Source organism: Alkalinema sp. FACHB-956 (genome assembly GCF_014697025.1).
GTDB lineage: Bacteria > Cyanobacteriota > Cyanobacteriia > Leptolyngbyales > Leptolyngbyaceae > Alkalinema.
In genome coordinates this window covers 57,672-102,936 of the sequence record NZ_JACJRC010000020.1, presented here as the reverse complement: position 1 = coordinate 102,936, position 45,265 = coordinate 57,672, and the positions used below count along the sequence as shown (strand labels likewise).

Annotated in this window: 43 protein-coding genes; 17 read left to right on the top strand and 26 right to left on the bottom strand. The window is 49.5% G+C overall.

What is annotated here, in order from left to right:
• The first annotated feature begins 335 nt into the window (after positions 1 to 335).
• Positions 336 to 1,508 (top strand): hypothetical protein, encoded by a 1,173-nt coding sequence (locus tag H6G21_RS18855; RefSeq protein WP_190574954.1) that lies wholly within the window; start codon positions 336 to 338, stop codon positions 1,506 to 1,508.
• Positions 1,509 to 1,632: 124 nt separating this feature from the next.
• On the opposite strand, the gene H6G21_RS18850 is transcribed toward H6G21_RS18855, so the two are convergent.
• Complete coding sequence (locus tag H6G21_RS18850; protein ID WP_190574953.1) at positions 1,633 to 2,616, bottom strand: sugar ABC transporter permease; 984 nt, start codon at positions 2,614 to 2,616, stop codon at positions 1,633 to 1,635.
• A gap of 69 nt (positions 2,617 to 2,685) precedes the next feature.
• Here H6G21_RS18850 and H6G21_RS18845 point away from each other — a divergent pair, with 69 nt between their 5' ends.
• The 4 genes from H6G21_RS18845 (at position 2,686) to H6G21_RS18830 (ending at position 10,790) form a co-directional block, all read left to right on the top strand.
• Entirely contained in the window at positions 2,686 to 3,633 is a 948-nt protein-coding gene (locus H6G21_RS18845) for a type IV pilin-like G/H family protein (protein WP_190574952.1), read from the top strand.
• Positions 3,634 to 3,952: 319 nt separating this feature from the next.
• Positions 3,953 to 6,988 (top strand): chemotaxis protein CheB, encoded by a 3,036-nt coding sequence (locus H6G21_RS18840; RefSeq protein ID WP_190574951.1) that lies wholly within the window; start codon positions 3,953 to 3,955, stop codon positions 6,986 to 6,988.
• 416 nt (positions 6,989 to 7,404) lie between these two features.
• Positions 7,405 to 9,585, top strand: a complete 2,181-nt coding sequence (locus H6G21_RS18835) for a PAS domain S-box protein (RefSeq protein ID WP_190574950.1) — start codon at positions 7,405 to 7,407, stop codon at positions 9,583 to 9,585.
• Between the two features lie 251 nt (positions 9,586 to 9,836).
• Entirely contained in the window at positions 9,837 to 10,790 is a 954-nt protein-coding gene (locus tag H6G21_RS18830; protein WP_190574949.1) for a type IV pilin-like G/H family protein, read from the top strand.
• A gap of 95 nt (positions 10,791 to 10,885) precedes the next feature.
• Here the strand turns inward: H6G21_RS18830 and H6G21_RS18825 are convergent, their stop codons facing one another.
• From H6G21_RS18825 to H6G21_RS18800, 6 genes are all read right to left on the bottom strand, one after another.
• On the bottom strand, positions 10,886 to 11,278 hold the full coding sequence (locus tag H6G21_RS18825) for a hypothetical protein (protein WP_190574948.1): 393 nt from the start codon (positions 11,276 to 11,278) through the stop codon (positions 10,886 to 10,888).
• Positions 11,279 to 11,607: 329 nt separating this feature from the next.
• The gene (locus H6G21_RS18820; protein WP_190574947.1) at positions 11,608 to 12,183 is read right to left on the bottom strand and encodes a DUF2808 domain-containing protein; all 576 of its coding nucleotides are present in this window, start codon (positions 12,181 to 12,183) and stop codon (positions 11,608 to 11,610) included.
• 464 nt (positions 12,184 to 12,647) lie between these two features.
• A complete protein-coding gene (locus H6G21_RS18815) occupies positions 12,648 to 13,517 on the bottom strand; it encodes a phycobilisome rod-core linker polypeptide (RefSeq protein WP_190574946.1) in 870 nt (289 codons plus the stop codon).
• 105 nt (positions 13,518 to 13,622) lie between these two features.
• Positions 13,623 to 14,438 carry a phycobilisome linker polypeptide gene (locus H6G21_RS18810; protein WP_190574945.1) on the bottom strand — a complete coding sequence of 272 codons (816 nt, stop codon included), beginning with the start codon at positions 14,436 to 14,438 and terminating at the stop codon, positions 13,623 to 13,625.
• Positions 14,439 to 14,595: 157 nt separating this feature from the next.
• Complete coding sequence (locus tag H6G21_RS18805; RefSeq protein WP_190574944.1) at positions 14,596 to 15,084, bottom strand: phycocyanin subunit alpha; 489 nt, start codon at positions 15,082 to 15,084, stop codon at positions 14,596 to 14,598.
• 175 nt (positions 15,085 to 15,259) lie between these two features.
• A complete protein-coding gene (locus H6G21_RS18800; RefSeq protein ID WP_190574943.1) occupies positions 15,260 to 15,778 on the bottom strand; it encodes a phycocyanin subunit beta in 519 nt (172 codons plus the stop codon).
• Between the two features lie 474 nt (positions 15,779 to 16,252).
• Between H6G21_RS18800 and H6G21_RS18795 the strand changes: the two genes are divergently transcribed.
• Entirely contained in the window at positions 16,253 to 17,005 is a 753-nt protein-coding gene (locus H6G21_RS18795) for a phycobilisome rod-core linker polypeptide (RefSeq protein ID WP_190574942.1), read from the top strand.
• Positions 17,006 to 17,260: 255 nt separating this feature from the next.
• Entirely contained in the window at positions 17,261 to 18,115 is an 855-nt protein-coding gene (locus H6G21_RS18790) for a dienelactone hydrolase family protein (protein ID WP_190574941.1), read from the top strand.
• A gap of 143 nt (positions 18,116 to 18,258) precedes the next feature.
• Here H6G21_RS18790 and H6G21_RS18785 read toward each other — a convergent pair whose 3' ends face one another.
• The 3 genes from H6G21_RS18785 to H6G21_RS18775 form a co-directional block, all read right to left on the bottom strand.
• A complete protein-coding gene (locus H6G21_RS18785; RefSeq protein WP_190574940.1) occupies positions 18,259 to 18,471 on the bottom strand; it encodes a hypothetical protein in 213 nt (70 codons plus the stop codon).
• Positions 18,472 to 19,082: 611 nt separating this feature from the next.
• Positions 19,083 to 20,255 (bottom strand): glycosyltransferase, encoded by a 1,173-nt coding sequence (locus H6G21_RS18780; RefSeq protein WP_190574939.1) that lies wholly within the window; start codon positions 20,253 to 20,255, stop codon positions 19,083 to 19,085.
• A 25-nt stretch (positions 20,256 to 20,280) separates the two neighbouring features.
• Positions 20,281 to 20,484, bottom strand: coding sequence for a hypothetical protein (locus tag H6G21_RS18775; RefSeq protein ID WP_190574938.1), 204 nt, complete (start codon positions 20,482 to 20,484; stop codon positions 20,281 to 20,283).
• A 413-nt stretch (positions 20,485 to 20,897) separates the two neighbouring features.
• On the opposite strand from H6G21_RS18775, the gene H6G21_RS18770 reads away from it, so the two are divergent.
• A complete protein-coding gene (locus H6G21_RS18770) occupies positions 20,898 to 21,758 on the top strand; it encodes a hydroxyacylglutathione hydrolase (RefSeq protein WP_190574937.1) in 861 nt (286 codons plus the stop codon).
• A 97-nt stretch (positions 21,759 to 21,855) separates the two neighbouring features.
• Here the strand turns inward: H6G21_RS18770 and H6G21_RS18765 are convergent, their stop codons facing one another.
• The 4 genes from H6G21_RS18765 to H6G21_RS18750 form a co-directional block, all read right to left on the bottom strand.
• On the bottom strand, positions 21,856 to 22,683 hold the full coding sequence (locus H6G21_RS18765; protein ID WP_190574936.1) for a hypothetical protein: 828 nt from the start codon (positions 22,681 to 22,683) through the stop codon (positions 21,856 to 21,858).
• Between the two features lie 175 nt (positions 22,684 to 22,858).
• A complete protein-coding gene (gene trmD / locus H6G21_RS18760) occupies positions 22,859 to 23,554 on the bottom strand; it encodes a tRNA (guanosine(37)-N1)-methyltransferase TrmD (RefSeq protein WP_190574935.1) in 696 nt (231 codons plus the stop codon).
• Between the two features lie 91 nt (positions 23,555 to 23,645).
• Positions 23,646 to 23,822 carry a twin-arginine translocase TatA/TatE family subunit gene (locus H6G21_RS18755; RefSeq protein WP_190574964.1) on the bottom strand — a complete coding sequence of 59 codons (177 nt, stop codon included), beginning with the start codon at positions 23,820 to 23,822 and terminating at the stop codon, positions 23,646 to 23,648.
• 181 nt (positions 23,823 to 24,003) lie between these two features.
• Positions 24,004 to 24,810 (bottom strand): serine/threonine-protein kinase, encoded by an 807-nt coding sequence (locus H6G21_RS18750; protein ID WP_190574934.1) that lies wholly within the window; start codon positions 24,808 to 24,810, stop codon positions 24,004 to 24,006.
• Between the two features lie 207 nt (positions 24,811 to 25,017).
• On the opposite strand from H6G21_RS18750, the gene H6G21_RS18745 reads away from it, so the two are divergent.
• A complete protein-coding gene (locus H6G21_RS18745) occupies positions 25,018 to 25,752 on the top strand; it encodes a phycocyanobilin:ferredoxin oxidoreductase (RefSeq protein ID WP_190574963.1) in 735 nt (244 codons plus the stop codon).
• A 589-nt stretch (positions 25,753 to 26,341) separates the two neighbouring features.
• The gene (locus tag H6G21_RS18740; RefSeq protein ID WP_190574933.1) at positions 26,342 to 27,757 is read left to right on the top strand and encodes an ammonium transporter; all 1,416 of its coding nucleotides are present in this window, start codon (positions 26,342 to 26,344) and stop codon (positions 27,755 to 27,757) included.
• 150 nt (positions 27,758 to 27,907) lie between these two features.
• Here the strand turns inward: H6G21_RS18740 and H6G21_RS26070 are convergent, their stop codons facing one another.
• Positions 27,908 to 28,042: a hypothetical protein gene (locus tag H6G21_RS26070; RefSeq protein ID WP_277875310.1), complete on the bottom strand. Its 135-nt coding sequence runs from the start codon at positions 28,040 to 28,042 to the stop codon at positions 27,908 to 27,910.
• A 145-nt stretch (positions 28,043 to 28,187) separates the two neighbouring features.
• A complete protein-coding gene (petN, locus tag H6G21_RS18735) occupies positions 28,188 to 28,277 on the bottom strand; it encodes a cytochrome b6-f complex subunit PetN (RefSeq protein ID WP_190574962.1) in 90 nt (29 codons plus the stop codon).
• Between the two features lie 74 nt (positions 28,278 to 28,351).
• On the opposite strand from petN, the gene H6G21_RS18730 reads away from it, so the two are divergent.
• Positions 28,352 to 28,978: a hypothetical protein gene (locus H6G21_RS18730; RefSeq protein WP_199307306.1), complete on the top strand. Its 627-nt coding sequence runs from the start codon at positions 28,352 to 28,354 to the stop codon at positions 28,976 to 28,978.
• Positions 28,979 to 29,049: 71 nt separating this feature from the next.
• On the opposite strand, the gene H6G21_RS18725 is transcribed toward H6G21_RS18730, so the two are convergent.
• Complete coding sequence (locus H6G21_RS18725) at positions 29,050 to 29,679, bottom strand: class I SAM-dependent methyltransferase (protein WP_190574932.1); 630 nt, start codon at positions 29,677 to 29,679, stop codon at positions 29,050 to 29,052.
• A gap of 308 nt (positions 29,680 to 29,987) precedes the next feature.
• Between H6G21_RS18725 and H6G21_RS18720 the strand changes: the two genes are divergently transcribed.
• Positions 29,988 to 30,368: a zinc finger domain-containing protein gene (locus tag H6G21_RS18720; protein ID WP_190574960.1), complete on the top strand. Its 381-nt coding sequence runs from the start codon at positions 29,988 to 29,990 to the stop codon at positions 30,366 to 30,368.
• 55 nt (positions 30,369 to 30,423) lie between these two features.
• Here the strand turns inward: H6G21_RS18720 and H6G21_RS18715 are convergent, their stop codons facing one another.
• The 6 genes from H6G21_RS18715 to H6G21_RS18690 form a co-directional block, all read right to left on the bottom strand.
• A complete protein-coding gene (locus H6G21_RS18715) occupies positions 30,424 to 31,287 on the bottom strand; it encodes an Rpn family recombination-promoting nuclease/putative transposase (RefSeq protein WP_190574931.1) in 864 nt (287 codons plus the stop codon).
• Between the two features lie 559 nt (positions 31,288 to 31,846).
• Positions 31,847 to 32,098 carry a hypothetical protein gene (locus H6G21_RS18710; protein WP_190574930.1) on the bottom strand — a complete coding sequence of 84 codons (252 nt, stop codon included), beginning with the start codon at positions 32,096 to 32,098 and terminating at the stop codon, positions 31,847 to 31,849.
• 654 nt (positions 32,099 to 32,752) lie between these two features.
• Positions 32,753 to 32,971 carry a hypothetical protein gene (locus H6G21_RS18705; RefSeq protein WP_190574929.1) on the bottom strand — a complete coding sequence of 73 codons (219 nt, stop codon included), beginning with the start codon at positions 32,969 to 32,971 and terminating at the stop codon, positions 32,753 to 32,755.
• Between the two features lie 595 nt (positions 32,972 to 33,566).
• Positions 33,567 to 34,175: a hypothetical protein gene (locus tag H6G21_RS18700; protein ID WP_190574928.1), complete on the bottom strand. Its 609-nt coding sequence runs from the start codon at positions 34,173 to 34,175 to the stop codon at positions 33,567 to 33,569.
• 74 nt (positions 34,176 to 34,249) lie between these two features.
• Positions 34,250 to 34,852 carry a VWA domain-containing protein gene (locus H6G21_RS18695; protein ID WP_190574927.1) on the bottom strand — a complete coding sequence of 201 codons (603 nt, stop codon included), beginning with the start codon at positions 34,850 to 34,852 and terminating at the stop codon, positions 34,250 to 34,252.
• Between the two features lie 291 nt (positions 34,853 to 35,143).
• On the bottom strand, positions 35,144 to 36,997 hold the full coding sequence (locus H6G21_RS18690; protein ID WP_190574926.1) for a CARDB domain-containing protein: 1,854 nt from the start codon (positions 36,995 to 36,997) through the stop codon (positions 35,144 to 35,146).
• A 729-nt stretch (positions 36,998 to 37,726) separates the two neighbouring features.
• Here H6G21_RS18690 and H6G21_RS18685 point away from each other — a divergent pair.
• Positions 37,727 to 38,626, top strand: a complete 900-nt coding sequence (locus H6G21_RS18685) for a transposase family protein (protein ID WP_190574925.1) — start codon at positions 37,727 to 37,729, stop codon at positions 38,624 to 38,626.
• A 58-nt stretch (positions 38,627 to 38,684) separates the two neighbouring features.
• Here the strand turns inward: H6G21_RS18685 and H6G21_RS18680 are convergent, their stop codons facing one another.
• On the bottom strand, positions 38,685 to 40,382 hold the full coding sequence (locus H6G21_RS18680; RefSeq protein WP_190574924.1) for a glycosyltransferase family 39 protein: 1,698 nt from the start codon (positions 40,380 to 40,382) through the stop codon (positions 38,685 to 38,687).
• A gap of 760 nt (positions 40,383 to 41,142) precedes the next feature.
• Here H6G21_RS18680 and H6G21_RS18675 point away from each other — a divergent pair.
• The gene (locus H6G21_RS18675; RefSeq protein WP_190574923.1) at positions 41,143 to 41,328 is read left to right on the top strand and encodes a hypothetical protein; all 186 of its coding nucleotides are present in this window, start codon (positions 41,143 to 41,145) and stop codon (positions 41,326 to 41,328) included.
• A gap of 45 nt (positions 41,329 to 41,373) precedes the next feature.
• Here the strand turns inward: H6G21_RS18675 and H6G21_RS18670 are convergent, their stop codons facing one another.
• Positions 41,374 to 42,024 carry a COP23 domain-containing protein gene (locus H6G21_RS18670; RefSeq protein ID WP_190574922.1) on the bottom strand — a complete coding sequence of 217 codons (651 nt, stop codon included), beginning with the start codon at positions 42,022 to 42,024 and terminating at the stop codon, positions 41,374 to 41,376.
• 127 nt (positions 42,025 to 42,151) lie between these two features.
• Here H6G21_RS18670 and H6G21_RS18665 point away from each other — a divergent pair, with 127 nt between their 5' ends.
• From H6G21_RS18665 to H6G21_RS18655, 3 genes are all read left to right on the top strand, one after another.
• Complete coding sequence (locus H6G21_RS18665; RefSeq protein WP_190574921.1) at positions 42,152 to 43,210, top strand: glycerate kinase; 1,059 nt, start codon at positions 42,152 to 42,154, stop codon at positions 43,208 to 43,210.
• Between the two features lie 609 nt (positions 43,211 to 43,819).
• On the top strand, positions 43,820 to 44,473 hold the full coding sequence (locus tag H6G21_RS18660) for a DUF3386 domain-containing protein (RefSeq protein ID WP_190574920.1): 654 nt from the start codon (positions 43,820 to 43,822) through the stop codon (positions 44,471 to 44,473).
• Positions 44,474 to 44,651: 178 nt separating this feature from the next.
• On the top strand, positions 44,652 to 44,888 hold the full coding sequence (locus H6G21_RS18655) for a NifU family protein (protein WP_190574919.1): 237 nt from the start codon (positions 44,652 to 44,654) through the stop codon (positions 44,886 to 44,888).
• A 126-nt stretch (positions 44,889 to 45,014) separates the two neighbouring features.
• Here the strand turns inward: H6G21_RS18655 and H6G21_RS18650 are convergent, their stop codons facing one another.
• Positions 45,015 to 45,239, bottom strand: coding sequence for a Uma2 family endonuclease (locus H6G21_RS18650; RefSeq protein ID WP_199307305.1), 225 nt, complete (start codon positions 45,237 to 45,239; stop codon positions 45,015 to 45,017).
• Positions 45,240 to 45,265: the final 26 nt, after the last annotated feature.

The following is a 45,265-nucleotide window of genomic DNA, read 5'->3' as shown; positions in this document are numbered from 1 at the left end:
GCCGCTAAGGCTACTTTGGCTTTGAAGTCGGCGCTGTATTGTTTGCGTTTATTGCCCATGAAATACTCCTATCACAGTTTGAGTTTTCAGAGCTTAACTACCTGTCCAGTTTTTGGGGTCCACCGTATGGAATGGCTCTACTTGAGGGCTATGAGTTGAACATTCAAGGAACTCCAGGTGGCGTAGTGACAATCAAGGAGCTATCTTAGTCGCGCTGGTCTAACAATCCTGTCGCATCGGACGATTTACGAATCTTAGTATAATATAAAAGTTGTTTGCTGCCGCTGAACAGGGCCGTTAGGTAGATTAAATACCCATTAGCAGAATAAGTATTTGTGTCTTCTAAACTCACCAATGACGAAATTAATCTCCTCAGATGGGCTTTTGCTAAGAACCGAAATTTTCGAGACTGGTTTGCAGACAACTTTAAAGTCCACATTTACACCTGGATTAACTATTATGATGCACTTATTGATGTAAATGAGCTTCCTATTCACGGTATTCAGGAAAAACTTGCTGAAATAGGCTCAACAAGCAAATTACTTCCAACACTTTCCGAACTTAGAGTAGCTAAAGAATTAGCGAAAAGGAATTTTGAAGTAGAACTATTACTGGATAAAGATAGGAGGTTCAAATCTGGAAAACCACCAGACCTATCTATAAGTCGTGGAGATTTAAAGATATGGGTCGAAGTTATGAGAAAATTCGGGGATGATATTAACTTCTTACTTTACCAAAAACTAACTCCCTTACTTAAAGAACGAGATTTTGCTTTATCTATTGTCTATTCTGAAGGTCTTTCTAAACTAGCTGTGGATTTCTCTGAGCGATCAGAGAAAGAGAACATGTTCGAAGATTTTGTAAAGGAATTGGAACAGCATCTAAAATCTCTTGCTCGAAATGAACTACCTTATACGTTTTATCTAAAGGATGAAAAAATTTCTGTAGAATCAACAGAACCAGGATGGGGGAGAATTTCCTCCTATGCTACATCTCCAACGTTGGTTCCCAGTGAAAAATATGTCCAGCAGATTGAAGAGGCAGTTCGGAAGAAATCTTCTAAACGCGAATCTTGGCAGAAAGATTATTTAGCACAACCCTTCCTAGTCTTTCTTGACTTGGGTTCTATTGAGCTTCATGATGCGGTATATCAAGCTTTATACGGTTCTACAATGTTTATAGATTGGCTCAAACCCGACGAATTTGGTCCGCAGCGAGTAATTTACCCTAAAGTTGTCACGGATAGATTGCAAGGAGATCAACAGAAGTTACTCTTTCAACTTGGATTTGACTCTCGACGGCATTTATATATTGACAAACCTGGAATTTTTGTAACGGAAGAAAGCGCAAGAAGAAACATCACTGGAGTTGCAACAATGTTCAATGGCAAGATAGAGTGTTTTCCCAATCCATTTTGTGACGAGGTAGTTGGTTCTTCTAACCTTCCTGAACTTCTCGATGTACCGCTCACACCTTTTGCTATTGGTGGGTCAGGGCAATCTAGCTAACATATGTGCTTGTATGTTGAAGGAGTCAGGATCTGAAGCGGACTGAACTCTGATTAGGATAGCTGAGTCCTGGGAGTGTTCTTAGAATCAAGCATCCTGAAAAAGCCAGTTGCAAAGTTCTGAGTTAATCACCATTTTGGTTGAAGCGTAACTGGAGATAGACCAAGACAAGCGCGATCGCTAACAGAAAGGTCGCAGCCGCAGCCGCAAAGCCAAAATCAAATTGCGCAAACGCTTGTTCATAGATGTAATACACCAGTAAATTGGTCGAATTCACTGGCCCACCGCCCGTCATCACATAAACCTGTTCAAAACTGCGCAGGGTAAAAATCGCCGTTGTAATCGTTGTGAACACGAGCGTCGGTTGTAACCCCGGTAACGTAATATGCCAAAACTGTTGCCAGTCATTGGCCCCATCCAGTTCCGCCGCCTCGTAGCGACTGACGGGAATCGTTTGCAACCCCGCCAGAAAAACCACCATATTGAACCCCAACTGCTTCCAAAGACTTACCAAAATCAGCACCGGCATTGCCCAAGTCGGACTCGCCAGCCAACTAATCGGGGCAATCCCCAGGAAACCCAGCAGCCCATTGATCGGGCCATCCGTCTGAAACAGCCAGCGAAACCCTAACCCCGCCGCCACGATCGACGTAATCGACGGAATAAAGTAGGCCGTGCGCAGCAATCCTTGCAAGGGCGATCGATCGAGCCAAACTGCCAAACCCAAGGGCAACGCAATACTCGGCACCACCGTCGCCCCAGTAAAGTACAGCGTATTGCCCAACACCTGCCAAAAGTCCGGACTCGCGAAAAGCCGCAGGTAGTTACGCAGCCCCACCCAATGCACCCCCACCCGCGTAAAACTGCCTTGGGTAAAACTGAGATAGACCAAATAGCCGATCGGATACAACACAAACAGTCCCAACAGCAGCAGCGCCGGAGCCAAAAATAAAACCGCCGCGATCGACTGATTATCCAGAATTGCGGCTAGATGCTGGGAAAAAGCATGAGGGGGCGACGGATGACCCGCCGATGGGAAATCGGAGCTTGGGCGATCGGAGCTTGAGCGATCGGGCGTCAGCCTGGGGAATCCGCGTCTATTGGACATCGATAACGCAACCTTGCAACTGCCGTGTATTCTATAAAGAAATTTGTTGGATGTGGGAAAAGGGATGTGATGAGCTTTAACGATTGGAACATTGCCCGGAGGTTAGGGAGATCGCTAGCCCTTGGGCTGCTCCTGGGCTCGGGCATCAGCCTCCCCACCGTGCAACCCGTCCAGGCAATCAACCCCATCCTCAAGCCAACCACCCTACCCACCCACCCTGCAACCCACCCACCCCTTACTCCCGCTCCCAGCGCCACTACCAGCCCCTCCCCACCCGCCCCCAGCGCTTCCTTTACCCAACAACTCCTGGGTCGTTGGCAAGGTCGGCCCCAGGGAACCGTCGCAGACATCCTGGTGAGTTTTCAGCCAGCGGGCCGCTTAGCCATGGTCAGTGTGGTCAAGGGCCAATTTACGGGGACGTTGCTCCATTACGAAGTCAATGACAGCCCAACCCCCGTTCACCTCGATATTTCCAAGCCCAACACCCCCAACGCTGGGCTGCTTGGGATTGCAGAATTCCAACCGGCCCCTTCCGCATCCAGTCCCCCAACGCTGCGTTGGCAGTTAGCCCCCACCCGCCCCCGCCAGTTCAGTCCCCAGGCCCATTGGTTAACCCAAGTGCCCCCAGAATCGGCCCCGATCGCCCCGATCGCCGCAGACTTGGAAGGCGTGGCCCATCTGCGGAAACTGACGATCGAGCAACTGTTCTACATCTTGCAGCAGGAGACCTTTGCCCTGGAGGTGCAGACGTTACACCTGCCCGCCGAAACTCCCAATTATCGCTATCAAATTCAACCTTCCCCCTACGATCGTCAGCAATTGCGCATGACGGCTACCGCTAAACGATCGGGCCTCAAGAGTTTCACCACGGGTATTTTTGCAATTCAGGTGAATCAAGAACAGCGCTGGCTAGCAGGCATTTGTCAAAGCTATCGCGCTTCCCAGATAGCCCCAGCCATGCCCACCATTACAAAGAAGGAGGAATTCCAATGTCCCCCGGGTGCCGTCAAAATTTAATGACCCACGCACCTTCTATCCTCACCACCCAGGCTATCTCACCGCCAAGGCCATTAGGTCACTCATAAAAATTTTCGCAAAACTGAGTCGCCGATAGTTGCTTGGAAGAGGCCGTTTGCTCGATCCTTAAGGTAGGCTAAAGAAGTAGGCGATTCTAGGGTGTTGGACGATCGATTAGTCTGTGCAATCGGTTAAAGTTTGGCGGATCTGCTGATCGAGAGCAGCCCCATTCTCAACAACGCCCGCCGCTGATCGATCAGCCATCGCCAGTCCACAAACCGACCCCATTACGTCCACACTTTCCCTGTCTACCAACCGAGTGAATCCAAAGCGGTCTCCCAAGGCTAAGCCAGCCAGCTCCAAATCTTCGACACCCGTTCAGTGTTCGACGAGTCAACCCCCCAATCCTCCGAGCGAACTCTTTCCGATCGTCGGTATTGGGGCATCGGCAGGTGGATTAGAAGCATTTACTCAGCTACTCAGTCACTTACCGATCGACACGGGCATGGCCTTTGTCCTTGTCCAGCACTTAGATCCCAACCAGAAAAGTCTTTTAACTGAAATTCTGTCTAGAACAACCCAGATGCCCGTCTGCGAAGTTCAAGAAGGCATGACCGTAGCCCCTAACCATGTCTACGTGATCCCGCCCAATACCACAATGACGATCGACCAAGGAGTTCTCCACCTGAGGCCCCGCGAGAAAACTCGCAAAGTCAGTATGAGTATTGATACTTTTTTCTGTTCTTTAGCAAACGATCGGGGTGCAAAAGCCATTGGCGTCATTTTGTCGGGGGGAGATGCCGATGGATCACGGGGACTCGAAGCCATTAAGGCAGCAGGAGGGATTACCTTTGCCCAATCGGAAGACTCAGCCCAAGTCAGCAGTATGCCGAATACAGCGATCGCAACAGGACATGTAGACTTTATTCTACCTCCCATAGAAATCGCCCAAAAGTTGGCTCATATTAGCCGTCATCCTTACGTAACCAGTCCAATCCCCACAGGCCCAACTGCCGAGTTGGATGGCAAGGATGCTCTTTCCGCCATTTTCAGCCTACTGCGAGCAGCGACACGGGTGGATTTTACCCACTACAAACACACCACCATTAAACGGCGGATTTTCCGGCGCATGGCGCTGTATCGGTTAGAACAGTTCAACGACTACGTGTGCTATCTCCAGGAAAACCCGGCGGAGGTACAAGCGTTATATCAGGAAATTTTAATTAATGTCACCAGCTTTTTTCGGGATGCCGAAGCCTTTGCAGCCCTCACTGAAAAAGTTTTTCCGGCCCTCCTGCACGATCGCTCACCGGATTTACCCATTCGCGTTTGGGTCGCGGGTTGCTCAACGGGCGAAGAAGCCTACTCAATCGCCATCTGTCTACTGGAGTTTTTAGCCAATCAGCCACGCAAACCCCCCATTCAGATTTTTGCCACCGATGTGAGCGAATTGGCGATCGATAAAGCTCGCCTCGGCTTTTATCAACACAATCAGGTCACGGACATCTCGCCCGATCGCCTCCAGCGCTTTTTTACGCGCAGTGAGGAGGGGTATCAAATCAATAAATCCGTGCGAGAGCTATGTATCTTTGCTCGCCAAAACCTGATTAGTGATCCACCGTTTTCCCGACTGGACTTGATTAGTTGTCGGAATGTCTTCATTTATTTTGGGACTTCCTTACAAAAGAAAGTTTTGTCCATGTTTCATTACGGTTTGATGCCAACAGGCTTTTTGTTCTTGGGCACCTCCGAAACCATTGGCGAATCACCTGATTTATTCACCTTGATCGATCGAAAATACAAGATCTACGCAAAACGGCCTGCCCCACTACGATTAAATCTAGACCTCATCGCGAGTGGATATCCAGTAGAAATGAACCTGCCTTCCCCGATCGTCGCTGAAGCAAGTCGGAATGAGTTAGAACTGTCCCAAGCAGCAGATCAGATTGTTTTGCAGCAATATGCTCCAGTGGGGGTAGTCATTAATGCTCAATTAGAGATTTTGCAATTCCGGGGACAAACAGGAGCCTATCTAGAACCCTCCCCAGGCCGTGCCAGCCTCAACCTACTTACCATGGTCAAAGAGGGATTGCGCCTGGAACTGCGAACCGCAATCCACCAGGCAAAACAGGACAGACACACCGTAAGGAAAGAAGGCATTACCCTCCGAGAAACGGTTCATACCCAAACGGACTGGTCCGTTAGGACTCGCCAGATTCGGATTGATGTCATTCCCTTCCAGCCTAACCCTGCTAGCGAAGATTGCTTTCTCATATTATTTGAGGACTTGCCCGCGTTGCCAGCGTCGGAGATCACCTTGCCCATGACTCAGCGGTCGCAGTCCAAGGGGCAACAACCCAGCAGTGAACAACAGGAAATTCAAAGGCTTCAGCAGGAACTCAGTACGACTAAAGCCTATCTCCAATCGATTATTGAGGAACAGCAATCCACCAATCAAGATCTCAGAGCCGCCAATGAAGAGATTTTGTCGAGCAATGAAGAATTGCAAAGCACAAACGAAGAACTACAAACGGCTAAAGAGGAGATTCAAGCAACCAATGAAGAATTAAGTACGATTAACGACGAGCTATACCGCCGCAATGCTGAAACGACCCAAGTGAGTAACGATTTACAAAATTTGCTAGGTAGTATTAATATTCCACTCTTGATGCTGGAAAGCGATCTGCGAATTCGTCGCTTTACAGCCACAGCTGCATCCCTTTTCAATCTCATCCCAACAGATATTGGGCGGCCTCTGAGTGATATTAAACACAACCTAAGTATTGTCAATTTAGAGCAGCAGATCCTGGATGTGATTAACACCCTGAATCTACATAGCCAAGAAGTCCAAGATCTCACAGGACATTGGTATGATCTGCGCATTCGTCCCTACCGAACCCTCGACAATCGGATTGATGGTGCAGTAGTCGTGCTAGTCGATATTGATACCCTTAAGCAGAGTACAGAGCAGTTGCGGGAAGCCCGCGATTATGCAGAAGCGATCGTTCAGACGGTACGGGAAGCCCTTTTGGTGCTGAATACTGATTTACAGGTAATCACAGCGAATCAAACGTTTTATGAAACCTTCGAGGTAACTCCCAGCGAAACTGAGCAATGCTTCATCTTTGATCTGGGTAATGGTCAATGGAATATTCCGCAGCTACGATCGCTACTTGGGGATGTATTACACCAGAACAGTCAGATCCAAAATTTTGCCGTTGAACATTATTTTGAACACATTGGGCACAAAATAATGCTGCTCAATGCCCGCAAAATGCCGCAATTAGCAGGCAGTCAGTTAATTCTATTAGCAATTGAGGATATCAGCGATCGTCCGAGCCTAAAGCCCAACTGACCTGAGGGGATAATATCCTGAGGAATAGTCACATCTCCACTGGTCTAGAAAAAGGGCGATCGCCATCTCACCGGCTATCATCTTCATGAACTAGCAGCCCCTGATTCAAGTCTCATACCAAATCAACCTGTGATTGCAACCCATGACGATCCCCCTAAATCCCCCTTAAAAAGGGGGACTTTGAAAGAATTTGACTAAATTCCCCCCTTTTTAAGGGGGGCTAGGGGGGATCGGATCTGTAGCATTGATAAATCAATTTGGTATCAGGACAATAATTGACCATCCACTGCTAGCAATTATACGAATCTTCTAAATTGTAATGATTAATTCCTATTTTTTTAAGTTTTTCCATTGTTTTTAAGTCACAATTAAAGATATCAGGCCCATTCATTCTCGGGACTGAGGATGGCAGCACTATGGATCTCTCATTACAGATAGAGGCGGTGTATCAACGAGCGTTGCAGTTGCGAGATTGTGCAACGGAATTGCCAGTGCAACCAGACCTGATGGCAGCAACTTTGAAAGAACTGTATTTCGTTTTAGAAGAATTGCAAGCCTCCCAAGAAGAATTATGTCATCAAAATCAGGAACTCTTAGCCACTCGGCAGACTGTCGAGGTAGAGCGTCAACGATACCAAACGTTATTTGAACTGGCTCCAGATGGCTATCTGGTAACCGATCGACAAGGTAAGATTCATCAAGCTAATCGGGCTGCTGCCAGCTTATTCTCAGTTCCTCAGGAATATTTAATTAGCAAACCTTTGAGGGTCTTGATCCACGAATCCGATCGCGATCGCTTCCAGACCCAACTTGCTAATCTCGAGCACTGGGAAAACTGGGAATTATTACTCAATATACGTAAGGGTAAAACGAAATCGGTGGCAGTTTCAGTTACCCATCTTAAGGGGCAATCTGGACATCAGGATGCACTGCTGTGGTCGTTCCACGATATCACCTTTCGCAAACAGATGGAACGACAGTTAAAACTCGCTCATGATGAGTTAGAAGAACGAGTTAAAGAGCGGACTTGTGAGCTATCTCAAGCGAATGTAAGATTGCAACAAGAAATTAATCAACGAAAGCAGGCAGAACAAAAGATTCGAGAACAAGCTACACTCATTGATATCTCGACTGATGCAATTTTTTTACAAGATTTAAATCAAAAAATTCTTTTTTGGAACAAAGGGGCAGAGCGCTTATATGGCTGGCGGGCTGCCGATGTGATGAAGAAGCAAGCTGATGAGCTATTTTCCAAAGAGTCCTCTGCTCAATTGGCAGCAGGTTACCAAGAAACCTTAGAACGAGGAGCGTGGCAAGCCGAATTGTCCCAAGTGACCCGAACCGGCAAATCCATCATGGTTGCTAGCCGTTGGACGCTAGTGACCGATGACTCTGGAGCCCCGAAGTCTATTTTGGTGGTCAATACTGATATTACCGAGAAAAAACAATTAGAGTCCCAATTCTACCGTATTCAACGGATGGAAAGTTTAGGTACGCTCGCAAGCGGTATGGCCCATGATCTGAATAATATTTTTTCGCCCATTTTAGCGATCGCTCAACTATTGATCCAGAAGCCTGATGCTGTTCAGGAACGCTCTCAGGAACTGTTGCAGGTGATTGTGGATAGCGCTAAGCGCGGAGCAGATTTTGTCAAGCAGATTTTGACTTTTGCCAAGGGTTCTCCTGGACAGTGCTTGTCTATAGACATTTCACCGACCTTAGCAGAAATCATTAAAATTATCCAACAAACATTCCCAAAATCGATTGAGATTCACTATCATCAGCCGAGTACAGCCCTACCCTTAATTTCTGGAGATCCCTCCCAGATTCATCAAGTTCTAATGAATCTTTGCATCAATGCCCGAGATGCAATGCCAAATGGAGGGATACTCACCCTGACATCTGAACATTGTACCCTTTCCAAAAACAACATCCCAATACATCCCAATGCCCACCAAGGCGACTATGTTGCCATTACCATTACCGATACGGGAAATGGAATTTCGCCTGACTTGATGGAGCACATTTTTGAGCCGTTTTTTACTACAAAACAACTGAGTCAGGGCACTGGACTGGGGCTTTCCATCGTAGCGAGTCTCGTGCAAAGACATGGAGGCTTTGTTGAAGTATCCAGTGAACTGAACCACGGATCACAGTTTAAAGTATATTTTCCAGCTACGGCAGAGATCCTCCATCAAACGACTGATTCAGAAACTCTGCCCCTTGGGAAAGGTGAGTTAGTACTCATTATCGATGATGAAGCTGCCGTTCAATACGCCACAAAGATCATACTAGAATCTCACAATTACAGAACATTAACTGCAACAGATAGTGTTGCCGCGATCGACCTTTATCAGCAACGTCAAAAGGAGATTACAGCTACCATCATCGATATGATGATGCCAAAGATAGATGGTTTTCAAACTTTGCAGAATCTCAGAAAAATCAATCCAAATGCCATTTTAATTGCAGTGAGTGGATTAACAACTAACGAACAGAAAGCGATCTCATGTGGAGCTTCTGTATTTTTAGCTAAACCCTACACGGTAGAACATCTTCTAGTCACTTTACGTGATCTCATCCTAGGGGCTAATTGATGGTTAAGCGCCTCTCTAAGGCTGAATCTGAATGTAGGAATTAAATCATCTCTCAAAGACTGGCATCCAGGAATAGGGCCGACCTGTTGATGAGCTATATTGAGCTGCCTTGAGCTATATTGAGCTGCCTTGAGCTATATTGAGATGCACTGAGCTGCATTGAGCTATATTGTGTTGATACGATCGCTTTTGGGCACACTTAGATTACAACCGTATCAGAATCCCTACTTCAGGACTACCTGAGCAGTCCAATGAATCAACGTCCTAATCCGCGATCGAGTCCACAGAAAAGCTTTCAGGAATATGTAACTCAAGCCGGGTTAGCTATTTTGGCTAGCATTCCCCTGCTGCTACGTAATCCGAAGGTACTATCCAAGATTCTTAGTTTGTTTGGCGTTGCAGGATTGGCCATGAAAGGCTGCCAAATGTTGATGCAGGTGGATAAAAAGCTGATCGGCCTCTGGCGCGTAGAATCGTCGATCGCACGGGAAACGGGAGAAGTCTTTTTCCAGCCGGATCAGAAAGCCATTTGGATTCGATCGCAGCCAGGAAGTATAGGGCGTCCCCTGGGGTATGTCGTGCCCTACACGCTCGACACCTCCAAAATTCCCATGGAACTGAAGATGCAGTTTACCAGTTCTGTTACCGCCAGCCGCAACCTCAATATTCTATTTACCCTCACGCCAGACGGGCAGCAATTGATTGGCACCCTAGGCACACCTGAACAGAATTCTGGGCAGATGGATGCACTAGTTTTACAAAAAGTTCCCAATGTGAAAACCTTACCGACGAATATAAGAATTGTGTTACCAGGAGTCGATTCGCAATCGCAACGAGATTACACAGGACGAGATTTAATGATTCAGATTGGGAACTTAGTAGAATCAGAAATTTCAACTTCTGGACGATATCTTGAAAATCCTAAAGCTCAAAGATATGGAATTCGATCGCGATTTCGATCGAATAGTTATAACGTCGGTGTCGCGTCGATTTCCGTGGAGGGGCGTAAGGTGACCTTTGTGGCGCAAGGCAACGCCCCAGGCTTGAAAAGTTACGCCGGAACGACCTTTGTCAATGCCCAGGGACAGACCGATACGGTATTTTGTGAAACGACCCAGCCTAGTAACCAACCACCCTACATTGCAGGATTTCCCATCTCCTCAGTGGAGACATTTAACTGTCCAGCAGGCAGCGTTAAGTTTTAGGCTGAGTCCCTTGAGTCCCTCAGGCGATCGCGGCGGTAGCAGGTACAATCGCTATCACCGCGCCATTTCTACAACACCCGCTTAATCCGGCAAACTTAATCCGGCAAAAGGGTTCTCAACTGAGAGTCCACCGCATTCACAAACGCTGAATCCTCCAGGGCAGCACTCGAAATCCGTTGCGCAGCGATCGCAGCATTGATCACATCCTTTGCCGTTAACGACCCTCCTGCGTAGGCATTAGACAGTGCTGCATAGCTAGGAATCCCTTGATCCTTCAGTAAGCCTTGATAGGCCAAAGAAGCAATATCCGCAGGATTAAGCTGACTATTTCCCATGGAATAACTCGGCACATTGAGCATACTAAGCTGGTAATCAATGCGCGTTTGGGCTTGAGCCGGTGCGATCGCAAAAGCAGATAATGTAACTACCATTAGACCAGAAGTCAGAATGCCAGAAGTCAAAACACCAGAACTTAAAATACGAAGCATAATGCTAATCTCCTAGAGATAAAATCACTAACGGAAAGACCGAATGATGAGAAATGAAGTGAACGGCACAAATTTGATAATAGACAGCTAGGGAAACTTAGATTGCATCCACGGGGCTAGAGCAATGAATGTCATTGACCCATCTTTTAGTATTCAGGGCGGAACTCTCAAAAAAATGCAGCGCAGTGAGTGTTGACCTGGTAGACCACTCTCCGACCAGCATTGGAATAGCCGCTGGCACCAATTAGCCGTTATCAATTAGCGTTGAATGATGGACAATGACTCAATTCACGGTGATCAGCAAACTGGGAAACCCTTGGAATTCCCCATTAGCTATTCCCGTAGAAATGTAAACGGCCATAGCCAAGGAACTGCCCCAGGCTCGGTTGACCATCGGGGTAAGCCGTCACACCAAACAAGTAAATACCGCTCCAACTGGGATTGGATTTTGCTTCTAACGCGATCGTCACCGTTTGACCGGGTTGCACCGGCTGATCAAAGACGATCGTCACACCATCGGCAGAATTTTCCATTCCCCCAATGCTCGCGAGGGCAATTTGGGGGCCAGCAGCGTAGCGGTTGCCAGCAAAGGCTTGACTCCGGTTGGTGGCAAATTTGATGATTTCGAAGTTAGGCTCTTGGGTGATTTTCACCGCTTTGAGCGGTTGTCCAGCATTTTCGGGCAGCGCGATCGTAAACTCGTAGGTAGAGGGTGTGTAAGTGGAGATTTGTGAAGCCGCAGTCCGAATCAGTTGCGGTGGGTGGTGAAAAAATGACTGTTTGGCGTTCATCTCCATGGACTGTCCTGCCATCCCTTGGGCTGGAGATGCCAGGGTTGGAGCGGGGGTCGCCCAATAAGTGGATGAACCTAAGGCCAGCGTGATCAGCAGTGAACACCATTTCATAACGTCTCTCCTGAGTCGGTTTTGAGGGGATGCTCACTATCATGGGGCGTTACGCTGAAGACTCGATTGAACCGTGGTGAGTTTTGCCTAAGTGTACACTGAGTCTTTGATGAGAAAAGATTCCTTGAAGATTAACCACCAGCGCTAATCACTGGTACTAATCACTGGCGCTAATCACTGGCGCTAACACTGCTGATCGCTTGTTGATCGCTTGTTGATCGCCACTCCCTACTCCCGGAACTCGTCAATAGACCGATCTCAGGGAATCGCAAGGGAAATCGCAGGGAAATCGCAGAGGAAATCGCAAGGGAAATCACGGGGCAGTGTATCCATAAGAAAACACTAGCGTAAATCTACAGGTTTAAAACTCCATAGGCTTACCCTAGTGTATTGGCCTTCCATTCCCACGCGGATTGGCTTTCTTGACGAATCAAGTAACGAATCCAGTTAGATCCTAATGGCGACTATAGCGGCGTAATGCTAGCAATCTTTCCACCTTGCCGCTGCACGCGCTGCATGTGGGGCGTCAGCTCCTCATAAGGAATGATGACAGCTTTGTTGACTCGACGAACCTTGGGATAGCCAGGGCCACTGATGGCGGCAACTTCCACCCGGAACAGCCGTCCGGAACCAAATGCCTTGGAACCGCCAAAGGCACTGAAGGAAGCATCGCCCTTAGCTGCTGGTAAGTAGGCAAATCCACCAGCCCCACCGGACGGAGCCACCACGGTAGATGCCGTATTCCGAGCCAGTTCCTTCACCAAGCGGGGTGCGCCACCGGTCAATTGTGCCCGATCGCTGCTGGCATAGCCCCGGTACAGTTGCAACAGGCGGGGTAAACCCACAGCCCGCTGGCCAACGCCCGTCGTTACCAGATCCCGATAGTAGGGCACAATGTTTTCCCCAAAGTTTGCTTGGTACTCTGGAGAGTCAATGTAGGAGTCAATATCCGCATCAAATCCTTTAGATTGGTAGCAATCCAAGTGCTCCGTGATTTCCGATTGATCGTAGGGAGCCCGCCCCAACAGGTGTTTGAAGTTCAGCTCGATCGTCCGGCTTTGGAAATTATTGTGGAAAAACTTTTCCTTATACAAACCCGACTTGGCAACTTGGCGAACAAACTCCTGCACCGTAATTTTGCCATCCCGCAACAGTGATTCGGGCAGAACCAACCGTTCTGAGGTCAGGAGGTGAGGATTCCCCAACACCTGTTGATACACGGCAAGAATAACAGCTTCAATATTAGCCTGAGTTGCATTGGGGCGCAGTTCCACCGGAGCGGCATTACTAAACGCCGACGTTCCTAGGCGACCTGCTGCGGTTGTAATAGCCACCTCAAATCCTCCTTCAATAACTGGTTATGAATCGACAATCCCCATAGCGAATCGCCAGGGGATTTATTGCTGACGGATTAAACCGCAGTTCTCTCAACTACAGTTCTAAACCGCAGTGACGCTAACGACCTTATTGCCCGTGCGATTCAACTGCTGCAATTTCGGGGTCAGTTGGTCATAGGACACCAGAAACTCTGTGGTGCAGCGCCGAACCACCGGAGCATTGGCCGAAGCCCCACGCACCACGCGCACCCGATAGACATCGCCCCGACGTCCACCCACGGGCCCAGATAGGGCAGCGGTGGCGGGAGCGGTGACGGGGGTTGCTAGGTTGCGGGCAACTTCCCAGGTTAAGCGGGGTTGGGTTTGGCCTTGTGCCCGATCGCTGTTGGCATAACCGCGATAGAGCTGCAACAAACGACCAAAACCAACCGCCCGTTGTCCCGGATGATCGACTTGGAAATCGCGGTGGTAAGGAACGATGTTATCGCCAAAGCTGGCTTGATATTCTTCAGAATCTAAGTAAGAGTTAATCTCCGCTTCGTATCCTTCGGAAATGAATAGATCCAAGTGGTAGGAAATTTCCGATTGATCGTAGGGAGCCCGCCCCAGGAAATGTTTGAAGTTCAGTTCAATGAAGCGGACATGGAAATTGGGATATAAAAACTTTTTCCGATAAAGTTCTGACTGCGCGATCGCCCGCACAAAATCCCGCACATTAATCACGCCACGGGTGAACAGAGATTCTGGCCCTGTCAACCGCTCGCTCTTCATCAAATACTCATTGCCCAACACCTGCCGATAGGCCGCAGCAATCACGCCTTGAATCTGATCGGGCGTGGAATTTGCACGCAATTCAGTGGGTGCCGCTTCTTCAAAGGGCTTGATCCCCAACCGACTCGCCTCTTGTAAGCCAGCCATAGTTACTTCTCCCAATCAACTAAATAATCAGCAAACCAAATCAGTGAACGATGTTTTACAGATTTTTAACTTGATGGCTAAAAAAGCTGCCCGGAACGATCCACAAATCTATCTACTTGCAAGAAGATCTGCTTACCTTTCCGGGCAAGGTGCACAATTAGCTCAGTGCGTTGATGATGTAGTCGATGTAGGAGTTCGCTTCCAGAGCAGGATCACCGCTCAAACCATGGTTAGCTTTGATGTACTTGAGGGCTTCGACGTACCAGCTGGGCACCAATTCAAAGCGGCTGTGCATTTCAGCAATCCCGGCCAACAGGAAGTCATCAGCGGGGCCAGTGCCACCGGCGATCAAGCAGTATTGGATGATCCGCACATAGTAGCCGATGTCGCGCAGGCACTTAGCCTTACCCCGTGCATCGGAGGCGTAGTTGCTCCCTGCCATGGTGGTGGTGTAGGGGAATTTTTGGTAAACGGCATTGGCTGCGCCTTCTGCCAATTGACCAGCCTTGGAGCCGATCGCCTTTGCAGCTTCTAGGTCAGCCGTGGCCAAGCGCAGACGACCGAAGGCAACCTGTAGTTCTGTGTTGCCGAGGAAACGACCTTGGGAATCAGCAGCAGCAACCGCTTCAGTTAATTGCGTTTTCATTGGAATGATATCTCCCTACGTGATCTTAGAAAAATGTCTAACGGAACCAAGCTTTACCTAGCAATATTGCTTTAGATAGCAATATGAGAAAAATCAGCTAGAAAAGCCAAATTCGGAACGAATTAAAACTCAGACGTTCTGGGCTAAAAACGAGGTGCAAATACCCCGCTCCCAACTAGCTAACCGCTGCGGCTGCCCGATCGAAGTAACCTGACAATTCAGCGATCAAAGAGCTGCAATCACCAGGCTGGATGTTGTTACGATCGTTCGCAATGGCAATAGCAGCATCCTTCATCTTGAGAATGCTATTTGCCATGGAGTTGCTAGGTACGCCCAAAGCCACGTAGGTTTCCCGAAGACCATTCAAGCAGCGATCGTCCAGAACGCTGGCATCTCCTAAGTAAACAGCGTAGGTCACATAGCGCAGGATGATTTCCATATCGCGCAGACAAGCAGACACCCGACGGTTGGTGTAAGCATTTCCGCCAGGAGCAATTAGTTGGGGCTGTTCTTCAAACAGTGCGCGAGCCGCATTGGTCACGATCGTAGAAGAGTTGCCGGTAATCCGGTTTACAACGTCAGTCCGCTTCGCACCATCTTTCACCACTGCCAGCAAAGCATCAATCTGAGCATTGCTAACCAACTGCCCTTGAGCATCAGCTTGGGTCACAACCTTAGTAAAGGCGTCTAACATTTGAATCAGTCTCCTACAGAAAATGTTGAGTTTTAAGTAAAGCTTTGTTGCGAAACTGAGAGACTCAGTCCATATGAATTTGTTTATACAATGCAGCGAGAGGCATTTTTGTTACAAATTATTGAGTGGTCGGATATGTAACGCTTTATTAAAAAACTCTAAGAAGATTGGTGATTTCTTGAATTATTGTTAATTTTCTTAATCTTGCTCAATCTGTTTTCAGCGAAAGGCGATCGGCTGACCGTTGCTCGCTCTTCATCGGCTACTTGGGTATTGAGGCTACTCGGGTATTGAACTAGGGATTGCTAGGGATTGCTAGGGATTGCTAGGGATTGCTGGATGTTGCTGGGAAACGTGCTACAAGGGGGGATGCAATCTGTAACGTTTTATTCAATCCCTGAAGATTCGGATTCCCTCTCACTTATATAATCGGGACAACTTGAAAGTTGTGTAAGACTGGGAGATTTTGTAAACGTGGCTATTCCTCTGTTAGCTTATTCTCCTTCCTGTCCAAACCAGCGTGTCGATGCGCTGGGCGCTCGGGATGATGAAGCTATCATTTATTCAACCGATGATCAGTTTTCTCATACGGATATGGGGGATCTGATTAATGCAGCTTACCGGCAGATTTTTTTCCATGCCTTCCGGTGGGATCGGGAAATTGTCCTAGAATCCCAACTGCGGAATCGGCAGATTACCGTGCGCGACTTCATCCGAGGCTTGCTCCTATCAAACACCTTCATTGATAGTTTCTATAACAAGAACAGCAACTATCGTTTTGTTGAGCACTGCATTCAAAAAGTGTTGGGTCGTCGGCCCTACAGCGAAGCTGAGAAAATCGCTTGGTCTGCGATCGTGATGACCAAAGGCGTGAAGGGTTTTGTGGATGAACTCCTCAATAGTGATGAGTACATCGAAAGCTTTGGGGAAAATACCGTTCCCTACCATCGCCGTCGGACTCTGCCCAGCCGTGCTGTGGGTGAAATCCCCTTCAACATCACCTCGCCCCGTTACGATGCCTACTACCGAGACAAGCTGGGCTTCCCCCAAGGCATTTGGCAAGAATCGGTTCGTACTTTCCGTTCCTACCAAGACCAACCCAAGACGGGCGACCCCAGCCTGTTCCTCAGAATGGCCAGAAGCCTCAACGCCACAGCAGGCCGCCCCAGCACAACTTCGGTTCAAAACATCGATATCGAAAAAACGGTTCCCTATCGCAATCGTTAAGCAATCTATTTTTAGGGAATTCAAGCAATTTCTCTGAAAAGGCTGTTTGCAAAAATCAAGGCTGTTGGCAGAAATCTTGGTATTAGAAATTTGGGTAAGCGTTCAGGTCAGTCTGAGCGCTTATTTTTTGTGCTTTGCGCTGGATTAATGCGCGGAATTAATGCGCTGGGTTAAACAGTGCCAATCCCAACCGTGGGGGAGATTGCCTATAGTAGGAAGGGAAGCGAGATTTGGATTTTGGGAGATTTGGGTTTAATGAAGCGTCGGAATCTTTTATTGGGAACTTCTGCGATCGCGGCGACGGTAGCCACTTCAGCGGCGACCTCTGGGCAGAACGTCCAAGCCAAAATGCAGACCCATCAGCATTCAGGGATGGCGGGTTCTCCCCAGGGCAAAATGGTGCCGATCGCGGGTAAGCTCCAGGGTTATTACGTCACCCCTACGGATCCAAAAGCGAAGAAACCCTTTCCTGCCGTGATTGTGATCATGGAAGCCTTTGGATTGAATAGCCAAATCAAGGGGATTTGCGATATGTGTGCCAAGTATGGCTATGCGGCCCTGGCACCGGATATTTATTACGGGGATGTGTTTGACTATAAGGATTTACCGGGGGCGATCGGTAAGCTCAAAACGATGAAGGATGAGCAGTTTACCAAGGAACTGGGGCAGTCGTTAGATTTTCTGGGGAAACGGCCTGAGGTGAAGGCAACGGCGATCGGAACGGTGGGCTTTTGCATGGGGGGACGGTTTGCGTTTCTTGCCAATGCGGCCTACCCCGATCGCATCAAGGCTTCGGTGGCTTTTTACGGCGGTGGTATTGCCTCGAATCCTGACCCATTGGGACGGGCGTCGTTGCTCGATCGCATTCCAGACATGAAGTCTCCGTTATTGCTGATTTATAGCGCGGAGGATCAGTACATTAATGCGGAGGAACATGCCCGCATTACCACGGCGTTAACCAATGCCCGCAAGCGTTATACCTTGAGTGTGTTTCCCAACACGCAGCACGGGTTTGCCAATGATCAGCGGGAAACCTATGCGCCTGCTGCGGCCCAGGAAGCGTGGGATATGACGTTTGGCTTTTTTAAGCGGTATCTCAAACAGGCTTAGTCGATCGTAGATATCGCTTTCCAAAAACCGTTTTTTTTTTGCAACCTCCCCAGACAGCGGTAACCCAACCAAAACTCCGGCATCGACCGCGCTATCTCCAAAAACCGGGATTTTCAGAAAATCCCGGTTTTTAGGTGTTTACACTACGCTCGATCGCGCTCCATCACGCTGACGTATTGCCAATCGGAGCTAGGAACGGGAACGGGGGGACTCCAACGAATCCGTTCAGAAAATCGCAACACCTGCAATTGATTAATGGTGGATTGCACGTCTTCGCGAGTGCCGAGTAAATAAAATTTCAACGGTTTACGATCGTCCTCGATCGCGCGATCGAGATTGTCAAAACTAACAAACATGGGATTTCTCCTAAATGTAGAGGGGGGAAGAAATCCCAAAAATTAAAGCCACCCTTTTGCGCAGGACAAGTAGGGTGGCCCGATCGAATGTTACAATCCGTGTCAGACCGCCTAGCTGCCATACTCAGCTTGGGGTTTAGCTACCCTTTGTTGTTACAGCAACGCTGGGTAGCGCTTTAATTTTTGGGGTCTTAGCTGATCCAATCGGGACTTTGCGAACACGGTTGCACTCAGCTATGAAAAACCAGCCTAGGGGTAAAGTGGGGCGCTGTCAACTGTTTTGCGATTGTTTGCAAGGTTGTGATGTTTAGTAACATGGCATTTGGCAACAGGTAGAAGGCAACAGGTAGAAGGCGAGATCGTCTTCATTCCCTATCACCCCTATTAACTTGAGTTCGATGAATTCGTGGTGCGGCCCGATCGTCGGGGCTGCTCCGCAGCAAAGATTTGAGAAAAGTGCCCCGACAACCAGTGAATTCTGCGTCCAAGCACAGGGAATTTGTAAGAGATATCTTTATTAATCGATTTTACGTTGGGTTTAGAGGTTTCTATGCATTAGTAAAAGCAATCACAATTAAGTTCGATCGTGATTGCAGGAAACTCTCGATCGCTTAGCCCTTCTGAACACCCCGTAGCATTCGTCCCAGCGTTTCTCCCATCGATACCATCCCGTAATGCTTCACACAGCGTTGTCTCGCCCGATATCCCTTGTCCTGCGCCTCATCCCAGTGACTAAAAATGTATTGAATCATCTCCGCAATCTGCTGAGGCTGCCCCGGTTCCACCAAATACCCCGTATCCTGCAAAATCTCAGGAATATCCCCCACCCGCGTCGAAAGAATCGGTTTCCCCATCGCCATCCCATCACTCAACTTCAGCGGAAACTGCGCCTGAGCCGTCAGCGTATCCCGTTGCGGCACCACCACCACATGGGCCGCCGCCACCAACTCCGGCATCTTCTCCACCGGCGATCGGGGCAATTGCACAATCCATTTCCCCCAGCGTTGCTTCAAGCGATCGTCATAGTCATCATAGGGACTCCCCCCAATAATCACCACCCGCAGATCAGCTTGATTCAAAATCTCCAACGCCTCCAGCACATCCTCCACCCCCTTATGCGGTCGCGGCGCACCCGGAAACATCAGCACCCGATACCCCGCCAACCCATAGCGCGATCGCACCCCATCCGGGTCGTAGGGAGCCGGATCAAACAAATCCGTATCCTTACCATTGGGCACATACAGCCCGCCAAACCGCTGCTGCAAAAAACTAGTATCCACCGTCAGCGCATCCGCCTTCGGCACCCACCGCTCCAACCATTTCACATAAAGCGGATGATCCGGTTCACGCAACTGCCCATGGCGTTTAAACAGATCCCGGTATAACTGCTTAGGCGAGGGCCTGTAGCGCCAATCATCCCCACCACACCAGCTCAACTCCCAGTCATCCATATCGAGCCACAGCGGTTTCCCCGTCTGCCAGCGCCGCACCAGCCCAATCCCAAAACTACTCGGCTTCGGCTTCACCGCATACAAAATATCACCATCCAACCGGGGCAACAGCGATCGTACCGCCTTCCACCAGTGGGGATGGGCTTGGCCAGGAATCGCAACCACCGGAACCCCCTCCGGCGGCACCGCATACAAATCCGGCCCAAACTGCAAACCCACCACCTCAACGTTACAGTCCAATTGCCGCAACACCTGTCCCAACAGAAACGCGCGGACAGCGCCCCCTCCAGACAAATCACTGACGATGAGAGAAACCTTGGGCATAGCAGACATTCCGCGATCGTCCAGTGCGATCGTGCTAATTGATCATGCTCAGTCTGCCCAATTTAAGACTATCTAGCACGCGAATAATCTGTTGTCGTTCTTCCGGGCTGACCTTTTGTCCAGACAAGAGCGTCGCCGTCATCAAAAGATAAACCTGACGACTCATACGGCCCGATCGATAAACCTCTTCAATCAACACTTGAAGCGAGCCATTTATTCGTTTTGGGATCCGTACCATAGCGTTCAAAAATTCAAGTCGGGTAGATTCCGAGAAACAATGGGAATGGGTAGAAGCTAAAACTGACAATTTTCAGGACTCAAGCCCTTTCAAGAGGCAATCCACAGATTTCTGCCCCTAGAAGGATCTCTATCTTGGGGAGTAGCGAATTAGGAACACTTACTATGTGAGTATGACCCGATCGCAAACAAAATCATCCGCATTGTTACTGATTTTTTTCTCGCATAAACTACAAGGATTCGTAGTATCCGAATAAACACTGAAATTTTTTGTTTAAAAGGTAAATAATGGTTGAAAAGAATGAATTTTTTCTAAATTCGTGATCTCAATGCAACGATCGTGATCGAACCGCGATCGTCCTCTCCGTTGCCATCATCCACCCATCAAGTTTTCTGATTAACATTTCTGGAGTCATGCAGATACACCGTCTTCCAACTAGTTCAACCAATTACATTTTTTTACTGTACAGCGTGACAACCAACTCGGCTGTGGTGGTTGACCCCACAGAGGCTGCTCCAGTCTTAAAGGCCCTTGCCAGCCTCAAAGCCGATCTGATTGCCATTCTCAACACCCACCACCACCGAGATCACGTCGGCGGCAACCCAGCCCTATTACACGCCTATCCCAACGCAGAAGTCTACGCCAGCGAAACCGATCGCGGACGCATCCCTGGGCAAACACAATTTTTGCAGGGGGGCGAACACCTCACCCTCCTCGATCGTCCCGCCGAAGTGTTGTTTATTCCCGGCCACACGCGGGGTCACATCGCCTATTACTTCCCACCGGCCAAGGGCGGCGACACCGGGGGCGATACAGGAGACGACACCTGGAACAACACCTGGAACGACACCTGGGGCGACACCTGGGGCGATACCTGGGGCGATACCTGGGGCGAACTGTTTTGTGGAGACACCCTTTTTTCCGCAGGCTGTGGACGCTTATTTGAAGGCACCCCCGCCCAAATGGTGCAATCTTTGACCCAGTTGAAACAGTTACCGGAAACAACCCGCATTTGGTGCGCCCACGAGTACACCCTCAGCAACCTGAAATTCGCGCTCACGGTAGATCCCCAGAACGCCGACCTCCAAACTCGCTTCCAGCAGGTACAAACCCTGTGCGATCGGCAGCAGCCCACCATCCCCACTGAACTGGGTTTAGAAAAGCGGACGAATCCGTTCCTCCGTTGGGACAATCCCGTAATTCAGCAAGCCATGGGGCAGACCGAACCGATCGCAACCTTTGCAGAACTGCGCCGCCGCAAAGATCACTTCTAATCCTACGGTTCCGCTAATTGCCTACGGTTCCGCTCATTCCCCATTGCAAACAACTCTTTCAAGTCCCTGATCGCGATGCACCCAAAACCGCCCAACCCTAGAACGGTCGAAAGGCCGCCATCCGCCCCGCAGTGCTCCCGATCGACTTAATTACCTGCCTGCCATTTTGTTGCAGGATGACGATCGGTTCGCCTTGCCCCTGCATCCGGATTTCCTTCAGCAACACCTGCCCACCGGACAGGTAATCCCCCTGCTGCACATAGCGCGACGTGACTTCGTTGGGAGCCTTCGCGATCGCCATGATGCGATCGCCCACCTGCACCACTCCCGTAATTTCGACGTTTTCCGCCAACTCCGTCAACGAAGGCGGGGCCACCGGAGCGGACATGGGAGCCGACAGAGGAGCCGATAATGGGTTAACCGCCAGAGGCGGCAGCGCCGCTGAGGGGATCGGCTGCATGGCCCGAGGCGTTGGCAAAGGCTTTAAGGCAATCTGCGGCAGGCGGGAGTTGGATTTTCTAGCGACGGTGCCCGATTTGGCCGCAGGGGTCGTTTTGGATGGCTGTCCCGCCTTTGAGGGGATCGATCGCAAACTACCGGGCGGCAGATTAATCACCGTTTGGCTAGGTAATAGGGTCGCAAAGGGATCCCGCTTGTTCGCCATTGCAGCCTGAGTGACTCGGGTTTCCGCCTTCGTACTTTTCATTAATCCCGGAACGGGCACCGTCGCCAGAACCGGGGCTTCGGGTAACTTGGGCTGATTGTTTTTACCCGTGACGATCGGCGCAGGAAAACTCTGGGGCGCAACGGCGGTTAAATCTCCCTGGGAATTTTTGGGGTTGGTTTGAGACTGGGGTTGCCCATTGCAGCCCACTAGAAGAATGAGGCCACTGATTCCGGCCAACCGCGTCATGGTTTTACTCATGGTGCACCAATCTCCCAGTACATCTGCTCATACAGCTACCAAGATACATGGGTCTATTTAAAGTGCACGATTTTTTTCAGGGGGATGGCTTTTATTGGGTGGGTGGATAAGGGAGTGGGCGGGTTAAGGGCGTAGGAAGGTAGGAGCGTAATAGGGTGGGTGGGTCACGCTGGGCCTAGTCGCTCTGATTTTGTAGCCATTGGGCGTAGAGATCTGGTCGTCGATCGCGGGTGCGATCGATCTGCTGCTGGCGTCGCCATTTTTCAATTTCCTTATGGTTGCCCGATCGCAGGACTTCGGGGACAGCCATGCCGCGAAACTCCGAGGGACGGGTGTAGTGGGGATAGTCCAGCAAGCCCTCCCCTTCAAAACTTTCAAACTTGAGGGAATCTGCTTTGCCGATCGTGCCGGGTAGTAAGCGAATCGTGCCATTTAATAAGGCCAGGGCCGGAATTTCCCCACAGGTCAAGACAAAATCCCCCAGGGACACTTCCCGCGTCACAATGCTCATCACCCGTTCATCCACCCCTTCGTAATGCCCACAGAGCACAATCACCTGGTCATAGGTGACGAGTTCCTTAAAGAGCCCTTGGGTCATGGGTTGTCCCTGGGGTGTGACGTAAATCAGTTCCCGCTTGGGCAAGCTGGGTAAGGATTCGATCGCAGCAAACACAGGTTCCGGCTTGATCACCATGCCAACGCCGCCGCCGTAGGGTTCATCATCCACTTTGTGGTGCTTGTCCGTGGTGAAGTCGCGGGGATTGGTCAGATGAACCGCTGCAATTCCTTTCTCCAGCGCTTTCCCCAACAACCCCGACTGGAGCGGCGACGCAAAAAAATCAGGAAATAGAGTCAGAATGTCAAAGCGCATGGGAGAGATCGATCGCGAACCGCATCATCCTCCCATGAAACGTAGAACGGGAGGCAATACCGTGGGCCTGCAAAAAGCCTTTCCTGTGGAATTAATCTCCAGTCTCCCGATCCGACGACTGCGGATCATTCGCCTGGGTCATCCCTTCTTTAAATCCCCGCAGGGTTTTGCCAAACGTGTTGCCCAGTTCTGGAATTTTTTTGGGGCCAAAGATGACCACAGCCACCAATAGAATGATGGCAACTTCTGTCCAGCCTAAATTAAACATAACTCCCTCCGCTTCTTGTCTACCTGTGCGGCGATCGGGCAATCCATCCGTTACCCGCGCTGCTTCACAGTCCATCCCTTTTCACTATAGAGCGGAACCCTGGGATCTCAATGCCGGATTTCCCATGCTGGATCTCAATTCACCCAGCGGGCAGGATAGGCTTGACCGGCCTACAGCAGGATTACAGCATGCCTCGCACCTGTCCTGTATTCAACACCAGTAAGGCTTCTTCCGCAGTTTGCAAGCGGCGATCGAGGCTCATTTCCGTCATCCATTGCAACCAGTCGGTAAAGGCCGGACTGAGATCAATCACCTCCTGAAGTTGCAGTTGGCCCTGCTTGCGCGGCAGGGTACTGGGGAGTTGGCCCGTCACCAAATGCACGATCGTGGATCCCAAGCCATATAAATCCGACGCCATTACAGCCCGCCCACTAAACTGCTCCGGCGGCATATAGCCATCAGTCCCCACGATCGAGAAAGCGGAACGTTCGGCTCCAATCATCATCTTGACCGAGCCAAAATCCACCAGATGGGGGCGTCGATCGGCCAGCACAATATTGCCCGGTTTCAGATCACGGTGGATCATAGGCGGGGTTTGTCGATGGAGATAGGCCAGAACTTTGAGCAAGACCGTTGCTAATTGCTTGGCTTCGGGTTCGGTAAACGTTCGCCCCATCTGGAGCAAGTCCTGGAGGGAATTGCCCGGTACGTAGTCCTGCACCAAGACGATCGCCTTGCCCATCGGCAGCTCATGCTCAAAATATCCCAGGTACTGGGGAATACAGGGATGACTCAGGGCTTGGAGGGCGTGCATCTCCCGGTCAAACTGCTTGAGATCACTGGGAATCAGTTGGTCATCGACAAACAGCAGTTTGAGCACCACCCATTGCTGGCTGGTTAAATCTCGACCTAAGAGCGTCCAACGCCCCGCCTGCTTATTGAGTTGCCGTTCCACTTGATAGCGATCGCCTAGAATTTGCCCAGCCATAGGTTGATTGAAGTCAGTTGATTGATTCGGTGGATTGATTTGGTGGATTGATCAGGTCAAGCTTTACAGTTGTTCATACCGTCAGAATGTCACCCCTGCGAGCGGTATTCTAAGAAGAGCTTTGAAATGCAAGGATATGGGGTCGTCTCCATCCCTTGCCTAGCGATCGCGGTTCCTAACTATCCCACTGTGCATTTCTCAAGTGACATGACTGTAAACTTCCCTGACACTTCCATTCGATTTCAGCAACATCCGACCATTCGTCAATTGGCCGATCAAATCGATGCCATCTGGCACAAGCACTTGGATCTGCAACCCTACAGCCTACCGGAGGATTTGGGTTATGTGGAAGGGCGCATGGAAGGGGAAAAGCTGATCATTGAGAATAAATGCTACCAGACTCCCCAGTTTCGCAAATTGCATTTGGAACTGGCCAAGGTGGGAAACAATCTTGACATTCTGCATTGTGTTATGTTTCCCAATTCTAGCTATGCAATTCCCATGTTTGGGGCCGATTTGGTCTCAGGCCGGGGACAAATTAGCATGGCGATCGCCGATCTCTCGCCCACCAGTGACGATCGTCGGCTTCCAGAAAATTACTGTGACGACCTTAGCGCACTCCCAGAAATGACCTTTGCCCAACAGCGTAAGTTTCCTGCTTGGGGTGATATTTTTTCGCCATTTTGTTTATTTATCCAGCCCCACAGCGCGGAAGAAGAACAACGCTTTCTCGATCGGGTTTGCCAATACCTGATCATCCATTGCCAACAGGCAGTTGCGACCCAGCCCACCCCAGAACGGGAAGCAGAGTTCTTAGCAGGGCAGCGCTACTACTGCAACCAGCAACAGCAAAATGACAAGACTCGCCGCGTTCTGGAAAAAGCCTTTGGCACCGCTTGGGCCGATCGCTATATGACGACGGTTTTATTTGACATGGTTTAGCTTAATCCCGCGCTGCTTAATCCCGCATGGCTTAATCCTGCGCTGCTTAATCCCGCATGGCTTAATCCTGCGCTGCTTAATCCCGCGTTCAATTCAAACCCACTTCATTCCAGTCAGCCAATAGCCACCCACCTCCGCTTCAGTGGCTATTGGCATTTGCCATAGCAAAAAAACGGTTGGAGGCTATAAATTACACTCCGTTGCAAATTTATAGCCGTTGTCGGAAAACATTTACAAAATGACAGGATTCACAGGGAAATAGGTCTAATCCTTGAGAAGTCAGCCTTTGAGTCGTTATTTCTACTGAGAATAGCCCGATCACGAGTTTACTCCGATCGTATAATTTACTAAAAAGTATCTTGGACTACAGAATTACGGCTGATGAATTGATGCAATTCAATACGAGGGTGTGAATCTGATCTATACCTGTAGATCCCATGTCACAACGTCTAAATTCTGAGTGCAGCTTCTTTAGTGCAGAGCCGGTATGGATCTTTCCCTCTCTTTCATTCCTTGCAGAATTAGTTCTCTGCACGCTTCTATTCCAGCACTGTTCTACTCCATTAAGTGGTTGTAAGGTCTAAAACTTGTGTTGAATCAATTTTTACGAATTGGATTAGTCACTTTAGGGTTACTGGTATTCCCATTAACCGGAAATGCGTGGGCGGATCCTACCCCCGTTGAGGCCGCTCAAAAGGTTGCAGACACAGCACTCTCCAATGCAGATACCGCATGGTTGCTGATTTCCACAGCATTAGTTCTATTAATGACACCGGGGTTGGCGTTTTTCTACGGTGGGTTTGTCCGTTCCAAGCACGTGCTAAATACGATGATGATGAGCTTCATCATGATGGGCATTGTGGGGGTGACCTGGGTGCTATGGGGGTATAGCCTCTCCTTTGCCCCTGGGAATCCCTTCATCGGCGGACTCCAATGGCTCTTCTTGAATGGGGTCGGTCTGGAAACGACGGACTACCTCAAGGGATCTGCACCGGAAGAAGTCGTTTCCTACGCAGCCACAGTGCCTCACCAGCTTTACATGCTGTACCAGATGACCTTCGCGATCATCACCCCTGCTCTGATTTCAGGCGCGATCGTTGAACGGATCAGCTTCAAAGCTTATTTCTGGTTCATGATTCTCTGGGCTGGGATTCTGTATCCCATTTTTGCCCATATGGTTTGGGCCAAGGGTGGCTTCCTAGGACTGTACGGGGGGCTGGGTGCCCTCGACTTTGCGGGCGGAACCGTCGTCCACATCAGCTCTGGATTTTCAGCGTTAGTGGCTGCTTGGGTCATTGGCCCTCGCAAAACCTATCCTAATCAACCCGCTGCGCCCCACAATGTGCCCTTCATTCTGTTAGGTGCCGGTTTACTGTTCTTTGGTTGGTTCGGATTCAACGGAGGCAGCGCACTGGCTTCTGGCGGATTGGCAGCAGCAGCGGTCACCACCACCACCATCTCAGCCACCGCTGCGGGTTTGATGTGGGTCATTTTGGAATGGGTGCTACGCGGTAAGCCGACGGCTGTGGGGATTGCCACGGGGATTGTCGCTGGTTTGGTGGGCATTACGCCCGCAGCGGGTTTTGTGTCTCCGCTATCTGCCTTGCTCATCGGCGCGATTACCGCCACTTGCTGCTTCTTTGCCGTCAGCCTCAAGGCGAAATTGCAATTTGATGATTCCTTGGATACCTTCCCGGTGCATGGCGTCGGTGGAACCGTTGGGGCCATTTTGACGGCTGTCTTTGCCGATTTAGCGGTTAACTCGGCGGGTAAAGACGGTGTCCTGAAAGGCAACTTTGGGGAACTGGGCGTTGAATTAGTGGCGATCGCCGTTACCTACGCGATCGCGGGGATCGGCACCTTCATTATTCTGAAGGTTCTGGATGCCACGATCGGGTTGCGCACCAGCGAAGAAACCGAATACCAAGGTCTCGATATCAACGAACATGGTGAAGAAGCCTACGGCGAGGAACTCGCAGCTGGGCTGAGCTTTACTGCTAAGTAGGCATGAGCTTGCTGCAATTAGGTATGAGCTTGCAGGCCATTGACTGAATCCTGCGACTTGTATTGCTACACAAAACCCCTGAATCCATAGGTTCAGGGGTTTTTGGTGAACGGGTATTCAAAATTGGAATGACTGTCTGGGTTGTCCAGCTTAGCGTTTGACTTCATTTTCCCGGCGACGGCGATCGCGCCAGTCCGCAGCGGTTAAATAGATTACACCCCCCGTAATTACCGCCAGCAACAGCGCAGCAGCCACTTCTAAGGTGGTAAACAATGTCGTACTCATGGGCAGGTCAAATTTTTTCGCAATAGGTGAATTCAAACAGACACAATAAAATCGATGCAAATAGCGAGAGACGCACCATGGGCACGTCTCCTACAAAGGGTTCGATCTGAAGGATCGAAGGGATAAACCGGTATCACACTGGCAATTAGAACCCGTTACGACCCCAGACCACAAGAGCGATCGAGAAGGTAAAAACGGTCAATAAACCAGCCCAACCGAAGGAAATAATATCCATAGCGCGATTACTAGCCACAATAGGAGACAATACCAGTACCTATGATACAGGCTACAGGGAACAGGGGATAGAGGATGGTGCAAGAATCAAAGCAGATGCAGGCATTGCAGACGCCAGAATTCCAGCCAACACAAACAGAGAACCCGCAGTCACAGGAACGTCTAGGCCAGGAGCGTTTACTCCAAGAACGTTTACCCCAGGAACGTTTACCAGAACGCCTGTGGCAGGAGCGCCTAGAGTCCATTAAAGCGGCGGTGATTAGCGCGATCGGAACCGCTGTGATTTACACCCTAGCCACTTGGCTGAATCAATCCTACGGGCTACATTTCCTCGGATCCTTGATCGGATCCTTGACAGGTTTAACAGCCCTATCCCCAGCCAGCAATCCGTTATTACGATCGCCGGAAGCGTGGCTCGTGGGCTTGGCGATCGCGGGCTTTTCTGGGTTTCTGTTTGGCATTACCTATCGCCACTTGGTGAGTGTTAGCCAGGATTCCCATCTACGATCGGGGGCGATCGGAGCCTTTGGGTTAGTGCGGGGCTTGGCACAGGTCGATATCAACCATGCCCTGCGGGGAGAATGGCTGGCTGGCGCAATTTTGGCGATCGAAAGTTTTGGCATGTTCGCGATCGCGGCGGTGTTACTGGACTGGGCTTTGCGTCAACAATGGGTAAAACCCTTTACTGGTTGGCCAGAATAGCTGGTTGGCCAGAATAGCTGGTTGGCCAGAATAAGTGCCTTTTGCTCGCCCGAATCTCACTCCCCCATCGTCTAACCTGCTTTCTGAGCCACAATTTTTTGAGCAACGATCGCCAGCCAGTTCTGGGCTTCCGGTGGGGCGTTAGGAGGACGGTAGTAGTGCCGCACGATCTGAAATCCTGCGGCTTCAACACAGGGAGCCAGGGTGTCATACTCCCAACCCACGACATAGCGAGCCCCCGTAGGTCGATGGGAAAAGCCTTCCCCCTCTCCCCGCACCATCGACATCACAATCGCCCCTTGGGCCACCAACGATCGCCCCAAATCCCGCAGCACCCGCACCATCTCCGATCGGGGAACATGGATCAACGAAGCATTGGCAAAGATGCCATCGAAGTAATTTTCGGGTAGCTGCAAGTCCAAAAACGTCTGCTGCCAGACTTCACAGTTTGCGACCTGCCGCGCCATCTCGACAAAGGCCGGGGTCGCATCCAGCCCGACCACATCATGGCCTTCGGCTTGAAATGCCACCAGATCACGACCGGGGCCGCAGCCCAGATCTAGAATGCGACCGGGATTGCGGGGCATTGCTGCGGCCAAGGCTTGACGATTTTGGCTGACATCGTGCGCCCAGGTCCCCACTTTAAACGACTCGGCGGTGAGTTGATATTCCGCGATCGTAATTGCTTCGTGCTTTTCCATGGTGGTGCGATCGTTCCTTCTAGGCGATTGGGTTGAACTGAATTGAACTTACCATGCAGCAAATGACGAGAGCAGGCAGGAGCAAACTCCGCAGGTACGGACAAACGAATCATTCAGAGGGGCGATCGCCGTAGCCCGGTTGCTAGGAGATCTCCTATCCTAGGAGAAGCAGCACGGATGCTGGTACTATCTGGTACCCACTGTACTACTTTGTACCATCGTCTCCCCTGCTTCCATTGGTTAAGGAGCCAGCTATGAATCAATTTCCACCCCCCAACGGCCAAGGCAGAAATGGTCCATTTAATGGGATGTTTACCACTTCACAGCTGGGCTTAGGCAATGGGCTGCGGCAGTTGGTCTGGTTACTCCTGTTTGCTTGGCTGCTGGGTTCCCTCGGCTTGGGTTGGCTCATTCAGTTTTCCCTTGTGGTGATCGGGTTGCTGATTTTGTTACCGATCGTGGGCATTTTTGGCCTGCAATGGTGGATTAAGCGCAATCTAGTGCAGGGGAGTTGTCCTGTTTGTGACTATGAAATTTCTGGATTGAATGGCTCTCAATTCCAATGCCCCAACTGTGGAGAACCCTTGCAGGCCGTGCAGGGGAAGGTAACACGCTTAACGCCAGAAGGCACGATCGATGTGCAAGCAGTGGATGTAGTAGATGTGTCTGCTAAAACGGTGGACGAATAGGCCGGTCACTCAGAGCGGGTGGTGGCGCTATTGGGTGATCAGCGGTGGACTGTGGCTAGCGCTGATCTAATGCGGCTTGAATTGACTGAATGGTCGCGATCGACAGTCCGGTCATCTGACTGATGGACTCGACTGAGACGTTTGCTCGCAACATATTAGCCACGATTTCTCGACGGCCTTCTTCGCGCCCTTCTTCGCGCCCTTCCTCTCTGGACGTATCCACCACATTCTTCAAGTCGCGGTAGTATTTCAAACTGTTCTCGTAGGTCTCGCGCTCGATCGGCGAAAACTGCGCAATCTCCGCCACCTCAAACAATCGCCGGAATACCCCTTCTTGTAAGGCTGCGGGGGGGGTGTCCAACTCATAAAGATGCTTCAGCAAAAAGAGCCATTTCTCAAAATGATTGTTGAGTTGCTCGATCTGCTTTGTGAATTTCGGTAGCTCCAGATAGATAAATTTCAGTTTGTCGTAAAATACTTCTCCCTGTTGGTTTTTCAGTTCGACAACATGCATGATCGTCGGGTCATCTTTGTGGTCGTCAAAGATGAAGTCTAAAATACCGACTGTGTAGACCGCTGTCAGTTGGTAGTTCCAATCACCACGGGTCGCCTGTTCTTGAATCGGAAAGGTGGCGTAGTAAACACTACGGTCTTTGAAGTAATTCTGCTTGGCTTTTTGGATTTCAACAATGAACTTTTCGCCACTGTCGCTTTCGCAGTAAATGTCGAAGATCGCTTTGCGGTCAAGGGTTGTGTTACCGATGTTTTCGTTGTTACGGTAGGTCAGGTCGCGCACATGATGCTCTGGTGGCAAGATTGTGTTGAGAAAATCAATCAATAGGTCTTTGTTTGGTTCAGTCCCAAACAGGCGCTTGAAGCCAAAGTCGGTGAGCAGATTGATGTAGCGATCGCGCAACATGGGGCCGCATTGAGCTGAGTTCAGCTTGATTATAGCGATTTGATTATAGCGATTCCAGGCTTCCAGTCATTCCAGACACTGAACCTTCTTTACTGCTGTTGAGTTTAGAAGAATGGGTTTGCTCCGTCGATGACTTTTGCCAAAGCTTTGCACCCCAGTGGCGCAATCAACTGCTGAGCCATGGGCTGGGTTGCCGTCAGCGAGCTCGCAGCTTGGGGCTCAGCGAAATCATATCGCAGCCCCGTCAATTGTTTGGTTAAAGTGATTTGTGGGTCGATCGCCTATTCCCACCAGCCTCAAAAAACCTGCTCTCCAGATTGACTGGGCCTTACAGCCTGCTGCTGAACCTGAACTGACGTTAGATAGATTCATGCTGCTCAAATAATCCACAGAGGACAATTAAGATAAGTTGCTCAGCATTGGCTATTGGCACCGTCTCCCTCAGGGTCTTGTTAGGCATGGGGATAGGTCAACTACCAATGCAGTCGCTCTAAGCTAGAATCGATGTATTGTCACACCAGTATACGGTAGATAATAGCCAGTATACGGTAGATAATAGTTAGAGCTTCAAATTTGAACTACAACTTAATTGAGGGATCTTACCCTTTAAATCACTACAAAAGTAAAGATGTTGCTCACGAGGTGAATCATCTTCTTGCTCTATTTCTTTCAACAGCAAAATACGCCCATCTGGTGTGGTTGCTATTGCTTCAAGATCAGTAAGATCAGTACATCCAGTCAAAACAATAGTAGAGAATAGCAGCAAGACAGTAATGACTAAATATCTTAAGTAGTGATAGCTGATGATCATAATTTTCCTATCTTCATAATTAGAATACTTGTCTTATTCCTGAAAGTTGATGTGGTAAGGCTGACAAACAAGTGTCAGCTTATCCTCGGTGCATTCTTCCACTCGATCTCCCCAATATATGCTCTTTACTATTAAAATATGACCGTTTTGCTTCACGGCAATTGCTTCAATGTCAAAACGTGCAGCTGAAAAAATAGAAGCTAGTAGAAATAGGACAAGAACAATCAACCAAAATAACACCGGACTTAAACGGTACATACTTTTGCCTCAAATAAAATTAATTTATTTAAAAAGTATAAAACACGCCGCAGTTATGATGCAATGAGTGAACTGATGCCTAACTATAATTATTAGATCGATTTTTTCTGCCTAATACCCCGATAGACCCCAAATGGATAGAAAAGTTCTATCTAGTTGAAAAAATGGGACATTAGGATGACTAAACTTTCCGGATATTACCCCTTGCTAAATCAAAATGCTAGAGGTTTCACTATTTCTTCCACTCTCCTCAGCTTCCTTTGCCGCCTAATATCCAAAAATCTCAATTAGACCGATTTAGATCGATCCTCTAGGAATCAAATACCTCGTTTGAGTTAGACACCCACAGACTGCAAAATAACTAACACAACCCGTGGGAACCCTAAACTTCAGCCGTTAACGCAGCCGCTCGCGACTGAGGATGCTGATGTATTGCCCGTCCGAATGCACAATCTTCATCGGTTGACTCCAGTGAATCCTGTCTGCAATCCGATGGGCATGGAATTGATTAATCGTATCCTGCACGAATTCCTTGTGACCGATTAAGTGGATCTGTAAGCGTTGTTTCTCAGGTTGAACTGTGCGATCGCTCCGATCGCTAGAACCTTTCGCCATAATTGAGCTTCTCCTGTTGAGCGTTGGTAAGAAGCCCAAAAATTTAGAGCCACCCCGTTTGACATCACAAACAAGAGTGGCTCGATCGAATGTTAAAATTCTCAACAAGCCTCCTTGCTGCTGACTCAGCGAGGGGGAATAGCTACCCAGAGTTGTTACCAGCAACAAAGGGTAGTGCCCTAAATTTTTGGATCCCAGCGACCCCATGCTTCATGCCGACCCGTTGAAAGAAGGATGTCCATGGCGATCGCTATGAAAAACAACCTTACGGATAAAAAGAGGCGCTGTCAATCCGTATTTACAAACCTCAATCCCAGTATCATTTTTTACCTATATAGTATGGAGGCCGACATCGTATTAACGTGAGTTCGATAAATTTGTGGTGCGGTTCGATCGTCGGGGCTGCTGCGCAGCGAAGATCGGGGAACTTCTCCCCACCCCCCTGCAATGTCAGGGGACTCTACTCCCCCGACACCCCCCGAAAGTGAATTCTCCGTCCCAGCACAGGAAATGTGTGAGGGACAATTTGGCTTGTCGAACTCACGTCGTATTATGCAGGTTCAACGGATACTCAAAGCCCTAAATGCCCAAATCCCTAACTCGTCGGATGGGTTTTCAGCCAACTATTCACTTCCTGAAGCGCCTCCAAATAATCGATCGCCGCCTCCACCCGCGACTCATAATTACAGGCAAACTCATCAAACCAACGCCCTTCCTCAGAATTCGGCTTCAGCGTTTTCAACCATTGCTGTGCCCCCTTCGCAAGTTCCGCCCGTCGTTGCTCTCGCAATTGTTGCTGCCGACGTTGCCGATCGCGTTCCTGCTGCTGTTGTGCGATTTGTTCTGCTTGCTGTTGTTCTAGTAATTGCCGATCGCGATCCTCATACTGCGTCTGAATTTGCTGCAACAATTCCGCTGGCAATGCTGGAGCCGAAGACGATGAGGCCGGAAAAACCGATGGAGCCTCAGGCGTAACCAGGGGACGATCGATCGAGGGATTTTGGGACGAATGACGTAACTGATTCCGCACTTGTCGCTTCGTCGTCTCGTGCAAACCACTCAACAAATCCTCGATCGAATTCACCGCCGCCGCCCCTTCCGGCCTCGATCCTTCTGAAGCCGGGGGAACCGTTGGACGGGGAGCAGACTTAGGCGATCCCAAGGGCGATCCTAAGTTGGCCAAGAGCTGATCAATGTCATCCATAGCGCAATCGGAACATGCAGGACTGTACTCACTCTCCCCTATCCTAACGAGAAATCCCCTACGCCGTGTAACGTCTAATCTTCGATCGCACTCATCAAAACCTCCGCCAAACTCAGATCCCCCATCTCGTCCAGCGTCAGCGTATCGCAAATATCAAACTTGGCCCCCACCGACTGAAGCTGATCATCGAGCGCCTTCAGGAATTGCGTCGCCCCTGTATCATTGCCGACCTGAATAAACGAAACCGCCAACTCCTCATCCCGATCCATTTTGCGGGTAGCCTCAATCACCGCCTCAATCACCGCCCGCCGATCGTCCGGCTCCCCATCCGTCACCACCAAAATCGTTTCTGGCTTTGCGTCCCCCGTCGCCTTGCGCTGAAAATAATACTTGAATGCATCCTGCAACACCGCCGCCAAATTTGTGGATCCGATCGGATCATTTTCCAGAAAAATTTGCTCTACCGTCTTAGCCGTCACGTTGTCATAGCGCCGAAAACGCCCTGAAAAGGTATAGACCGTGATGCCATCGGGATCCAATTGTTCGCACTTACGCGCCAGCGCCAAAGTGGATTCCTGCGCCACTTCCCAACGGGTTTTGCCCCCTCGATCGGGACTCGACATACTGCCACTTTTATCCAAAATCAGAGTGTAATCGCGATTCATAAGGACGGTCATGATGTATTGATTAAAAGTCTATCCTCTACCGTAGTTTTTGAGACGCACGATCGTCATGGGTAAAAGTTCCTGTTCCCTATACCTGTTCCCTATAATTGCGCATCCCTGGAATCCTCGTCTCCGCCAGCATCAGCACGGCCCTCGATCGTCAGCCCCATAAAAAGTTCCCTCAACACCCAAGGCCAGGGCATGAGGGAACCGTAGCGGGAACAAATCTAACCATCCCAAGCTCACAACAAGTCATCAGCCAGGGATATCACAAGCCAGGGATATCAACCACCGTCGTCATCCCTAGAAGTATGCAAAATAGCTACCCGTTAAACTCAACGTTGATGCACCCTGAATAATTCCAATCAATTCACTACTCCGATAAATTCCCAATCCTGTAGGTAGCGAACCCGATGTTCTTTGCAACGTATAATTCGCTGCACTACCATTCAGCACGATCGTATCTTCCGTCGGATCAAAATCTACAATCTTCGCGTAATCCTCTAGAACGGGAGAACTATAAAACACCTTAGTTTCACTGCCTAGATAAAACTCATCTGCACCAAAACCACCAATCAGCGTATCAATCTCACCGGAGCCGGGACTCGTGTCGTTCACATTGACGCCCCACAACCAATCATCCCCTGCGCCACCATCTAGCCAGTCATCACCAATGCCACCAAACAGATTGTCATCACCTCGATCGCCAAACAGCGTGTCATTTCCGCCATTACCAAAGAGATCGTCATCCCCGCGTAAACCGGAGATGATGTCATTTCCGGGTGTTCCGACTAGATCATCATTGATCCGGGTTCCTAGTAAACTCGTTGTGTTGATTACCACATCATCGTAATCAACCAACAATCCTAAGTTACTGTTGTCCGATTCATTGGTTTCCAGAATAGTATTACCCGAATCGACAATCATGCCGATGTAATAGGTGCCATCCCCTGTCCAGAAGGGATCGTTCAGACCGGGCAATGTTAGGTCCTGCGTTAGGAATAACTTGCCAGTGCTGCCATTGGCCGGAAGTGCACTCAGCGTCGTCTTCGTTAGGAAGTAGTCTGCGGTACTGATGATGTTATTGGTGGATAGGTAGAAGGACACCTCGAAAGACCCACCAGTTGCCCCTCCCAAGTTCTGCACTTCAAAATCAAAGTTGAACCTGCCCCCTGCGGTTAACGGCTCAGGACGCACATCAAAAGACTTACCCTTCAAGTTTGGTAGTTGAGTGTTTTGGATTAACACATCATCGTAGTCAACCAACAAGCCCTGATTGCTATTATCCAGTTCGTTGGTTTCTAGGACTACATTACCCGAATCGACGATCATGCCAACATAATAGGTTCTATCCCCTATCCAGAAGGGATCGTTTACACTCGGTAGGATTAAGTCTTTAGTGAGGAATAACGGCCCCGTACTACTGCCACCAGCCAACGCGCTTAATGTTACTTTGTCCAGGAAAAAATCTGTTGCACTGATGATAGCATCAGTCGACAGGTAAAATGACACATCGAAAGGTCGACCTGTCGCACCCCCCAGGTTCTGAACATCGAAATTCAAGTTGAACCTGCCCCCTGCCACCAATGGCTCGGGACGCACATCAAAAGACTTACCCTTCAAATTCGATCGCTGGGTATTATTAACTGTGATGATGTCGTAGTCAATTTCTCGCCCAACGCTAGCGTTGTTGGCTTCATTACTCTCAGAAATTTGATTGTCAGGATCAATCACCATTCCAATGTAATAGTTACCATCGCCTGTCCAAAAGGCATCATTAATTCCCGGCAACTTCAAAGTAATGGTATTGATAACCCCGATCGTGGTTCCGGATAGACCCACAATGGTTACCGAATCCAAGAAATAGTCGGATGTCGAAATCGTATTGTTGTTTTTAGACAGGTAGAAGGAAACCTTAAAAGGCCCAGCAGCTAAATCTCCACTATTTTGAAATTGATAGTTAAGAGTAACTGTACCACCGGCATTAGCAACGTTGGGAAAAGCGCCAGGGAAAATGTCAAAAGATTTACCTACTAAATCAACTGGCTGAGGCCCGGTTGCCAGGGGCGCGATCGCCGAAGCAAGTAAATCTGGAGCAGTCAACAATCCATCTTCGAGCAACATTAATGGATCAAGAATGTCTGGAGTAGATGCCATAACAAATTAGAAGAATGTTAGAAATTTGAACTTTAGTTTAAAGTATTTCTCTCTATGAGAGTTATCAAGAAAAAATTAAAAATCTTAAAAATATAATTTCAATACCCCTATAGACTTATCTCAGTTCTATTAAAATCAAAATCCACTAAATTCCTTGACCAGCCTGAGTTTCCACCCTTGAACATGATTGCCAACGTGATTAAAATGGGGACTAATTGTAGCAGGAAAACCTAGATAGAAATCAGAGAGAAGACTAAACTCTCCCTTTACTTCAACAGTTAGTAGCTTTTTTAATCACTAGATTAAGTCACTGCCTCTCTTAATCGGAGCAGCTTTTAGATAATTTCAAGCCATTTAAATTTTCCACTAAAATAATCCCAAGGACAGAAAGTTTGACTTGGAATTTATCATCTCTGCGACTAAAATATCAGGAATTCACCAGAAAACTCAATCACTCATTTAGGTTATTTTGTGATTACAGAGATTTCAAAGCGCGCTTGATGTGAACCTGGTTTGAGAACAAATTTTATTCTTTTCTTGTTTTTAATTTTGAGTTAGCCATTTTGGATTAATTTACCTTGCTTCAGCATCGATCGATTCCAGAATCTGATATTGCTCTGAAGGAGGGGCGAGGGTTTCACCTTGCGCTTTATGGCCCCAAGACTTCTTAATCTTTAGACCTGTTGGGAAATAAGGGATAATAATTGGCAGTTGCAAACCGCTCTACCCATGCTGAACCTAGAACGCATTCTTCAGGATGACCGCTTGATGCGGGCAATGACAGGACTCAATCGTAGAGCATTTGAGGAACTCCTGCCCAGCTTTAGTGAGGCGTATTGGCAAAGTCAGATGAAACCCGAGGGTGAGCGTAAACGTGCCCCTGGAGGAGGACGAAAAGCAACCTTACGAAGCAGTTGCGACAAGTTGTTTTACATTTTGTTGTACTGCAAATGCTATCCCACCTTCGACTTAATGAGCGTGTTGTTTGGTTTTGACCGTTCCTGTGCTTGGGACTGGGTTCATGGTCTACTGCCCGTTCTGGAGCAAGCTTTAGGGCACAAACAGGCACTACCAGAGCGTAAGGTGCGGAGTATGGAGGAATTTTTAGAACGCTTTCCAGAGGTTGGAGAAGTGATCTTTGATGGGACGGAGCGTCCAGTGCAGCGTCCCAAAGACCGCGACAAACAAAAGGAACATTACTCTGGCAAAAAGAAACGTCATACCCGTAAGCACATCACAGGCAGTACGCGAAAAAAGCGAGTTATCCTGCTGTCGAAGGGGAGAGCTGGGAAGATTCATGACAAACGACAATTAGATGAAGAAGACTTAGTGGGCAACATTCCTGATGAAGTCGCGATAGAAGGAGATTTGGGATTTCAAGGATTACAGAATGAGTTTGATAACGTTCATTTGCCCCACAAGAAACCAAAGGGTCAGGAATTAAGCGAACAACAGAAGCAGGAGAACCGAGAGTTCAGTCGTCAACGAGTCAAGTGTGAACATGCCCATGCAGGCATCAAGCGTTATCGTTCGGTCGCGGATGTTTATCGCAATCGTGTGCCTGATTTCGATGACCGCTTAATGCTGAACGCTGCTGGTTTATGGAACTGGTATCTGGATGCAGCGTAAATTGGGCGAGAAATTGGAAAACCTTGCCCCAAAGCAAGTTTATTTCCCAACATCTCTTTTATTCTTTAGCTTTAGCAAGTAGTACCCAGGTACTCGGTTTACCCAAAGTCTTCACCTCGATCGACGCCAGTTGCTTCACTTGCTTAGCTGGTAACTGAGGTACCACATCCGCCTCTACTAAAAGATAGGGCAATTGCTTCGATCGATCGGGCGTTTGTAGCTTTTGAATCAGCGTGGGCAAATCCGCAGGAATCACCTGCCGCCCACTGTAGAAATTAAGCGAAGGTCGATTGGCAAAATAGGACGTATAAATCGTCGATCGATCGGGCGTACGAGCTTGAATCATTTGGGCGATCGGCTTAACGGGATAGGCTTCATTTAATTCCCAAATCCACACATTGGATCCCACAAAAAACAACAGGGTTAAATACATTCCCCACATCAGAACAGGAATAAACTGTCGATCCTGCCGGAATAGCAAAATCATCACCACCAGTCCCGTAATCCCCAGCGTCCCCAATGCCAACACAATATCCCATTCGGGATTGGGCTGCGTGACAAAATAAGCAATGCCCGCTCCGGAAATCGCCATCAATAGACCAAATAAACCAGTCCATGCCTTCCGATAGGTCATTCGCATGGGTTGATGCACCGATGATGCTAAAGGTGGCGTCCACAGACGCGATAACTGCGCACCCACCAATAAAGATAAGGCTGGATACAGCGGCAGGACATACCAGGGTAGCTTCGTACTCATGATAGAAATCACCGCAAAATAGACCCCGCTCCACAGCAATAACAGTCTCGCCCAGCTCAAATTGCGATGGTGCCAAGCAAACCCGATCGCCTGCGGCAAAAAGAAAATCCAAGGTACCCCATATTTCAACACCTCTAGGAGGTAGTACCATACTGGGCCTTTATTACTGCCCACATCCTCCCACACCCGATTGATGGACTGTTTCATCAGGTGTTCCCCAACAAATTGATGCTGGTATTGCAACCATTGTGCCCCGTACCAACTGGCCACGGGCGCAATCCCCAACCCCAACCCCAACCAAAGATAGCCACAGGACAGCAAACGTGGCGTATCCCACACCATGAATGCTAGACCGATCGCCCCCAGGAACAGTCCCAAAATGCCCTTCGTAAAGCACATCAGGCCAATGCCGATGCCAACCCCACAACTCCAGCGCAAATCCCGCCGCGATCGCAACAGACAGGCCATCATAAACAAAAAAAAGCAGAGAATCGCGCCATCTAGCATCGCTAAGCGCCCCTGCCGAACGATCGGCAACCAGGTTAAATACACCATGGCGGAAAACAGTGCTGGAACCCGCTCATAAAAAATTTCACGGCCAATCCAGTAGAGCAACGGCACCGAGGTCGCGGTCAATAGTGCGCTGGGTAAGCGTGAGCTCAGTTCTGTCACGCCCCCCAAGCCATAGCTCAAGGCCACCAACCAGTGCATCAACGGCGGCTTATTAAAGTAGGGATTGCCAACGACATCCTTGGGGTAGATCCACTCCGGCCATGCAGAAAGATCATGAAAAATTGCAGAACCCGATCGCCAAATTTCTCGCGCTACTTGGGCCACAATGCCCTCGTCCCAATCGCGTAGAGGGAGATTGCCGAGCTGAAAGCAAAGCAAAAAGCTAGCCGCTAGCAACAACCCGCCCGCCCAAGCCAAATCAATCCAGCGTTCTTGGGTAGGCAACGATCGGCCAAACCGTCCATAGGTAAACAGATTGGGACTCATGAACTCACTACTGACTCAATACGGGCGTAACTCAATGGCGCAACTTAATACAGGCGTAACTCAATCGTGTAACCCAATACGGGCGTAACCCAATACAGGCTTGCCTGCATCCTTGTATATCCGCTCTGTCGGCATCATACCCGAATTCGCATCCCCCCGATTTCTCTCCAAATGACATCAAACTTAACACCGGATTGGGTGAATCTCCCCAGGCAAATAGGGAGATTGCCCAATGTTTGATCCCCATGAAGTTCGTTAGTCTATCACCAGTGGTTAAACAACGAAACGTACCACACTACAGGAAATGATGATTGTGAAATGAGAAGCCGACTCCCATCGATCCCCCTTCACCCTAGGAGATGTTGTTTGTTAGTAAATGATGGTCAGTGAATCCGCAGTCAGTGAATCCGCAGTCAGTGAATCCGTAGTCAGTGAATTCAGTTGTCCTCGATCGCACAGCACATTCTTCTCCATCCCCTGCGCCTCCCCCGTTGCAGAATCCCTGAACTGGACAATGGGGAACCCCTGAGCTGACAGCTGAAGGAGCAGCGTTTTAGTCAACTAAATCTTCATCGTTATTCATAGTTAACTTCAAGTTAACTTCAGTCCGTAAAACTTAGTCCGCCAACTCAGCCAGGATTTTCCCTAGGATCCCTGTCCAGACGGGCTTGCCTGGTTGTCCCAGTCCTTTGGGGTTTTCACCGTTGGTCGTTTTTATAATTTTTCAAAAAATTTTAAAGTCTAACTTAGGTAATCCACCATGACCCAATGTCCTTGCTGCTCAACTTCCCTGCTGCGTTATGTCAAGCGTGGACAAGTCGAATGGTTTTGTCCCCGCTGTTGGCAAACGATGCCCCATTGGCCCACCCCTTCTCTGTCTGTGTCTGTCGGCATCCCTAAACCTGCGCCAAGCCAGCCCGTTCAAAGTTCGCTGGCAGAAGGCTAAAGAAGGCCAACGCTTCAGACCGCTAGAGCCTTCAAACGGGCTCAGTTACTCTGCCTGTGTGTCTTGTAGGGCTTGCTCAATTAACTCCCGAAGGTTGACATACTGCGCCGGAGGAGAATCCACTAGAACAGGTGTTTTGGTGTTTGCCTGGTGCAAGCGCGCCACAATGAGACTCAACGCATAATCTCGGCGGGCAGGACTGCGATCGCGGGGATTGAGGGTGAGGATCTGCACACCTTCCGTCTGATTGCAGGGTGCGCCGTATTCCTCCACGCTACAGACGATCGGCTGATTTTTGCGAATTCCGGTCGTCAGATAGGCGAGGGAATATTCACTAGTACCAGAATTGAGGAAATTGAAGCGGGCGGCCACTTCCCGGCAGCGATGGTTGGCAGAGAACTTGCCCCGTCCCGTGAACTGCAAAATGGGTTGGCTGACCTTGCGGCTTGTAATCGATCGCGCCACCATGACTCGGCTACCCTTGGGACATTCAAAAACCAGGTTGGGAAAGGTGGCTGCTTGGCTGGCTCTGGGAAACATGGCCAGAGTGCTTCCGATCGCCAAGAGGCCAACTGCGATCGATCGAGCCAGAGGGCCGATGGATGAGTCTTGTTTTGCCCTGGGGCTTTGAGATGGCTCGCTTGTAGCCCTGGGGCGATTCAACAGAATGGGCAGGTAGCAGTCACAAAAAGTCATAGGAGGTTGCATCCATAGCCAGTAAGGGATGCCCAGAGAACAAGCACCTTGATCCCTTAAGACGCCAGCCGATTTGAGCCGTCCGGAATAAAATGGGGGGTGGTCAGGGAGAGTTTGATAGAAATTCATGGGCGATTTGAGCCAACCATTGCAGGAATTTTTAGCAGGACAAGCCTCAATTGCCACCGTGGCTCGTCAACTAGCGGCTCGTCGATTAGTAGACCCAGGGCCACAGGCTGTACCGGAGGCCGATCGACCCAGCGACGATCCCCAGGCACTCCAGACAGAAATTGAGGCAAGGTTGACGTTTTTACAGCGGATTTATGCTGATTTTCAAACCTTTTCCCAAGCCTTAGCTTTTCCTGAGGATTTGCTGCCTCCGTTATGGCAGGTGTGGATTCCCCTAGCGCAGCAGATTGCAGAATGGCGAAAGCAACAAGCGCAGCCGTTGATCGTAGGCTTTTTGGGCGGTCAGGGCACAGGCAAAACTACATTGACCCAAATTTTGGCGATTCTATTGCAGCACTTGGGCCAGCGCGCGATCGGCTTTTCCCTGGATGATCTGTACTTGACCTATGCTGAGCGTCAAGCCTTGCGATTGCGGGATCCGCGTCTCGATCGACGAGGGCCACCCGGAACCCATGACGTGGAATTGGGGTTAACGGTCTTGGAAAAAATACGATCGCAGCAATTTCCCGTAGACCTGCCACGCTTCGATAAATCAGCCTTCCAGGGGGCGGGCGATCGCCGCCAGTCCGAGCGGATTGCGCTGGCAGATGTGGTGTTGTTTGAGGGCTGGTTTGTCGGCTGTCGGCCCGTTGCGCCGTTTATGTTTGACTCTGCGCCGGAACCGATCGTGACGGAGGCCGATCGCCAGTTTGCTCGGGATATGAACCGGAACTTGTATGCCTATCAGCCATTGTGGGAGTTGCTCGATCGGTTGATTGTTTTGCAGGTGCCAGACTACCGTTTGAGTATCCAATGGCGCTGCGAGGCAGAACATCGCATGATCGCCCAGGGCAAGCCGGGGATGAGCGACGCAGAAATTACTGACTTCGTGAAATATTTTTGGAAAGCACTGCATCCAGAACTGTTTATTCAACCGTTGCTGGAAGAGCCACAATGGGTCGATCGCGTGATCGACATTCAGCCTAACCATCTCCCTTGCCGGATATATTGCCCGTAAGCAATTGCCCGTGATCAACTGCTCGTGCTCAATTGCCCGTGAGCAATAACCTGTGAGCAATAACCTGTGAGCAAGTTAAGTCTTGCTCGTCAGATATGGCCCGACCATTCAGGCGCTTCTGTACAAAATACGCTGATCCCGCTTCATCAATTCCTCATCAAAAGTATGGGGAATTTACTCAAGAATCTGGCGATCGTTGACCCTTAAACTGTCAACAAGTACGCAAGTTTGGGTCCTTGTCCGGTAGTAGGAATTTTTCAAGGGCCATCTACCACCCAGCTAGATTTAAACTCTGAATTAAAACTACGAATTTAAATCGCGTTGGATCTAAACCTCTAATCTACCAAATCTAGCAAGAGCATCTGCCGAAAGTCCGTCTACCTGACAGTCCTGATATTCAGTGTAAGCCAGCCTTCTACCATCTCTAGGCTGGTTTTTTACTGTATTTTTCTGGCAGTTACTGCGTTTTTGCAGCCAGGATCGATCGGGTCTCCCTATCCCAGCCTATCGGGTCTCCCTATCTCAGCCTGTCGGGTCTCCCTATCCCAGCTCCGCTAAATCTAGCAAGGCAGAACGCTAAGATAGAACAGACTTTCATGGAGAAGACTGATGAACATTGCTGTAGGCGCAGATGCAACCACCCTGTTTCGGGCGGCCTATGAAAACCGTTATACCTGGGATTCCAGCTTTCCCGGCTATACCGCAGATGTGACCTATCGTTGTGGTGACCAGGTGTTCCAGGGACAGGCCAAGGTCTCTCCGGATCCACGTATGGGCTATAAGGGTGAGGTGACGGGGATTGAGGACGAAGAAGTTCTGAAAGCAATTCAAGGTCAACTGTGGGAAACGGCTATTCACCGAGTTCGACGTGCCTTTGAGCAAACCCACGGAGCCAACACCTTCACCTTTGGCGAGACCGATGAGTCCGGCGCGGTGGAAATTATCATGGGCGGTAAGGCAACGGGCGATCGCTACAAAGTGCGCAACAACGAAGTGGTACTTGTCCATCGCCATATCCATGGCAATGTTGTAACGATTAACACCTTTAGCACCTACGAGACGGGGGCTGGCTATCTGTCCCACACCTACGACTCTGTGTATCATGATCCCCAAACTGGTGTGCAAACCAGCCCCAAACAACTATTTGAGGATAGCTACGAAGAAGTGAATGGGTACACAGTCCTTAACAAGCGAGTGATCACTACGGAAGATAACTCTCAACCCGTTGAATTTGTGTTTACCAACATTCAATTACTGGCCTAGGTTCCAGAGAAAAGGTTGCAGAACGTTGGTTCTAGAAGATGAGTTCTAGAGATTTTTCCCATAGTTACCCCTCAAAAAATCAATGCAGGATGGCTGGGGGTGTGGCTAGGGGGGAGGCGTGATCCGCTAGGATTGGCATAGGCAAACCTTCATCAAGTTGCAACAAGGAATATCCTGTATGGCACTGGCATTAACAAACGACAATGTGGAAACGGTATTGGATGAAATGCGTCCTTACCTAATTTCCGATGGCGGCAATGTGGAATTGGTTGAAATTGATGGCCCGATCGTCAAGCTGCGGCTCCAGGGCGCTTGTGGATCTTGCCCCAGTTCCACCATGACCCTGCGCATGGGGATTGAGCGCCGTCTGCGGGAGCAAATTCCCGAAATTACGGAAGTCGAACAAGTTTTCTAGGATTTCGAGATTCTGAAATCGGCTCAACGACTGGGTGATCTTGGGCCACGGAGTTCAAGTTGGCAAGGCAGGCGATCGTTAACATCGGCGATCGCCTGTCTTGCTGTTTTAAGGCACGATGTTGTTTTAAGGAATGAGAGGAGGCAGCAGATCTTGAATGGCAATTTCTAAGTCCGGGAACGCGATCAGCCTGACCGTTAAGGTTTCCGCGAGAATCAGTTCCTGCTGATAGCCAGAGGCTGCTGGTTGACGGAAGACATGGAGCCGTCGATCGATGACATCTAAGACCCAGTAATCCTCAATGCCTGCTTGGGCATAGGCGGTGGCTTTGACCCCGCGATCATAGTTCAAATACCGTAAATCGATGGGGTTGGGCA

Coding starts and splice junctions, on each gene's coding strand:
- H6G21_RS18780 (WP_190574939.1), bottom strand. CDS start 20,255: ATGTCTGCTATGCCCAAGGTTTCTCTCATCGTCAGTGATTTGTCTGGA.
- H6G21_RS18700 (WP_190574928.1), bottom strand. CDS start 34,175: ATGGATGACATTGATCAGCTCTTGGCCAACTTAGGATCGCCCTTGGGA.
- H6G21_RS18680 (WP_190574924.1), bottom strand. CDS start 40,382: ATGAGTCCCAATCTGTTTACCTATGGACGGTTTGGCCGATCGTTGCCT.
- H6G21_RS18850 (WP_190574953.1), bottom strand. CDS start 2,616: ATGTCCAATAGACGCGGATTCCCCAGGCTGACGCCCGATCGCTCAAGC.
- H6G21_RS18730 (WP_199307306.1), top strand. CDS start 28,352: ATGGTGCAAGAATCAAAGCAGATGCAGGCATTGCAGACGCCAGAATTC.
- H6G21_RS18800 (WP_190574943.1), bottom strand. CDS start 15,778: ATGTTAGACGCCTTTACTAAGGTTGTGACCCAAGCTGATGCTCAAGGG.
- trmD (WP_190574935.1), bottom strand. CDS start 23,554: ATGCGCTTTGACATTCTGACTCTATTTCCTGATTTTTTTGCGTCGCCG.
- H6G21_RS18720 (WP_190574960.1), top strand. CDS start 29,988: ATGTTTACCACTTCACAGCTGGGCTTAGGCAATGGGCTGCGGCAGTTG.
- H6G21_RS18820 (WP_190574947.1), bottom strand. CDS start 12,183: ATGAAATGGTGTTCACTGCTGATCACGCTGGCCTTAGGTTCATCCACT.
- H6G21_RS18750 (WP_190574934.1), bottom strand. CDS start 24,810: ATGGCTGGGCAAATTCTAGGCGATCGCTATCAAGTGGAACGGCAACTC.
- H6G21_RS18670 (WP_190574922.1), bottom strand. CDS start 42,024: ATGACTTTTTGTGACTGCTACCTGCCCATTCTGTTGAATCGCCCCAGG.
- H6G21_RS18830 (WP_190574949.1), top strand. CDS start 9,837: ATGAATCAACGTCCTAATCCGCGATCGAGTCCACAGAAAAGCTTTCAG.
- H6G21_RS18665 (WP_190574921.1), top strand. CDS start 42,152: ATGGGCGATTTGAGCCAACCATTGCAGGAATTTTTAGCAGGACAAGCC.
- H6G21_RS18745 (WP_190574963.1), top strand. CDS start 25,018: ATGACTGTAAACTTCCCTGACACTTCCATTCGATTTCAGCAACATCCG.
- H6G21_RS18825 (WP_190574948.1), bottom strand. CDS start 11,278: ATGCTTCGTATTTTAAGTTCTGGTGTTTTGACTTCTGGCATTCTGACT.
- H6G21_RS18710 (WP_190574930.1), bottom strand. CDS start 32,098: ATGATCATCAGCTATCACTACTTAAGATATTTAGTCATTACTGTCTTG.
- H6G21_RS18755 (WP_190574964.1), bottom strand. CDS start 23,822: ATGTTTAATTTAGGCTGGACAGAAGTTGCCATCATTCTATTGGTGGCT.
- H6G21_RS18790 (WP_190574941.1), top strand. CDS start 17,261: ATGAAGCGTCGGAATCTTTTATTGGGAACTTCTGCGATCGCGGCGACG.
- H6G21_RS18675 (WP_190574923.1), top strand. CDS start 41,143: ATGACCCAATGTCCTTGCTGCTCAACTTCCCTGCTGCGTTATGTCAAG.
- H6G21_RS18785 (WP_190574940.1), bottom strand. CDS start 18,471: ATGTTTGTTAGTTTTGACAATCTCGATCGCGCGATCGAGGACGATCGT.
- H6G21_RS18695 (WP_190574927.1), bottom strand. CDS start 34,852: ATGACCGTCCTTATGAATCGCGATTACACTCTGATTTTGGATAAAAGT.
- H6G21_RS18685 (WP_190574925.1), top strand. CDS start 37,727: ATGCTGAACCTAGAACGCATTCTTCAGGATGACCGCTTGATGCGGGCA.
- petN (WP_190574962.1), bottom strand. CDS start 28,277: ATGGATATTATTTCCTTCGGTTGGGCTGGTTTATTGACCGTTTTTACC.
- H6G21_RS18835 (WP_190574950.1), top strand. CDS start 7,405: ATGGATCTCTCATTACAGATAGAGGCGGTGTATCAACGAGCGTTGCAG.
- H6G21_RS18845 (WP_190574952.1), top strand. CDS start 2,686: ATGAGCTTTAACGATTGGAACATTGCCCGGAGGTTAGGGAGATCGCTA.
- H6G21_RS18690 (WP_190574926.1), bottom strand. CDS start 36,997: ATGGCATCTACTCCAGACATTCTTGATCCATTAATGTTGCTCGAAGAT.
- H6G21_RS18660 (WP_190574920.1), top strand. CDS start 43,820: ATGAACATTGCTGTAGGCGCAGATGCAACCACCCTGTTTCGGGCGGCC.
- H6G21_RS18810 (WP_190574945.1), bottom strand. CDS start 14,438: ATGGCTGGCTTACAAGAGGCGAGTCGGTTGGGGATCAAGCCCTTTGAA.
- H6G21_RS18805 (WP_190574944.1), bottom strand. CDS start 15,084: ATGAAAACGCAATTAACTGAAGCGGTTGCTGCTGCTGATTCCCAAGGT.
- H6G21_RS18715 (WP_190574931.1), bottom strand. CDS start 31,287: ATGTTGCGCGATCGCTACATCAATCTGCTCACCGACTTTGGCTTCAAG.
- H6G21_RS18775 (WP_190574938.1), bottom strand. CDS start 20,484: ATGGTACGGATCCCAAAACGAATAAATGGCTCGCTTCAAGTGTTGATT.
- H6G21_RS26070 (WP_277875310.1), bottom strand. CDS start 28,042: ATGAGTACGACATTGTTTACCACCTTAGAAGTGGCTGCTGCGCTGTTG.
- H6G21_RS18765 (WP_190574936.1), bottom strand. CDS start 22,683: ATGAGTAAAACCATGACGCGGTTGGCCGGAATCAGTGGCCTCATTCTT.
- H6G21_RS18705 (WP_190574929.1), bottom strand. CDS start 32,971: ATGGCGAAAGGTTCTAGCGATCGGAGCGATCGCACAGTTCAACCTGAG.
- H6G21_RS18770 (WP_190574937.1), top strand. CDS start 20,898: ATGCAGATACACCGTCTTCCAACTAGTTCAACCAATTACATTTTTTTA.
- H6G21_RS18655 (WP_190574919.1), top strand. CDS start 44,652: ATGGCACTGGCATTAACAAACGACAATGTGGAAACGGTATTGGATGAA.
- H6G21_RS18725 (WP_190574932.1), bottom strand. CDS start 29,679: ATGGAAAAGCACGAAGCAATTACGATCGCGGAATATCAACTCACCGCC.